55 protein-coding genes (1 of these 55 only partly in view) are annotated in these 55272 nt (G+C 61.8%); 32 read left to right on the plus strand and 23 right to left on the minus strand.

What is annotated here, in order from left to right:
* Positions 1 to 123: 123 nt before the first annotated feature.
* A complete protein-coding gene (locus CI807_RS21040; protein ID WP_068933497.1) occupies positions 124 to 975 on the minus strand; it encodes a LysR substrate-binding domain-containing protein in 852 nt (283 codons plus the stop codon).
* A gap of 244 nt (positions 976 to 1219) precedes the next feature.
* Between CI807_RS21040 and CI807_RS21045 the strand changes: the two genes are divergently transcribed.
* The 10 genes from CI807_RS21045 to metC are packed head-to-tail and all read left to right on the plus strand — an operon-like array spanning position 1220 to position 11652.
* Positions 1220 to 2041: a transporter substrate-binding domain-containing protein gene (locus tag CI807_RS21045; protein ID WP_016977964.1), complete on the plus strand. Its 822-nt coding sequence runs from the start codon at positions 1220 to 1222 to the stop codon at positions 2039 to 2041.
* 1 nt (position 2042) lies between these two features.
* Positions 2043 to 2849: a transporter substrate-binding domain-containing protein gene (locus tag CI807_RS21050; protein WP_095016048.1), complete on the plus strand. Its 807-nt coding sequence runs from the start codon at positions 2043 to 2045 to the stop codon at positions 2847 to 2849.
* Positions 2842 to 4263, plus strand: a complete 1422-nt coding sequence (locus CI807_RS21055; RefSeq protein WP_095016049.1) for an FAD-binding oxidoreductase — start codon at positions 2842 to 2844, stop codon at positions 4261 to 4263. Before CI807_RS21050 ends, CI807_RS21055 begins: the two co-directional genes overlap by 8 nt.
* Positions 4260 to 5462, plus strand: a complete 1203-nt coding sequence (locus tag CI807_RS21060) for an aminotransferase class I/II-fold pyridoxal phosphate-dependent enzyme (protein ID WP_095016050.1) — start codon at positions 4260 to 4262, stop codon at positions 5460 to 5462. The genes CI807_RS21055 and CI807_RS21060 overlap by 4 nt, the downstream gene beginning before the upstream one ends.
* Complete coding sequence (locus CI807_RS21065) at positions 5459 to 6184, plus strand: amino acid ABC transporter permease (RefSeq protein ID WP_068933488.1); 726 nt, start codon at positions 5459 to 5461, stop codon at positions 6182 to 6184. Before CI807_RS21060 ends, CI807_RS21065 begins: the two co-directional genes overlap by 4 nt.
* Positions 6174 to 6857, plus strand: a complete 684-nt coding sequence (locus CI807_RS21070) for an amino acid ABC transporter permease (RefSeq protein ID WP_038851189.1) — start codon at positions 6174 to 6176, stop codon at positions 6855 to 6857. The genes CI807_RS21065 and CI807_RS21070 overlap by 11 nt, the downstream gene beginning before the upstream one ends.
* A complete protein-coding gene (locus CI807_RS21075; protein ID WP_095016051.1) occupies positions 6844 to 7668 on the plus strand; it encodes an amino acid ABC transporter ATP-binding protein in 825 nt (274 codons plus the stop codon). The genes CI807_RS21070 and CI807_RS21075 overlap by 14 nt, the downstream gene beginning before the upstream one ends.
* Positions 7669 to 7684: 16 nt before the next feature.
* Positions 7685 to 8281 (plus strand): cysteine dioxygenase, encoded by a 597-nt coding sequence (locus CI807_RS21080; protein ID WP_095016052.1) that lies wholly within the window; start codon positions 7685 to 7687, stop codon positions 8279 to 8281.
* Positions 8278 to 8925 carry a glutathione S-transferase family protein gene (locus CI807_RS21085; protein ID WP_095016053.1) on the plus strand — a complete coding sequence of 216 codons (648 nt, stop codon included), beginning with the start codon at positions 8278 to 8280 and terminating at the stop codon, positions 8923 to 8925. The genes CI807_RS21080 and CI807_RS21085 overlap by 4 nt, the downstream gene beginning before the upstream one ends.
* A 27-nt stretch (positions 8926 to 8952) precedes the next feature.
* Positions 8953 to 11652 (plus strand): cystathionine beta-lyase, encoded by a 2700-nt coding sequence (metC, locus tag CI807_RS21090; protein WP_095016054.1) that lies wholly within the window; start codon positions 8953 to 8955, stop codon positions 11650 to 11652.
* A 42-nt stretch (positions 11653 to 11694) separates the two neighbouring features.
* Here the strand turns inward: metC and CI807_RS21095 are convergent, their stop codons facing one another.
* From CI807_RS21095 to CI807_RS21120, 6 genes are all read right to left on the minus strand, one after another.
* Complete coding sequence (locus tag CI807_RS21095) at positions 11695 to 12771, minus strand: nucleoside hydrolase (RefSeq protein WP_095016055.1); 1077 nt, start codon at positions 12769 to 12771, stop codon at positions 11695 to 11697.
* Between the two features lie 27 nt (positions 12772 to 12798).
* Complete coding sequence (locus CI807_RS21100; protein WP_038851196.1) at positions 12799 to 14109, minus strand: MFS transporter; 1311 nt, start codon at positions 14107 to 14109, stop codon at positions 12799 to 12801.
* Between the two features lie 289 nt (positions 14110 to 14398).
* Entirely contained in the window at positions 14399 to 15031 is a 633-nt protein-coding gene (locus CI807_RS21105; RefSeq protein WP_028616027.1) for an N-carbamoylsarcosine amidohydrolase, read from the minus strand.
* Between the two features lie 3 nt (positions 15032 to 15034).
* A complete protein-coding gene (locus tag CI807_RS21110) occupies positions 15035 to 15796 on the minus strand; it encodes an Asp/Glu racemase (RefSeq protein WP_095016056.1) in 762 nt (253 codons plus the stop codon).
* Positions 15797 to 15810: 14 nt separating this feature from the next.
* Positions 15811 to 16608, minus strand: coding sequence for an alpha/beta fold hydrolase (locus CI807_RS21115; protein ID WP_095016057.1), 798 nt, complete (start codon positions 16606 to 16608; stop codon positions 15811 to 15813).
* Complete coding sequence (locus tag CI807_RS21120) at positions 16605 to 17738, minus strand: FAD-dependent monooxygenase (protein WP_095016058.1); 1134 nt, start codon at positions 17736 to 17738, stop codon at positions 16605 to 16607. The genes CI807_RS21115 and CI807_RS21120 overlap by 4 nt, the downstream gene beginning before the upstream one ends.
* Positions 17739 to 18046: 308 nt before the next feature.
* Here CI807_RS21120 and CI807_RS21125 point away from each other — a divergent pair, with 308 nt between their 5' ends.
* The 4 genes from CI807_RS21125 (at position 18047) to CI807_RS21140 (ending at position 23849) form a co-directional block, all read left to right on the plus strand.
* Positions 18047 to 19099 carry a 2,5-dihydroxypyridine 5,6-dioxygenase gene (locus CI807_RS21125; RefSeq protein ID WP_095016059.1) on the plus strand — a complete coding sequence of 351 codons (1053 nt, stop codon included), beginning with the start codon at positions 18047 to 18049 and terminating at the stop codon, positions 19097 to 19099.
* A 157-nt stretch (positions 19100 to 19256) separates the two neighbouring features.
* Complete coding sequence (locus CI807_RS21130; RefSeq protein ID WP_016977981.1) at positions 19257 to 19691, plus strand: MarR family winged helix-turn-helix transcriptional regulator; 435 nt, start codon at positions 19257 to 19259, stop codon at positions 19689 to 19691.
* Between the two features lie 142 nt (positions 19692 to 19833).
* Positions 19834 to 20316, plus strand: coding sequence for a (2Fe-2S)-binding protein (locus CI807_RS21135; protein WP_095016060.1), 483 nt, complete (start codon positions 19834 to 19836; stop codon positions 20314 to 20316).
* 5 nt (positions 20317 to 20321) lie between these two features.
* Entirely contained in the window at positions 20322 to 23849 is a 3528-nt protein-coding gene (locus tag CI807_RS21140; protein WP_095017591.1) for a molybdopterin cofactor-binding domain-containing protein, read from the plus strand.
* On the opposite strand, the gene CI807_RS21145 is transcribed toward CI807_RS21140, so the two are convergent.
* Positions 23846 to 24484: a TetR/AcrR family transcriptional regulator gene (locus CI807_RS21145; protein WP_095016061.1), complete on the minus strand. Its 639-nt coding sequence runs from the start codon at positions 24482 to 24484 to the stop codon at positions 23846 to 23848. The genes CI807_RS21140 and CI807_RS21145 overlap by 4 nt on opposite strands.
* Before the next feature lie 160 nt (positions 24485 to 24644).
* On the opposite strand from CI807_RS21145, the gene ggt reads away from it, so the two are divergent.
* Complete coding sequence (ggt, locus tag CI807_RS21150; protein WP_095016062.1) at positions 24645 to 26369, plus strand: gamma-glutamyltransferase; 1725 nt, start codon at positions 24645 to 24647, stop codon at positions 26367 to 26369.
* Here ggt and CI807_RS21155 read toward each other — a convergent pair.
* Positions 26363 to 27484 (minus strand): NAD(P)/FAD-dependent oxidoreductase, encoded by a 1122-nt coding sequence (locus tag CI807_RS21155; protein WP_095016063.1) that lies wholly within the window; start codon positions 27482 to 27484, stop codon positions 26363 to 26365. The genes ggt and CI807_RS21155 overlap by 7 nt on opposite strands.
* 87 nt (positions 27485 to 27571) lie before the next feature.
* Between CI807_RS21155 and CI807_RS21160 the strand changes: the two genes are divergently transcribed.
* Positions 27572 to 28000 (plus strand): MarR family winged helix-turn-helix transcriptional regulator, encoded by a 429-nt coding sequence (locus CI807_RS21160; protein WP_256348914.1) that lies wholly within the window; start codon positions 27572 to 27574, stop codon positions 27998 to 28000.
* On the opposite strand, the gene CI807_RS21165 is transcribed toward CI807_RS21160, so the two are convergent.
* The 3 genes from CI807_RS21165 to CI807_RS21175 all read right to left on the minus strand — a co-directional run bounded on the left by CI807_RS21165 (position 27962) and on the right by CI807_RS21175 (position 30929).
* Positions 27962 to 28510, minus strand: coding sequence for an AAA family ATPase (locus CI807_RS21165; RefSeq protein WP_095016065.1), 549 nt, complete (start codon positions 28508 to 28510; stop codon positions 27962 to 27964). The genes CI807_RS21160 and CI807_RS21165 overlap by 39 nt on opposite strands.
* Positions 28507 to 29070 carry a nicotinamide riboside transporter PnuC gene (pnuC, locus tag CI807_RS21170; protein ID WP_016977988.1) on the minus strand — a complete coding sequence of 188 codons (564 nt, stop codon included), beginning with the start codon at positions 29068 to 29070 and terminating at the stop codon, positions 28507 to 28509. The genes CI807_RS21165 and pnuC overlap by 4 nt, the downstream gene beginning before the upstream one ends.
* 224 nt (positions 29071 to 29294) lie before the next feature.
* On the minus strand, positions 29295 to 30929 hold the full coding sequence (locus tag CI807_RS21175) for a methyl-accepting chemotaxis protein (protein WP_095016066.1): 1635 nt from the start codon (positions 30927 to 30929) through the stop codon (positions 29295 to 29297).
* Between the two features lie 219 nt (positions 30930 to 31148).
* Here CI807_RS21175 and CI807_RS21180 point away from each other — a divergent pair, with 219 nt between their 5' ends.
* From CI807_RS21180 to CI807_RS21190, 3 genes are all read left to right on the plus strand, one after another.
* On the plus strand, positions 31149 to 31979 hold the full coding sequence (locus CI807_RS21180; RefSeq protein ID WP_095016067.1) for an undecaprenyl-diphosphate phosphatase: 831 nt from the start codon (positions 31149 to 31151) through the stop codon (positions 31977 to 31979).
* Positions 31976 to 32359 (plus strand): DUF1294 domain-containing protein, encoded by a 384-nt coding sequence (locus CI807_RS21185; RefSeq protein WP_095016068.1) that lies wholly within the window; start codon positions 31976 to 31978, stop codon positions 32357 to 32359. Before CI807_RS21180 ends, CI807_RS21185 begins: the two co-directional genes overlap by 4 nt.
* A gap of 875 nt (positions 32360 to 33234) precedes the next feature.
* The gene (locus tag CI807_RS21190) at positions 33235 to 34446 is read left to right on the plus strand and encodes a YeeE/YedE family protein (protein WP_095016069.1); all 1212 of its coding nucleotides are present in this window, start codon (positions 33235 to 33237) and stop codon (positions 34444 to 34446) included.
* A 1-nt stretch (position 34447) separates the two neighbouring features.
* Here the strand turns inward: CI807_RS21190 and CI807_RS21195 are convergent, their stop codons facing one another.
* Complete coding sequence (locus tag CI807_RS21195; RefSeq protein WP_095016070.1) at positions 34448 to 34609, minus strand: DUF2986 domain-containing protein; 162 nt, start codon at positions 34607 to 34609, stop codon at positions 34448 to 34450.
* Between the two features lie 139 nt (positions 34610 to 34748).
* Between CI807_RS21195 and panB the strand changes: the two genes are divergently transcribed.
* Positions 34749 to 35564 carry a 3-methyl-2-oxobutanoate hydroxymethyltransferase gene (gene panB / locus CI807_RS21200; RefSeq protein WP_095016071.1) on the plus strand — a complete coding sequence of 272 codons (816 nt, stop codon included), beginning with the start codon at positions 34749 to 34751 and terminating at the stop codon, positions 35562 to 35564.
* Here panB and CI807_RS21205 read toward each other — a convergent pair.
* The 3 genes from CI807_RS21205 to CI807_RS21215 are packed head-to-tail and all read right to left on the minus strand — an operon-like array spanning position 35552 to position 38542.
* Complete coding sequence (locus CI807_RS21205; protein WP_095016072.1) at positions 35552 to 36946, minus strand: PLP-dependent aminotransferase family protein; 1395 nt, start codon at positions 36944 to 36946, stop codon at positions 35552 to 35554. The two genes, panB and CI807_RS21205, sit on opposite strands and share 13 nt — an antisense overlap.
* A 6-nt stretch (positions 36947 to 36952) precedes the next feature.
* On the minus strand, positions 36953 to 37471 hold the full coding sequence (locus CI807_RS21210) for a DUF2569 domain-containing protein (RefSeq protein ID WP_095016073.1): 519 nt from the start codon (positions 37469 to 37471) through the stop codon (positions 36953 to 36955).
* 27 nt (positions 37472 to 37498) lie between these two features.
* Positions 37499 to 38542, minus strand: a complete 1044-nt coding sequence (locus CI807_RS21215; RefSeq protein WP_095016074.1) for an alpha/beta fold hydrolase — start codon at positions 38540 to 38542, stop codon at positions 37499 to 37501.
* A gap of 132 nt (positions 38543 to 38674) precedes the next feature.
* Between CI807_RS21215 and msrA the strand changes: the two genes are divergently transcribed.
* Positions 38675 to 39181 carry a peptide-methionine (S)-S-oxide reductase MsrA gene (gene msrA / locus CI807_RS21220; RefSeq protein ID WP_095016075.1) on the plus strand — a complete coding sequence of 169 codons (507 nt, stop codon included), beginning with the start codon at positions 38675 to 38677 and terminating at the stop codon, positions 39179 to 39181.
* A 54-nt stretch (positions 39182 to 39235) separates the two neighbouring features.
* On the opposite strand, the gene CI807_RS21225 is transcribed toward msrA, so the two are convergent.
* The 5 genes from CI807_RS21225 to CI807_RS21245 all read right to left on the minus strand — a co-directional run bounded on the left by CI807_RS21225 (position 39236) and on the right by CI807_RS21245 (position 42525).
* Positions 39236 to 39682 carry a hypothetical protein gene (locus CI807_RS21225; RefSeq protein ID WP_095016076.1) on the minus strand — a complete coding sequence of 149 codons (447 nt, stop codon included), beginning with the start codon at positions 39680 to 39682 and terminating at the stop codon, positions 39236 to 39238.
* Between the two features lie 24 nt (positions 39683 to 39706).
* Positions 39707 to 40222: a hypothetical protein gene (locus tag CI807_RS21230; RefSeq protein WP_157742055.1), complete on the minus strand. Its 516-nt coding sequence runs from the start codon at positions 40220 to 40222 to the stop codon at positions 39707 to 39709.
* 145 nt (positions 40223 to 40367) lie between these two features.
* Complete coding sequence (locus CI807_RS21235; protein WP_095016077.1) at positions 40368 to 41618, minus strand: NAD(P)/FAD-dependent oxidoreductase; 1251 nt, start codon at positions 41616 to 41618, stop codon at positions 40368 to 40370.
* A gap of 20 nt (positions 41619 to 41638) precedes the next feature.
* Positions 41639 to 42085: a type II 3-dehydroquinate dehydratase gene (locus CI807_RS21240; RefSeq protein WP_095016078.1), complete on the minus strand. Its 447-nt coding sequence runs from the start codon at positions 42083 to 42085 to the stop codon at positions 41639 to 41641.
* 17 nt (positions 42086 to 42102) lie between these two features.
* Positions 42103 to 42525, minus strand: coding sequence for a RidA family protein (locus tag CI807_RS21245; protein WP_095016079.1), 423 nt, complete (start codon positions 42523 to 42525; stop codon positions 42103 to 42105).
* Positions 42526 to 42707: 182 nt separating this feature from the next.
* Between CI807_RS21245 and CI807_RS21250 the strand changes: the two genes are divergently transcribed.
* The 8 genes from CI807_RS21250 to CI807_RS21290 all read left to right on the plus strand — a co-directional run bounded on the left by CI807_RS21250 (position 42708) and on the right by CI807_RS21290 (position 50852).
* Positions 42708 to 43697 carry a LysR family transcriptional regulator gene (locus tag CI807_RS21250; protein ID WP_095016080.1) on the plus strand — a complete coding sequence of 330 codons (990 nt, stop codon included), beginning with the start codon at positions 42708 to 42710 and terminating at the stop codon, positions 43695 to 43697.
* A gap of 254 nt (positions 43698 to 43951) precedes the next feature.
* Positions 43952 to 45469 carry an amino acid ABC transporter permease/ATP-binding protein gene (locus tag CI807_RS21260; protein WP_095016082.1) on the plus strand — a complete coding sequence of 506 codons (1518 nt, stop codon included), beginning with the start codon at positions 43952 to 43954 and terminating at the stop codon, positions 45467 to 45469.
* 26 nt (positions 45470 to 45495) lie between these two features.
* Positions 45496 to 46368, plus strand: coding sequence for a phytanoyl-CoA dioxygenase family protein (locus CI807_RS21265; protein WP_095016083.1), 873 nt, complete (start codon positions 45496 to 45498; stop codon positions 46366 to 46368).
* Positions 46369 to 46395: 27 nt separating this feature from the next.
* A complete protein-coding gene (locus tag CI807_RS21270; RefSeq protein ID WP_095016084.1) occupies positions 46396 to 47226 on the plus strand; it encodes an ABC transporter substrate-binding protein in 831 nt (276 codons plus the stop codon).
* A gap of 54 nt (positions 47227 to 47280) precedes the next feature.
* A complete protein-coding gene (locus CI807_RS21275; protein WP_095016085.1) occupies positions 47281 to 48012 on the plus strand; it encodes a class II aldolase and adducin N-terminal domain-containing protein in 732 nt (243 codons plus the stop codon).
* Positions 48013 to 48021: 9 nt separating this feature from the next.
* Complete coding sequence (locus CI807_RS21280; protein WP_095016086.1) at positions 48022 to 48696, plus strand: DUF1028 domain-containing protein; 675 nt, start codon at positions 48022 to 48024, stop codon at positions 48694 to 48696.
* Positions 48693 to 49850 carry an acetylornithine deacetylase gene (gene argE / locus CI807_RS21285; protein WP_095016087.1) on the plus strand — a complete coding sequence of 386 codons (1158 nt, stop codon included), beginning with the start codon at positions 48693 to 48695 and terminating at the stop codon, positions 49848 to 49850. Before CI807_RS21280 ends, argE begins: the two co-directional genes overlap by 4 nt.
* 102 nt (positions 49851 to 49952) lie before the next feature.
* Complete coding sequence (locus CI807_RS21290; RefSeq protein ID WP_095016088.1) at positions 49953 to 50852, plus strand: MBL fold metallo-hydrolase; 900 nt, start codon at positions 49953 to 49955, stop codon at positions 50850 to 50852.
* On the opposite strand, the gene CI807_RS21295 is transcribed toward CI807_RS21290, so the two are convergent.
* Entirely contained in the window at positions 50846 to 52090 is a 1245-nt protein-coding gene (locus tag CI807_RS21295) for an acyl-CoA dehydrogenase family protein (protein ID WP_095016089.1), read from the minus strand. The genes CI807_RS21290 and CI807_RS21295 overlap by 7 nt on opposite strands.
* Positions 52091 to 52331: 241 nt before the next feature.
* On the opposite strand from CI807_RS21295, the gene CI807_RS21300 reads away from it, so the two are divergent.
* From CI807_RS21300 to CI807_RS21310, 3 genes are all read left to right on the plus strand, one after another.
* Positions 52332 to 53255 carry an ABC transporter substrate-binding protein gene (locus CI807_RS21300; protein ID WP_095016090.1) on the plus strand — a complete coding sequence of 308 codons (924 nt, stop codon included), beginning with the start codon at positions 52332 to 52334 and terminating at the stop codon, positions 53253 to 53255.
* Positions 53256 to 53394: 139 nt separating this feature from the next.
* Positions 53395 to 53697: a type II toxin-antitoxin system RelE/ParE family toxin gene (locus CI807_RS21305; RefSeq protein ID WP_033901037.1), complete on the plus strand. Its 303-nt coding sequence runs from the start codon at positions 53395 to 53397 to the stop codon at positions 53695 to 53697.
* A gap of 1 nt (position 53698) precedes the next feature.
* Positions 53699 to 54064, plus strand: a complete 366-nt coding sequence (locus tag CI807_RS21310; protein ID WP_095016091.1) for an addiction module antidote protein — start codon at positions 53699 to 53701, stop codon at positions 54062 to 54064.
* Position 54065: 1 nt separating this feature from the next.
* On the opposite strand, the gene gudD is transcribed toward CI807_RS21310, so the two are convergent.
* Positions 54066 to 55272, minus strand: the 3' portion of a protein-coding gene (gudD, locus tag CI807_RS21315; protein WP_095016092.1) for a glucarate dehydratase. 119 nt of this gene lie beyond the right edge of the window; only the last 1207 of its 1326 coding nucleotides appear in the window; its start codon lies beyond the right edge, outside the window; the stop codon is at positions 54066 to 54068.

The following is a 55272-nucleotide window of genomic DNA, read 5'->3' on the forward strand; positions in this document are numbered from 1 at the left end:
CCGAGTGTTGGGGCAAGAGCCCTTTTGGTTACTTTTGGGGCTCTTTTCCAAAAGTGACCCGCCGTAAGGGCGGAACCCATATCAGCCATCATCCAAATAACGGATATGTACTCAAAACTAGCCTCACAACCCCTGACTCCCCCGAATCAAATCATAAGCCTTCCTGGCAATCGGATTCGCCGTATTCGGCCGAATCCAAAGGTAATACGTCACCTCCGGCAAGCGCGGCAACCCATCCGTCTCCCCCAACACCCGCATATCCGGCCCCAGCATCTCCATACTCCTCGGCGTCACCCCCAACCCCGCCCGAGTCGCCGCCTTGATCCCGATCAAATTCGAAGCCAGATACGCCTGGCGCCAAGGAATATTCGCCCGCTCCAACGCCTCCAACGCATAACGCCGATAAATGCTCGGCTCATCCACCAGAATCAGCGGCAACGGCTCACTCGGCTGGTGAATGTACTGGGCCGAACAAATCCACCACACCGGCGACGTGCGCAACGCAAACCCCTCCAGGTTTGGATCAGACCGCGTAGAAATCACCATATCCACCTTGCCCCGATGCAAGTCATCCATCAAAAACGGACTGCGCCCCACATCAATCTCCAACCGCAAACGCGGCGCCGAGCGGGCGATGTGACTGAGGATCGGCGGCAATATCGTGTCAGCAATATCGTGCGGTGAGCCAATGCGCAACACACCACTCAAGCTGCTCTCACGCAGCGAATTCAACGCATCGTCATTCAGTGACAGCATCTGCCGCGCATGGCGCAGCAACTGCAAGCCCGGCTCGGTCAGTTGCTTTTGCCGGCCACGCTTCTCGAACAGACTGACCCCCACTTGCTGCTCCAGGCGTTGCATGTGCTGGGTCACGGACGATTGGGTGCGCGCCAGGTGCATGCCGGCGCCGGCGAAGCTGTGGTGGTCGACCACGGCAATAAAGGTACGCAGCAGTTCAAGATCAAGGGTCGACATGGCCGGCTCCAGAGGCGGTTTTTATATCAAGGGTGTGAAGCTAAACATTACAGATATTTATGTATGGGTGAAGCGTATTTTTAGAGGGCCCAGTAAATCATGGCTTATGTCGTAATCGGAGGTCGTTCAGATACGGCAAGTTATAACGATATGAGATATTTGCATTTCCGTTGCCCCCACACTCTCCCTAGCATGCCCCTCCATCAGGTCGGGGTACGCCGATCACTTGCCAGGGGGAAGTCCAATGAAGTTGAACAAATGGTTGCCGGTGGCCCTCGGGTCGATCATCGCGTTGGGCAGCAGTGTGGCGGCGCAGGCCGATGCGACCCTGGACAAGATCGAGCAGCGTCATGTGCTGGTGGTCGGCGTGCTGCTGTCTGGCGGGCCGTTCGGCAGCATTGACCCGACCACGCAAAAGCCCAAGGGCTTGAACGTCGACCTGGCCAACGAACTGGGGCGTCAACTCAAGGCTGAGGTGCAATTGGTGCCGGTGCTGCCGGCCAACCGTGTGCAGTTCCTGCAACAGGGCAAGGTCGACTTGCTGATCGCCAATATGGAATGGACCGCCGAGCGCGGTGAGATCCTCGGTTTTGTGCCGACCCCGTTCTACCGTATTGGCGGCGCGGCGGCGGTGCTCAAGGACAGCAAGATTGCCCGCTGGGAAGACCTCAAGGATCAGCCCGTGTGCACTTCGCAGGGCAGCAGCTACGTGAAGCCGCTGACTGAGTTCGGCGCGCAGCTCAAGGCATTCAAGAGCTCTTCCGAATCCTTGTTGGCCCTGCGTGGCAACAACTGCGTGGCGGCGGTGCATGACTCGACGCTGATCAATCCGTTGATCAATGACAGCCCCGAGTGGAAGGACTACCGCGTCATCACCCCGGAACTCAACCCGGCGCCTTCGGTGATCTGGACCCGTCGCGGCGAAAGCGATACCCAAGCCAAGCTCGATCCGATCGTCAAGGAGCTGCACCGCAGCGGCTGGCTGATCGACGCCCAGACCCGCAACCGCATCAGCCCGGCTTCGCCGGCGTTGGTGGAATTGCAGCAACAGTTCAAGGGCGCCTGATATGCACTTCAAGACCTTCACCGCACTCGGCCTGGCCCTGTGCGCCGGCTTCGCCCAGGCCGATGCCACCCTCGACAAGATCCAGCAACGCCACGCCATCAGCGTCGGGGTGATTCTCAGCGGGCCGCCGTTCGGCACCCTGGACCCCAAGACCGGTGAGCACCTGGGCTACAACGTCGAACTGGCCAAGGGCATCGGCGAGGCGCTGGGCGTCGAGACCAAGACCGTGTCGGTACTGGCGCCCAACCGCGTTCAGTTCCTGCAGCAGGGCAAGGTCGACATCCTGATCGCCAATATGCAGTTCACCGAAGAGCGTGCCGAGATCCTCGATTATGTGCCCACGCCGTATGAGGAAGTGGGCGGCGCGGCGTTGATACGCAAGGGCGCCGGCATCAAGCAGTGGGCCGACCTCAAGGACAAGCCGGTGTGCGTGTCCCAGGGCAGCAACTTCATCAAACCGCTGCAAGAGAACTACGGCGCGCAGATCAAGGCGTTCCGCAGCCAGTCCGAGTCGCTGTTGTCACTGCGCGGCAATGGGTGTGTGGCGGCGGTGCACGTCAGCCCGACCATGCATGCCTTGCTCAGTGATGCCGAATGGGAGGGCTATGAAATCCCATTGCCGGGCGATTTGATTCCGTCCAACTCGGTGATCTGGATCCGCAAGGGCGAACACGACACCCAGGCCAAGCTCGATGCCATCGTGAAGGGCTGGCATAAAAGTGGTTTCCTGATCGCCCTCGGCGAGCGTACCGGCATGGCGCCGTCCCAGGCTCTGCGTGATTTGCATGAGCAATACAGCCATGAGTGATGCGTTGTTCGCCACCTTGCAACAGTTGCTCGGCGCGGCCCATGTGCAAACCAGCGAGCAAGCGGCGCACTATCTCACTGACAAACAGGGCCGCTACACGGGCCATGTGATCGCGGCGGTGCATCCGGCCAACACCGAGGAAGTCGCGGCGGTGGTGCGAGCCTGCGTGGCGCTGAAGGCACCGATCGTGGTGCAGGGCGGCAACACGGGCCTGATGGCCGGCGCAACCCCGGATGCCAGCGGACGTTCGGTGCTGCTGTTGCTGGATCGCATGAACCGCGTGCGCTCGGTCGACACCGACAACGACACCCTGACCGTCGAAGCCGGCTGCATCCTGCAAAATGTCCAGGACGCGGCCCGCGCAGCCGATCGCCTGTTCCCCTTGAGCCTCGGCGCCGAGGGCAGTTGCACCCTTGGCGGCAACCTCGGCACCAATGCCGGCGGCACTGGCGTGCTGCGTTATGGCAATGCCCGCGAGCTGACCCTGGGCCTGGAAGTGGTGACCGCCGAAGGCGAGATCTGGCATGGCCTGCGCGGGTTGCGCAAGGACAACACCGGCTATGACCTGCGCGACCTGTATATCGGCAGCGAAGGCACCCTCGGCATCATCACTGCCGCCACCTTAAAGCTGTTCCCGCTGCCCAAGGCCCAGGCGACGGCGTTGTTGGCGTTTGATGAGCTGGCGCAAGCCGTCGCTTTTCTGTCCCATGCCCGTGCGGGTTTTGGTGCGAACCTGACGGCGTTCGAATTACTCACTGCTGATTGCCTGGCGCTGTTGCGCGATCAGTTCCCGGAGGGCCCGCAACCGTTCAAGACCGCGAGCCAACCCTGGTTCGCCCTGATCGAACTCTCCGACAATCACGGCGAAAGCCATGCGCGCGAAGCCTTCGAAGCGGTGCTTGGCGGGGCCTTCGACCAGCAGTTGATCAGCGACGCCCTGATCGCCGAAAGCCTGGCGCAAAGCGAAGCCCTGTGGTTGCTTCGCGAAAACATGAGCGAGGCGCAGAAGCGTGCCGGGCGCAACATGAAGCACGATATCTCGGTGCCGATTTCCCAGGTGGTGGCCTTCGTGGCCCACACCGATGCGTTGTTGCAGCAGCATTTTCCCGGCGTGCGCAACTTCACTTTCGGCCACCTCGGTGACGGCAACCTGCATTACAACGTCGCCCACCCGCTGGATTCGACGGTGGACGCGCACATGGCGCACTACGCCGAACTCAGCGCCCTGGTGCACGACAGTGCCCACGCCCACGGCGGTTCGATCAGTGCCGAGCACGGCATCGGCCAACGCAAGGTCGGCCTGCTCAGCCGCTATAAAAGCCCGGTGGAGCTGGACCTGATGCGCCGTATCAAGCTGGCGCTGGATCCGCACAATCTGCTCAACCCCGGCAAAGTCCTTGAGGTACAGCCATGACCCTACGCCTGTCCCAACGCGTGCAGCGGGTGTCGCTATCTGCCAACGCCGCCGCCAAATCCCGCGCCACTGAGTTGCGCGAGGCGGGGCGCGATATCCTCGATCTCACCACCGGCGAGCCGGATTTCGATACCCCCGAACACATCAAGCAGGCGGCCTATGCCGCGATCGCGGGCGGTGCCACCAAATACACGCCGACGCCTGGGGTAAAAGCCCTGCGCTTGGCCGTGCAACGCAAGCTGGCGAATGAAAACCGCCTGGACTATCCGCTGTCATCCATCGTAATCGCCAACGGCGCCAAGCAGATCATCTTCAACGCATTTGCCGCCACCTTGGATGACGGTGATGAAGTGCTGGTGCCGACGCCCTACTGGCCGTCGTTCCCCGACAGCGTGCGCTTCAATGGCGGCGAGCCGGTGTTCATCGAATGTGGGCTGGAGCAGGGCTGCAAACTGCTGCCGGCTCAGCTGGAACAGCACCTCACCGAGCGTACGCGCTGGCTGATCCTTAATGGCCCTGGCAACCCGAGCGGCGCGGTGTACAGCGAAACCGAACTGCGCGAGTTGGCCGAAGTGCTGCGTCGTCATCCCCAGGTGCTGGTCCTGCTGGATGAACTCTATGAACACATCCGCTTCGACGGTCGCCCGGCGCAGAGTCTGCTGAACGTTGCTCCGGATTTGCTCGACCGTTGCCTGCTGGTAGGCGGCGTGTCCAAGACTTACGCGATGACTGGCTGGCGCATCGGCTTTGGTGCCGGGCCGAAAATCCTGACTGACGCCATCGCGGTGGTGCAATCCCAATCCACCTCTGGCGCGTCCTCTGTGGGCCAGGCCGCCGCGTTGGCGGCTTACAATGGCGGGCTGGATTTTCTTGCGGAGCACGTCGCGGCTTATCAATTGCGCCGTGACATCCTGGTGGAAACGCTTAAAACCGTAAATGGTCTTGAAGTCCTCGAACCCCAGGGCGGTTTCTTCGTCTTCGTGCGTTGCGCCGGGCTGCTGGGCCGCGCTCGCCCGGACGGCCAGCGCATCAACAACGACGATGACCTGGTGGCCTGGCTATTGGAAGAGGGCGTAGCCGGTGTGGCCGGCAGTGCCTATGGCCTGTCGCCGTGGTTCCGCCTGTCCATCGCCACCGCGACCGACAGTGTTGCCGAGGCTGGGCGGCGCATCGCAAGCGCCTGCGGAAAGTTGCAATGATGGAGCTTTTTGTCCATTGGGCTGCGGGTATTGGCCTCAACTACAACTTCCTGTTGGATGCCTACCAGCGCGGTACGTTGGTCCAGGGCGCGCTGACCACCGGCCTGCTGTGCCTGTTCACCATCATCGGCAGCCTGTTGGCGGGTATCACGCTTGCGGCGATGTTGACCTCGGGCAACCCATGGCTGGCCAAACCAGCGCGGGTATTTGTCGAAGTCACCCGCAACACGCCGACCCTGGTACAGCTGTATTGCGCATTCCTGGTGCTGAACATGCTGCTGACCCAGGCGGTCGGCGCGGCCAACCCGCTGACGCCGTTTGCCTGGGTGGTGATCGTGATCTCCCTGCACAAAGGTGCGTTTCATGCCGAGGCCTTGCGCGCCGGTATCGAAGCAGTGCCGGCGGTGACCCTGGAAGCTGCCAGTTCCCTGGCTTTCAGCAGCCGCCAGTTGCTGTGGAATGTGCAGTTGCCCCTGGCGCTACGTTTTGCCTTGCCGTCGCTGATCAACAACCTGATCGACCTGGTGAAGATGACCGCCGTGGCCTCCGCGATTGCGGTGGGAGACATCACCTACGCGGCCATCATGATCTGGACCCAGAGCGATAACGTGTTGGAACTGATGATCCTGATCCTGAGCTTTTTCGGCCTGCTGAGTTTTATCGTCAATTGTGTGGGGCGCTGGCTGGAAGCGCGCCTGAGGATGCCCGGCTATGGCCATTGATTCATTCCCGGTGCTGTCGGCGTTGCTGCAATGGTCGCCGGCACTGGTGGCCGGTTTCGGCCAGAACATTCTGATCAGCGTGGTGGCGATTGCCCTGGGCTCGGTGCTGGGCTTATTGATCGGTGCGTTGGCCTTGTCGCCTCTGGGCTTTGTCGCGCGGCTGTGGGTGCAGGTGTTTCGCAATGCGCCGTGGCTGGTGTTGATCTATTTCACCACCTATGTGTTCCCGTTTGAGATCCACATCGGCAGCAGCTACGTGTCGTTTCCCGATTGGGTCAAGGTCACCATCGGCCTGGCGTTGCCGGCCAGCGCCAACGTGGCGGAGATCTTCCGTGGCGCCATCGGTTCGATCCCCAGCACCCAATGGGAAGCCGCGCGTTCCCTGGCGTTTACCCGTGGCCAGTTGTTCCGTTCGATCATCCTGCCGCAGTGCTTCAAGCGCATGTTGCCGCCGTGGATGAACCTGTACGCGGTGGTCACCATGGGCACCGCGCTGGCCTCGCTGGTGGGCGTGCACGACGTGATCGACACCGCGCAGATCGCCAGCAACACCGTGAACATGACTGGCTTTACCGTGCTGATCTACTTGAGCCTGCTGGTGCTGTTCTTTGCCTATTGCTACCCGATTTCCCGTCTCACCCAACACCTGGAGCGCCGTTATGCCTTCTACTGAACCCTTGGTGAGCCTGCGGGATGTGCACCTGTCGTTCGGCGCCAACCCGGTGCTCAAGGGCATCGACCTGGACGTGTTGCGCGGCCAGGCGGTGTCGATCATCGGCCCGTCGGGTTCGGGCAAGTCGACGATCCTGCGCTGCATCACCGGTTTACTGCAGCCCCAGCGCGGCAGCATCCGCGTGGGCCAGACCCAGGTCGATAGCCTGGCCCAGGAAGCCCAGCGCATCGAGTTGCGCAAACGCGTCGGGTTTGTGTTCCAGCAGTACAACCTGTTCCCGCACTTGTCGGTGCTGGAAAACCTGGTAATCGCCCCGCGCAAGGTGCTCGGCCGCAACCGTGCCGACGCCGAGAAAGACGCTCGCGCCTTGCTGGCCAAGGTGCGCATGGAGCACAAGGCCGATGCCTATCCCGGCCAACTGTCCGGTGGCCAGCAGCAACGCGTGGCGATTGCTCGCGCGTTGGCGATGCGTCCGGAGCTGATCCTGTTTGACGAAGTGACGTCGGCACTGGACCCGGAGACCGTCGGCGAAGTGCTGACGGTGATTCGCGAACTCACCGAGGAGGGCATGACCTGCGTGCTGGTCACCCACGAAATGCGCTTCGCCGAAGAGATCAGCGACGTGGTGTATTTCACCGAAAACGGCGTGATTGTCGAGCATGGCAGCGCGCAGCAGATCTTCCAGAAACCGGCCAGCGAACGCACCCAGACGTTCCTGCGCCATGCCTTGGGCGACACGGGGCGCCGTGGCCCCATCGCCCACGACCCGTACCTGTTGACCAATTTGAGCCGTTACAGCCTGTCTGTCTGATAAGAGGAAATTCGTGATGAGTATCGAAAACCGTGCCGACGTGATCGAAGCGTTTTTGCAGCAGATCCGCGTCATCAATCAGCGTGGCGTCGACCGCGCGGCCTTGGATGAAATCGTTGGGCTGCTGGAAAACCTCGCCCAGCGCCGCGACCTGTTCAACTTTGATGAATTCCCCGCGCCCGTGCCGGGGCAGGGCAGCACGGCGTTCCGCTATCGCCTGAATGACGACGGTGATACGCCGACGCTCTACCTGAATTCGCTGTTGCCGGGCAAAAGCACGATCCCGCATAACCACGAGACCTGGGCGATCATCAGTGCCATCGAAGGCCAGGAGATCAACTACGTCTACGCGCGCAGCGATGAAGGTCGCGAGCCGGGGTTCACCACCCTGACGCTGGAGAAAGAAGTGATCGTGCAGCCGGGCACCTCGATTTCGTTCCTGGGTGAAGACCTGCATGGCATCAAGGTCGAGGGCGCGCAGGCGACGTTGCATTTCCACCTGTATGGCTTGCCGCTGGAATCCCTCAACGGCCGGTATGGCGTGGAAGCGGACGGTCGCATCCTCAACTACAACGCCTCGCAGATGGCGCCGTCGATCAAGGCCTACGCATGATCGACCTTTATTACTGGCCCACGGGCAATGGCTTGAAGGTCGGCATCTTGCTGGAAGAGCTTGGGCTGGATTACCGCCTGGTGCCAGTGAACATCCGCGAAGGCCAGCAGAAACAGGCGGACTTCCAGCGCATCAGTGCCAACGGGCGCATCCCGGCGATTGTCGACTATCGCCCGGAGGTGCCGATGAGCCTGTTCGAATCCGGCGCAATACTCAATTACCTGGCCGACAACGCCGGTCGGTTCTTGCCACCCGCGGGCACTGCCGAGCGGCAAAAGGTCCAGGAATGGTTGTTCTGGCAGGTGGGGCATATCACCCCGTATCTGAGCCAGTTGCAGCTGTTCAAGGAGAAGGCTCCGGAGCCGATTGCGTTTGCCCTTGACCTGCTCAACGCCGAAGCCACGCGCTTGTATCGGGTGCTGGAACAACGCCTGGCCGAGGTGCCCTATGTGGCGGGCGAATACTCGGTGGCGGACATGGCGATCTTCCCGTGGATTCAACCGCAACGGCAGGGCCAGGACTTGGCGGACTACCCGAATATCCAGGCCTGGCGCGAGCGCATCAAGGCGCGCCCAGCGGTGCAGCGTGCCTATGCCAAGGGGCGCGAAGTGGCTGCGGGCGAACGTTCGTTGGCGTTGCAGTAACTCTTTTCTTCAATTGTTGGGACTTCCATGAGCCAGACCATCACCCCCAGTCAACTGCAGCAATGGCTGTTCGACGGGCAGGAAATCTCCCTGTTCGACGTGCGCGAACACGGCCAATACGGTGAAGCCCACCTGTTTCACGGGGTGAACCTGCCCTATAGCCGCCTGGAGCTGGAAGTACGCCGCCTGGCGCCCAATCCGCAGGTGCGCCTGGTGATTTACGATCAGGCCGGCGGTGACGTTGCAGCGCGCACCGCAGCGCGTTTGGAGGGGCTGGGTTATGGCCGTGTGCATGTCTTGGAAGGGGGCGCCGAGGGTTGGCAGGCCGCCGGCTTGCAGCTGTTTGCCGGGGTGCACGTGCCATCCAAGGCGTTTGGCGAGTTGGTCGAAGAGGCCAGCCACATCCCGCATGTGACTGCTCGGCAATTGGCGGACTGGCAAGCGCGCGGCGAGCCGTTGGTGGTGCTGGACGGGCGGCCGTTCGATGAGTACCGCAAGATGACCATTCCCGGTTCCATCTGCTGCCCCAACGGTGAACTGGGCTACCGCGTGCATGACCTGGTGCCGGATGACAGTACGCCCATCGTGGTCAACTGCGCCGGGCGCACCCGCAGCATCATCGGCGCACAGACCTTGATCAACCTGGGCCTGAAGAACCCGATCTATGCCTTGGAAAACGGCACCCAGGGCTGGTACCTGGAAGATTTCCAACTGGAACACGGCAGCACCCGGCGTTATGCGGATGAGGTCAGTAGCGACCTTGCCCAGCAGCGCCAGGCCGCGCAGCGACTGGCCGAACGGGCAGGGGTGGTGACGGTGTCGGCGGATCAGGTGCGCCAGTGGGTCGATGACGCCCAGCGCAGTCTGTTTCTGTGCGACGTGCGCACGGCTGAAGAGTTCGCCCTCGGTACATTGCCGGGTGCGCAGCATACGCCGGGTGGGCAGTTGATCCAGTCCACCGACCTGTATATCGGCGTGCGCCAGGCGCGCATTGTGCTGGTTGACAGCGATGGCGTGCGTGCACCGATTGTTGCCAGTTGGCTGCGCCAGTTGGGGCATGAGGCGTATGTATTGAACGGTGGGGTCGACAGCGGCCTGGTGTTGCCGGTGTTGCAACCGGTGGCCTATGAGCCGCTGTCGTTGATCAATGCCCAGGCGCTAGCCCTTGAATTGAACGATGTGAACCTGATCGACTTGCGCCCGAGCATGGCGTTTCGCAAAGGTCATATTGCAGGTTCGCGCTGGTCGATTCGCCCGCTGCTCAAAACCGACCATCGCCCGTTGGTGCTGGTAGCAGATGATCCTGCGTTGGCGGCCTTTGCTGCCGAAGGCCTGTCGGCACAATTGCTTGACGGCGGTTTTACCGCCTGGGCCGCCGCTGGCCTGCCGGTGACTGAAGACGCGCAAAACCCGCCCGACGCGCAGTGCATCGATTTCCTGTTCTTCACCCACGACCGTCACAGCGGCAACAAGGATGCCGCGCGCCAGTACCTGGCCTGGGAAATCGGGCTGCTGGCGCAGATGAGCGCGGCGGAAATTGCCAGTCTCAAGCCGCTGGCCCCGCCGTCGCGCGTGCGCACTCGGCTGATCCATGCGGCCCGCACCGAAAAAGGCCATGGCGGCCGTGCAGTCAACGTGCCGATTACGCGCATCAGCACCGTGCTGTTCGACAACCTGGCGCAGATGCGTGACGCCCGCGCCCGCCGTGACAGCGAGCGGGTGCTGACCTACGGCGCACGCGGCAACCCGACTTCCCACGCCCTGGAAGACCTGGTCACCGAGCTGGAGGGAGGTTATCGCACGCGCCTCTACGGCACCGGCCTTGCCGCAGCGGCCCAGGTGTTCCTGGCCTACCTGCGGCCTGGCGATCACGTGCTGATCACTGACGCGGTGTATTCGCCGGTACGCAAATTAGCCCGTGAATTCCTGCAAGCGTTTGGTGTTGAGGTCAGCTATTTCTCGCCGGATGGTCAGGGCCTGGAAGCCCAGTTGCAAGCCAATACCAAACTGGTCTATGCCGAACTCCCGGGTTCGTTGCTCTACGAACTGTGCGACCTGCCCGCGATTGCCGCGTTGTGCAAACCGCGCAATATCCTGCTGGCCGTGGACAACACCTGGGGCTCGGGCTACCTGTATCGCCCGCTGGCGTTGGGCGCGGATATTTCCATCATGGCCCTTACCAAATACCTCGGCGGCCATAGCGACGTGATGATGGGCAGTGTGTGCACCACCCAGGCCGCGTGGCCGGCGCTGGGCCGGATGAGCGATACCTTCGGCAATGCCGTGAGTGCCGACGATGCCTACCTGATCCTGCGCGGTGCACGCACCCTGGCCTCGCGCCTGGATGTGCATGAGCGACAGGCATTGGACATCGCCCTGTGGTTGCAGGCCCAGCCCCAGGTCAAGCGCGTGTTCCATCCGGCGTTGCCCGAACATCCGGGGCATGCGCTGTGGCGTCGGGACTTCACCGGCAGCAATGGCTTGCTCTCATTTGAATTGAACAGCACTGACCCGGCCTACCTCGAACGCTTTATCGACGGCCTGCAACTGTTCGGATTGGGCGCTTCATGGGGCGGCTATGAAAGCCTGGTCACCGTGGCCGATACCCAGGACCGCGACAGCGCGGCGGACCGAGGGCTGAACCCGGTGGTGCGCCTGCATATCGGACTGGAAGATGTGGCGGCGCTGATCGAGGACCTGCAGCGCGGGTTCGCGCTGGCAGGTTGAGGCAGAAAAGCGCTCCCACCTTGCGTGGGAGCGCTTGGCCGGTCAGTGCTTGACCGGCGTTGGCAAGGTCACCAGGTTGACGTAGCCATCCCAGAATTTCTTCTGGTTCACGCCGAACACCACCTTGGCTTTCTGCGTGCCCACAGGGGCGCCTTTCTGGTAGCCGAGCGCACGGCCGTAGTCGGCGCCAAAGGTGGCATCCACATCCACCCACAGATCCCGGGACTCGGTGACGATGTCCGGGTTGACCAGGTACAGCGCCGGCAAGCTGTCCCAGGTAAAGCTGTGGTAGCTCGGGTCCTTGTCGAACAACGGACCGAACTCGTGCTTGTACAGGTCGGCAATCGCGCCTTTCTGGGCAATCACGCGCTGGTACACCGATTTGTCGAAGGTGACTTTCTCGCACACATCGTTCGGGAAAATCACGTGTTCGATCGGCGAGCGCAACACGATCTTCGCGGCCTCCGGGTCAAACCACCAGTTGAATTCCGCCGCCGGCGTGGTGTTGCCCGGAATCTCCAGGGCACCGCCCATGTACACGATGCGCTTGATCAGCGGCACGATATCCGGCGCCGAACGAATCGCCAGGGCGAGGTTGGTCAGCGGCCCGACCGCCAGAATCGTTACCTGATGCGGGTTGGCGCGCACGCTGTCGACGATGAATTGCGCGGCGGTTTCCTTGCGCAATTGGGTGTGTGTCGCCAGGCCATCGGGTGGCGCGATCAACTGCGTGGGCGAAGTCGGGCGGGGGTTCTTGAATGCCCCCGGCCAGCCAGAGCCGAACAGCGCCTTTTCCGCCTCATAGGTCGCGTAGTCATGCAGCAACGGGTAGGCGGCGCCGGAGTAGACGCCGACCTCTTTCTCCACGCCCATGCGTTCCACGGCCTTGAGCGCATCGACCTGCTCCTGGTCGACCCAAGCGTTGCCGCTGACCAGGGTCATGCCCAGCAGTTCGATGCGTTTTTGCGCATGGAGCTGGGCGAGCATGATGAAGGCCTGGCCGTCATCGTTGAGCACGTTGAAATCGGTGTCGAAAATGACTTTCTCCGCTGCCTGGGCGGTGCCGGCACACAGGCCGACGGCGACCAGCAGCGCGCAGCTTTTCAGGAAACCTTGCATGGTGATTCATCCGAAAAATTGTTGTTGTTAACGGTTCACCAGTTTCGCCGGCAAGGCGATGACCAGGAAGCTGCTGAGGATCAGGCAGCCGGCGAAAAACCACAAGGCACCCGCGCTGCTGCCTGTGACGTCGATCGCAACGCCCATCAGTGAGTTGCTCACCAGACCTGCGATATTCGCCACCGAACAGGCCAGGGCAAAACCGGTGGCCGCCGCAGTGCCTTTGAGAAAGGTCGCCGGCAGGCTGAAGAACACCGGCACCGCGCCGATGATCGCCGCCGAGGCAATCGCGAACAGCGCCACGGTGGCCGCCACGTTATGGGTAAAGAAGGTGCTGGTGGCCATGGCCGCTGCGCCGATGAAAAACGGCACGATGATGTGCCAGCGGCGTTCGCGGTGTTTGTCGGAGCTGGCGCCAATCAGCAGCATGCCGAGCAGGGCGGCCACGCTCGGTAGTGCAGTGAGCACGCCGATATGGAAGGTGTCGGTGACCCCGGCGTTGCGGATGAACGTCGGCATCCAGAAGCCCATGGCGTAGGCGCTGAGCAGGATCGAGAAGTCGATACCGCCAAGCATCCACACTTTGAGGTTGAAGAAGCCGTCACGGAAACTGTGCTTGCTGGCGGAGCCGTCGGCGTCGTCCTTGCGCAACTCGGTTTCCAGCAGGGCCTTTTCCTCGTCCGACAGCCATTTGGCTTGCTGATAGGTATTGGGCAGGGCCCAGAAGGTCAGCACGCCCAGCAACACGCTGGGCACCGCTTCGATCAGGAACAGCCACTGCCAGCCACGCAGGCCACCCATATGATCGAAGTGGCCCATGATCCAGCCGGACAGTGGGCCGCCGATCACGCTGGAGAGCGGCAGGCCGATCATGAACAGCGCGATGATGCGCCCGCGTCGGTGGGTGGGAAACCAGGTGGTCAGGTAGTACAGCACACCCGGCAGAAAGCCCGCCTCGGCGGCGCCGAGCAGGAAACGCAGGATGTAGAACTGGGTCGTGGAGGTGACCAGCATGGTGCAGGCCGAGAGCAGGCCCCAAGTGATCATGATGCGCGCGATCCAGATCTTCGCGCCGACCCGCTCCAGCACCAGGTTGCTGGGGACCTCAAAGATGATATAGCCGACAAAGAACAGCCCGGCGCCGAGGCCGAACGCGGTTTCGCTGAACTGCAACTGGTCGAGCATCTGCAACTTGGCGAAGCCGATGTTGATGCGGTCCAGGTAGGCGGCCAGGTAGCAGAAGCACAGGAAGGGGATCAGCTTCCAGGTGATCTTGTGGTAGAGCGTGTTGACGGGGTCTGCGACCGAGGTCGCGGGCGCTGCATTCGCAATGGGCATTGGGTGTCTCCTGGCGGTGACTTATGGTTTTTATACAGCCGCTTTTGTTCCAGCACTTCGGAGTGCTGTAGAAGCGACTTCCAAAGGCAGTGTCAGAAGACTGAGTCGGTCCTGCTGGAGGTGATCAAGTGTGGGAGCGGGCTTGCTCGCGAATGCGGTGTGTCAGTCAACATATCTGTCACTGATACACCGCATTCGCGAGCAAGCCCGCTCCCACATTGGATTGCATTCCAAAGTGGACGCTCAGTTTTTTCAAGACCGTGCTCTTTGGCACGGTTCTCATGAATCCTTATTGCTCCCTGAACTTGCGCATTGCCTCCTGCTTGCTCACCACGTCGCCATACTTGCTGTCGATATCGAACAGGTTGGCCTCATGGGGCGCCGGGTGCCGATCGCCGACGCATTCGCGCACGACGATGGTGCGAAACCCGTGTTGTACCGCATCCACCGCCGTGGCACGGATGCAGCCGCTGGTGGAACAGCCGGCCAGCACGACGGTGTCGATGCCCTGGGCATGCAGCATTGGCGCCAGGCTGCTGCCGAAAAACGCACTGGCGTACTGTTTGGTAATGACGACTTCCTCGGCCAGTGGCAGCACTTCGGCGCAGAACGCCGCGAGTGGGTTGCCTTCGACCATGTCTTTCATCACCGGGGCTTTTTTCACCCAGATCCCACCATCGACGAAATGGCCGGGATGGTAGCGGATATTGGTGTGCACCACCGCAATCCCGTGTTGGCGTGCGGTGGCGAGCAGCTCGACGCTTTGCGCCACGGCCGTGACCACGCCGGGCGCGAACAGCGGCGCGCCTTCGGTGGTGTAGCCCTGCATGAAGTCGATCATCAGCAGCGCGGCCTTTTTGCCAAAGCCGATGCGGTTGCCCCATACGCCCTGGTAGTTGGCGTCGGCGGATTGTTCACTCATCTTTCAACCCCCTGAGTAAGCGCCAGAGAGCAGGGCACCGGCACCCGGCACGATGGGCTCCAAATCCAATGCCTTAAGCATCGCGTAGGTGGTGGCAATGGCGGCGGTCAGCACCGGTTTGCCGGTTTGTGCCTCGACCTTGGCCACCACCGGCAGCGACTGCATCTGCACGCAGGCCGACAGCACGATCACGTCGACGCCTTCCAGGTTCATGCCGGCGACGATGGCCGGCAGGTTGGCCGGATCGTGGCGGGCTACTTCAAGGTTGTCGGGGATCTCCAGGGCGCGCCAGTCCACCACTTCAAAGCCTTCTTCACGGATGTAGTTCACCACCAGCTCAGTCAGCGGTTTCATGTAGGGCGCGACGATGGCGATGCGCTTGGCGCCCATTATTTTCAGGCCTTCGATCAAGGCGCCGGCGCTGGTGATCACGGGCGCGTTGGCGTCGTTGTCAGCGGTGGCTTTGCGCAGGCGCTGTTCGGAGTTGCGGTGATAACCCAAGCCCATGGCCATGATTGCCACCAGGCAGGCGTAGCCCAGCACATCGACCTTGGCGTCGGACAACTCGACAGCGCAACGGTCGGATTCGCCGTCCATGGCCGCCAGTTCTTCCTTGCGCACTTGCTTCATGCGCATGCGGCTGGAGTGAAAGGTGAAGCGCTCGGGGCGGATCGCCTGGCGCGCGGTGAGCATCGCCGGGATCTCGGTTTCCATGGTGGTGTTGGAGCTCGGCACGATCTGGCCGATGCGGTAAGGCTTCTGCATGGTGGTCTCCGTTCTTATTGTGTGAGGAAGTCGCCGAGGGCGATGAAGAAGCCGTCGAGGTCATCCCACGGGATCATGTGGCCGGCGTTCGGCACGCGGGCGACTTGGATGCTCGGTGCCAGGTTCTGAATCTCGGCAATGTCTTCGTCGAGGATCACGCCGCCACGTCCGGCCACCATCAACAGGGCGGGGGCCTTGAGCTGGGGCAGGTCCTGATGGAAATCCACTTCGTGGAAGTCATTGAAGGCACGCACGATGGCGGGCTCGTAGCAGGTGTGCAGCCATTCGGCGCGCAGTTGCAGTTGTTCCTGGGTCCAGGTGGCGCAGAAGGCGCGCATCGCCTCCGCGTCCATGCCGACCAGGGACTGGCGGATGGAGTCGACGTACCACGGCAGCTTGCTCGGGTATTCGCGTCGGCCCGGGCCGGAGACCGGTGGGTCGATCAGCACCACGCGCTTCACGCCTTGAGGTTGTTTGACGGCACTGCGCACGGCAAAGCGTGCACCCATGGAATGACCCATCAGGTGGTAGCTGTCCAGGTTCAATGCGTCGGCAAAGGCACCGATGTCCTCGGCGCAAGTGTCCGCGCTGTAATCCAGCTCGGGGCCGGTCGAAGACAGGCCGCGACCACGCACATCCAGCACATAGGTGTCGAACTGCGCGCCGAGGCGCTCGGCAACAAAGCCCCAGGTAATCGCCGGGCTGGTGATGCCGGGGATCAGGATCAGCGCCGGGCCCTTGCCGCCGTAGCGCAGGTAGTGCTGGCGAATGCCATTGGCCTGCACGTTGCCGCCGTAGAGAAAAGTGCTCACGCGGCCACCCCCGATTTCAGTTCCTGGGCGTACAGGTCATAGCCGTAGACCCAGGCCGGATCTTCCTGGGTGCGCAGCCAGGTGTTGGCGTTGGACACGGCCTGCACGCGGGATGCGCGTTCCTTGCGGTTGGCTTCGTAGAGCTGGAAGGCGGTGCGGTAGTCGCTGATGCCGGTTTCCTGCAGGCAGCGGGTGAGCATCGCGGCGTCTTCGATGGCCATGCCAGCGCCCTGGGCCATGTGCGGTTTCATCGGGTGGCAGGCATCGCCGAGCAGCACCAGGCGCCCACGGCTCCACAACGGCAGCGGGTTGCGGTTGCGCAGCGGCCATTTGGTCACGCTTTCAGTGGATTCGATCAGGGCCTGGACGGTGGGGTGGTAGCCCTTGAAGGCGTCGAACAGCTCTTCGCGGCTGCTGTCGACGAACGCACCCTGAAAGTCCCATTCGGCATGGGGCACGCCGGTCACGTAGTAGTACTCGTCGCGCTTGCCGGTGGTGTAGTAGACCATCATGTGACGGTCTTCGGTCCACCACTTGATGCAGTCTTCGAACTTCAGGTCGTACTTGGCGAGCTGGTCACCCCGGATCAGCGCACGGTGCGCGACCCAGCCGCTGTACAGCGGTTTTTCCACACCGAGCAGTTCTTCGCGGATCTTGGAGTTGATGCCGTCGGCGCCGATCACGATGTCGGCGTAGGTCACCTGGCCGTCGGCGAAGGTCAGGCGCACCTGGGTGTCGGTTTCTTCAAGGGTTTCCAGGCGCTTGTTGAAGTGCAGGGTGCCGGGCTTGAGGGTGGACATTTGCAGGGCGTGCAGGTCGCCACGGTGCACGGTGATGTAGGACGCGCCGTAGCCGGTGAGCGGGATGCGTGACAGGTAGTCGCCGCTTTCGCCGCAACGGCTGAACCAGTGCTCGGGGTGCGAGCCCATCAGGTCCAGCTGTTTTTCGATGCCCATGCGGCGGAAGATTTTCATGATGTTGGGGCCCATGTGGATCCCCGCACCCAATCGGGAAAACTCCGGCGCCTGCTCGTAGACATCCACGTCGAAGCCGGCTTGCTGCAACAGGGTGGCCGCGGCGGCACCGCCCAGGCCTGCGCCGACGATGGCGATTTTCTGAGTGCTTCCCATGGGGCGTGTTCCTCTCTCTTTTTGATTTTTGGCGGCGTCTGTCCGCAAGGTTTTTAAAGTGTATACGCTCATTTTTTGAAATGGGAAGCCTGTGTTTGAAAATTTATTTTTTGGCCGTAGTTATCCTGTGTAACGCGTTGTGATTAATAAATACTGGGCTTGTTTCGATAGGTAACGTTTTTGTGCGCCGCTTGCAGTCTGCCGCCAATTCGGTTCTTATTGTTATTAAATGGCGTATACGCTATAAAAAACGCACTAGAGTGAAGCGCAGTGCCTGAACTTGGTGCAGGCCCACAGGAGACAGGAAAATGCCGGTAAGCGATTGCGAACTGACCCAGATGTTTGAACACGTGTTGACGCTGTCCAAGGTCGACTCGACCCAGAGCGTTGCCGTGCTCAAGAGCCATTACTCCGACCCGCGCACCGTGCGTGCCGCGATGGACGCTGCGCAGCGCCTGGGGGCCAAGGTGTATGCGGTGGAGTTACCGTCGTTCAACCATCCCAGGGCGATGGGCAACGACATGACCGCCTACTGCGGCGACACCGCGCTTACCGGCAATATCGCCGCCCAGCGTGCCCTGGAGGCCGCCGACCTGATCGTCGACACCATGATGCTGCTGCACTCGCCGGAGCAGGAGCAGATCCTCAAGACCGGCACGCGCATCCTGCTGGCGGTGGAGCCGCCGGAAGTGCTGGCGCGCATGTTGCCGACCGAAGAAGACAAAGTGCGCGTGCTGGCGGCCGAGCAGTTGCTGAAAAAGGCACGCTCAATCCACGTGAAATCCCGTGCCGGCAGTGACTTCCGCGCGGCCCTGGGGCAGTACCCGTCGGTCACCGAATACGGTTTTGCCGATGAGCCGGGGCGCTGGGATCATTGGCCGAGTGGTTTCCTGTTCTCCTGGCCCAACGAAGAAACCGCCGAAGGCGTGCTGGTGCTGGACATCGGCGACATCCTGCTGCCATTCAAGACCTATACCCGCGAGAAGATTACCCTGGAGATCGAGAAGGGCTTCATCACCAAGATCCACGGGGGATTCGAGGCCGAGTACCTGCGTGACTACATGAAGTACTTCAACGACCCTGAGGTGTACGGCATCTCCCACATCGGCTGGGGCCTGCAGCCACGGGCACAGTGGACGGCCATGGGCTTGCACGACAAGAACGACGGAATGTGCATGGACGCGCGGGCGTTCTATGGCAATTTCCTGTTCTCCACCGGGCCGAATACCGAAGTGGGCGGGACACGCAAGACGCCATGCCATATGGATATTCCGCTGCGCAATTGCGATGTGTACCTGGATGATGAAGCAGTGGTCATCGCCGGTGACGTCGTCGCCCCGCCAGCCTCCCTGGCCCGTTGACCATCCCACCCCTGTAGGAGCGAGCTTGCTCGCGAAAAACGCAATCACAACGCGGGGAGCCAGGTTCCCCGCGTTATCGTTGACCACCTTCGCGAGCAAGCTCGCTCCTACAGGGTTAATATGCATCCCCATCGTTAGCCACCCACCGAGCCCCGCCGTGCCAGATTCCTACGTCTTTTCTGAACAAGTCGGCCACCTGTTGCGCAAGGCCTACCAGCGCCACTTGGCGATCTTTCAGCAGAATGTCGGCGACTCCCAGCTCACCGCCGTGCAGTTCGTCACCCTGTGTGCCCTGCGCGATCACGGTGCAAGCTCCCTGACCGAACTGGTCAAGGCCACGGCCGTGGACCAGGCGACCATTCGCGGCATCGTCGAGCGGCTCAAGGCCAAGGAGCTGATCAGCCTGGAACCGGACCCGCAGGACAAGCGCAAAGTGGTGGTCGACCTGTCTCCGGCAGGCGCCGAACTGGTCGCCCAGACCGCGCCGCGCGCCGCGCAGATCAGCGAGTTGACCCTGAGCAATCTCAACCCGGCCGAACGGGTTGCGGTGCTGTTCCTGTTGCGCAAGATGATCGACGACCCGCAGGAATAATCCCTGCTGGCATTGATCTTGCTCTGAGTTCATGTAGTAGGCACTTCATCCGTCAAGTGTGTCGTGAGACCCCAGGTCCACGACGCTTTTTTTTGACTGTTTGATGTAGTGCCTACTTCACCAACTGTTACGGGCGAAGCGAATGATCAGCCAGCACATCACGGTAACGCTTGAGGTCAATGGGCAAAAAAGCGACGTCAGCGCCATGGCGGACACGCCGCTGTTGCTGGTGCTGCGCAATGACCTAGAACTCAATGGCCCCAAATACGGCTGCGGCCTGGGGGAGTGCGGTGCGTGCACCGTGATCATCGATGGGGTGGCGGCCCGTTCCTGTGTGTTTCCGTTGTCGGGTGCCGCAGGCCGCGAGATTGTCACCCTGGAAGGCCTGGGCTCACGCCAGGATCCGCACCCGGTGCAACAAGCCTTTATCGACGAGCAGGCCGCGCAATGTGGCTACTGCCTCAACGGCATGATCATGACCACCAAGGCCTTGCTCGACCGTAACCCCAACCCCAGCGAAGCCGAGGTGCGCAACGAGCTGTCGGGCAACCTCTGCCGTTGCGGCACCCATATCGAAATCCTGCGCGCCGTGCTGCGTGCGGCCCGCCTGATGACCGTGGATTGATGACCATGACCGACACCCCCCTTTCCCGTGACCAGTGGCTGGCCAAGGCCGGCGTTTTGTTGATCGTCGATGACGTGCTGCCGCCTTCGGGGCCGGTGGCAAAGGGTGGCACGCCCACCGTGAAACCCAAGGAACTGGGGCTGTTTATTGCGGTAAACGATGACGGCCTGGTGTACGCGTTCAATGGCCATGTGGACCTGGGCACCGGCATTCGCACATCGTTGGCGCAGATCGTCGCCGAAGAGCTCGACCTGACGATGGAGCAGGTGAAGATGGTGCTCGGCGACACCGAGCGTGTGCCCAACCAGGGTGCAACCATCGCCAGTGCAACCTTGCAGATATCCGCGGTGCCCCTGCGCAATGCTGCAGCCGAAGCGCGGCGTTTCCTGTTGGCGCGGGCGGCGGGGCGCCTGGGTGTGAGCACGGCCAGCCTCAAGGTCGATGCTGGCGTCATTCACGCGGCAGATGGGCGCTCCACAACATATGCCGAACTGGTCAGCGGCCAGCATGACCAGCTGCGCATCAGCGGTGATGCACCTCTGAAGGCCATCGAGGACTATCGCCTGGTGGGCAAGGGCGCCGCTCGGGTGGACATCCCCGGCAAAGCCACGGGCGAGCTGACCTACGTACATGACATGCGCGTGCCGGGCATGCTGCATGGCCGGGTGATTCGCCCGCCGTATGCAGGGCTTGATTGCGGCGACTTTGTCGGCAACAGCCTGTTGAGTGTGGATGAAGCGTCCATCGCGCATATCCCTGGCATCGTCGCGGTGGTGGTGATCCGCGACTTTGTCGGCGTGGTGGCGCTGCGTGAAGAGCAGGCCGTCAAGGCTGCCAGCGAGTTGCAGGTGCACTGGAAACCCTGGCGCCACGCGTTACCGGACATGAGCGATGTCGAACAGGCGATCCGCGACAATCCCCGCGTACGCCGCACCGTGCTTGACCAGGGCAATGTCGACGAGGCCCTGGCAGGCGCCAGCCAACGCATGCCGCGCAGTTATCTCTGGCCGTACCAGATGCACGGTTCGATCGGCCCCTCCTGCGGCGTGGCGGATTATTCGCCGGCCGGCAGCCGGGTGTGGTCAGGCAGCCAGAACCCGCACCTGCTGAGGGCCGACCTGGCATGGCTGCTGGAGTGCGATGAAGCGCTGATCGATGTGATACGCATGGAGGCTGCCGGCTGCTACGGGCGCAATTGTGCGGATGACGTGTGCGCCGATGCCTTGCTGTTGTCCCGTGCGGTGGGCAAGCCGGTGCGCGTGCAATTGACCCGTGAGCAGGAACACCTGTGGGAGCCCAAGGGCACCGCGCAACTGATGGATGTCGATGGCGGCCTCAATGCCGATGGCAGCATCGCCGCCTACGACTTTGAAACTAGCTACCCCTCCAATGGCGCGCCGACCCTGGCGCTGTTGCTGACCGGCCGTGTCGAGCCGGTGGCGGCGATGTTCGAAATGGGCGACCGCACCTCGATCCCGCCCTATGACATCGACAACCTGCGCGTGACCATCAACGACATGGCGCCCATCGTGCGCGCCTCGTGGATGCGCGGTGTGTCAGCCTTGCCCAACACCTTTGCCCACGAATCCTATATCGACGAACTGGCGTTCGCCGCCGGCGTCGACCCGGTGGAATACCGCCTGCGTTACCTCAAGGACGAGCGCGCCATCGACCTGGTGAAATCCACCGCCGAACGCGCCAACTGGGTGCCGCGCACGACGCCGATGCAAACCGCGAACGAGGATCACCTGTTGCGTGGCCGTGGCTTCGCCTATGCGCGCTATATCCACAGCAAATTCCCTGGTTTCGGTGCGGCCTGGGCGGCGTGGGTGGCGGATGTGGCCATCGACAAACAAACCGGCGATGTGTCGGTGACCCGCGTGGTGATCGGGCATGACTCGGGGATGATGATCAACCCGGCCGGCGTGCAACATCAGATCCACGGCAACGTGATCCAGTCCACCAGCCGTGTGTTGAAGGAGCGGGTGACCTTTGAAGAGTCGACGGTGGCGAGCAAGGAGTGGGGCGGTTATCCGATCCTGACCTTCCCCGAAGTGCCAAAGATTGACGTGATGATGATGCCGCGCCAGGACCAGCCGCCGATGGGCGCCGGCGAGTCGGCCTCGGTGCCCAGTGCCGCAGCAATCGCCAATGCGATCTATGACGCCACCGGCATCCGTTTTCGCGAACTGCCGATCACCCCGGAGCGGGTGCTGGCGGCATTGAACGCGGGCAGCTTGGGTGAGCCGGCCAAGTCGCCGGAGAAACGCCGCAAGTGGTGGTTTGGTGCACTGTTCGCCACGTTGGGTGCGGTGCTCGCGACGGCCTGGCCGTTCCACAGTGAAATCGCGCCGATTGCCCCCCCCAGCGCCGGCACTTGGTCCAAGGCCACCCTGGAGCGCGGGCGCTTGCTGGCGGCGGTCGGCGATTGCGCGGTGTGCCATACGGCGCCCGGTGGCGCGACCAATGCCGGCGGACTGGCCATGGAAACACCGTTTGGCACGCTGTACAGCAGTAATATCACGCCGGATGTTAAGACGGGCATCGGCGCCTGGTCCTACCCGGCGTTCGAGCGGGCGATGCGCGACGGCATTGGTCGTGACGGGCGCAATTTATATCCGGCGTTTCCCTATACGGCGTTTCGCAATATCAACGACGCGGACATGCAGGCGCTGTATGCCTATTTGATGTCCCAGGCCCCGGTGAGCCAGGCGCCGACGCCGAATGCGATGAGCTTTCCGTTCAATCTGCGGCCGTTGATGGCGGGTTGGAATGCGCTGAATCTGCGGCGTGGTGAAATCACGCCGCAGCCCGAGCGCAGTGAACAATGGAATCGCGGCAATTATCTGGTCAATGGCCTGGGCCACTGCGCCGCCTGTCATTCCCCGCGCAACCTGATGGGGGCGGAGAAGGGCGGTAAGTCCTTCCTCGCCGGTGGCAGGGTCGATGGTTGGGAGGCGCCGGCCCTCAATGGTTTGTCCAAGGCCCCGACACCGTGGACCGAAGACCAATTGTTTACCTACCTGAGCACCGGCTATTCCGACGCCCACGGCGTGGCGGCAGGCCCGATGGGGCCGGTGGTCAGTGAATTGTCGAAACTGCCCAAGGCGGATATCCGCGCGATGGCCGTGTACCTGGTCTCGCTCAACGGTGGTGCGGCTGCCGAGGCCCAGGTGGTTGCGGCGGCCAGTGTGCCGAATCCCAATGGCCGACGGGTGTTCGAGGGATCATGCAAGGCCTGCCATGCGGATGGCCTGGGGCCGAAACTGTTTGGGGTGAGCCCGTCGTTGGCGACCAATACCAATGTACACAGCGATCAGCCGGATAATTTGATCAAGGTGATTTTGCAAGGCATCAGCAACCCGGCGACCAAGGATTTGGGGTATATGCCGGGGTTCAAGGACAGTTTGTCGAATAGCCAGGTGGCGGATTTGGTGGCCTACCTTCGCGGGAAGTTCGCGCCGAATGCGCCACAGTGGAAGGGCCTGGAACAGAAGGTGGCGCATTTGCGCGCCAATCCAGGCACCCATTAAGGTGTCACGCCGCGCACCACCAAGTCACTGATAAACCCCAGCCAATCCTGTTGCTGGCCTTTGTTTGCCAGGTCTTCACCGAGGAACGAGCTGAGGGTGTGGCGGTTGGAGTTATAGAAGTAGCACAGCGAGGCGATCATCAAGTACACGTGCTTGATGTCCACGTCCCGGCGAAACACGCCTTGGGCCTGGCCCGCCTCGATGATCGGGCGCAGCACGCCGACCGCTTCTCCTGACAGCCTGCGCATCTCGCCGGACTGTTGCGCGTGCTTGCCCTGGTGCAGGTTTTCGATGCTCAGGATTGCCACGAATTCCGGGTGCTTGATGTAGTAATGCCAGATAAACGCCACCAGGTCGCGCAGCGCCTGCTCCGGTGCGTCCAGGTTCAGCTTGAGCTTGCTTTCTGCTTTGTTGAATTGCTCGTAGGTGTGTTCCAGCACGCAAACGAACAGGTGTTCCTTGCTGCCGAAATAGTAATAGAGCATGCGGTCGTTGGAATCCGCTGCCTTGGAGATGGTGTCGACGCGCCCGCCGGAATAACCGTCGCGGGTGAACACCTTGACCGCCGCCTGCAGGATGCGCGCGCGGGTCTGGTCGGCCTGCTGGGCGCGGATGCCGGTCTTCTTGATCGCCATGTGAAAGTGCCTGGTCAGACAGTCTGGGCGCGAAATATAGCATGGGGTTTTTCGCGTCCGTTCTGTGACCGACAAGTTCTGTAACAAAAGCGTCATTGCGCTGGGGATTGGATCCAGGAGGAGCTATTTTGGTGCGTCTCAATAACTAGAGTAGCCATGGATGAAATACCAACCCTTCAGCCGTACCCTGATCGCCACAGCCCTGGTGTTGACAGTCAGTGGTGTGCACGCCGCGTCCCAGGCCCCGGTGGCCGGTGAAAATGGCATGGTGGTGACGGCCCAGCATTTGGCAACTCATGTCGGCGTGGATGTGCTCAAGGCCGGCGGCAACGCGGTCGATGCGGCCGTGGCCGTTGGCTACGCACTGGCGGTGGTGTACCCGGCGGCGGGCAACCTGGGCGGCGGCGGTTTCATGACCGTGCAACTGGCGGACGGGCGCAAGACCTTCCTCGACTTCCGCGAGAAAGCCCCGCTGGCGGCCACCGCCAACATGTACCTGGACAAAGACGGCAATGTCATTGAGGGCCTCAGCGCCAAGGGCCACCTGGCCGTAGGCGTGCCCGGCACCGTCTCGGGCATGGAACTGGCCCTGAGCAAATACGGCACCCTCAAGCGCGCCCAAGTCATCGCCCCGGCGATCAAGCTGGCGGAAAACGGCTTCGAGCTGGAGCAGGGCGATATCGACCTGTTGCACACCGCCACCGGCGAGTTCGAAAAAGACAAGGACATGCGCGGGATCTTCCTGCACAACGGCCAGCCGATGCAGGTCGGCCAGAAGCTGGTGCAGAAAGACCTGGCCAAGACCCTCAAGGAAATCTCGGCCAAGGGCAGCGACGGTTTCTATAAAGGCTGGGTGGCCAAGGCCCTGGTCGATTCCAGTCAGGCCGGCAAGGGCATCATCACCCAGGCTGACCTCGATAAGTACAAGACCCGCGAACTGGCGCCCATCGAGTGCGACTACCGTGGCTACCACGTGGTCTCGGCACCGCCTCCAAGCTCGGGCGGTGTGGTGATCTGCCAGATCATGAACATCCTCGAGGGTTACCCGATGGCCGACCTCGGCTATCACTCGGCCCAGGGCCTGCACTATCAGATCGAAGCCATGCGCCACGCCTACGTGGACCGCAACAGCTACCTCGGCGACCCGGACTTCGTGAAGAACCCGATCGAGCACCTGCTGGACAAAAACTACGCGGCGAAACTGCGCGACGCCATCGAGCCGCAAAAAGCCGGTGACTCCCAGGCGATCAAGCCAGGCGTGTCGCCCCATGAAGGCAACAACACCACCCACTATTCCATCGTCGACAAGTGGGGCAATGCGGTCTCGGTCACCTACACCCTCAACGACTGGTTCGGTGCGGGCGTGATGGCGAGCAAGACCGGGGTGATCCTCAACGATGAAATGGACGACTTCACGGTCAAGGTCGGCGTGCCGAACATGTACGGCCTGGTCCAGGGTGAAGCCAACGCCATCGCGCCGGGCAAGGCGCCGCTGTCGTCGATGAGCCCGACCATCGTGACCAAGGATGGCAAGGCCGTGATGGTGGTGGGTACGCCGGGTGGCAGCCGCATCATTACCGCAACTCTGCTGACGATCCTGAATGTCATCGACTACAAGATGAATATCCAGGAAGCCGTGGACGCGCCGCGTTTCCACCAGCAATGGATGCCGGAAACCACCAACCTTGAAACCTTCGCGGTGAGCCCGGACACCCAGAAGATCCTTGAGAGCTGGGGCCACAAGTTTGCCGGGCCGCAGGATGCCAACCACTTGGCGGCGATCCTGGTCGGCGCGCCGTCCCTGGGTGGTAAGCCGGTGGGTAACAACCGCTTCTATGGCGCGAATGACCCGCGGCGCAATACGGGCCTGTCCTTGGGTTACTGAGGCGTGAGGTGGTGATGCAGGTGGGCCAGGGACAGCGCCAGGCTGTCATGGGATAACTGGATGGCGGCGCCCTCGGCGCTGCCCTGGGCTGCCGGTATCACCCGTTCGAACAGGTGGTTTTCATAGGCCTGCACGGCGGATGAGCGGTCGGGTGTCTCCAGCAGGTGCTGCGCCAACTCGGCCGCATCCAGCATCGCCGCATTTACCCCTTCGCCGCCAAACGGCGACATCAGGTGGGCTGCATCACCGATCAACGTCAACCCCTGGCGATGGGACCAGCGATGGCCCACGGGCAGGGCGTAGATAGGCCTCGCCAGTACCGTCTCGTTTGCCGCATCAAACAGCGCCAGCACCTGCGGATGCCAGCCTTTGAATTGGACTTTTAGCGCGTGCAGGCTGAGATGATCGGCTGCCCAGTCGGACGGTACGCGAAAGATTGCATAGCCACGCAAATGCGCATTCGCGTTGCGTTGCACCATGATCGATTTGGCTTCTCCGGCGACTTCCAGCTTGCCTCGGCCAACCAGCTTGGCCAGGTGCGGGTGCTGGCGGTCGACATCGTCGATGCCGAACTCAATGAAGGTCAACCCGCTGTATTGCGGCTGATAGGTCGACAGCAGCGGGCGTACTTTCGACCAGGCCCCGTCGGCACCGACCACCAGATCGAAGGGGCCGTAGGTGGCAGGGCCTTGATGCAACGTCCAGCGCCCATCACCGACCGGCCGGACTTCGTGGATGCCTGCGCCCCAGCTCACACAGCCAAGCGGCAGCGAATCCAACAGCGCCTGGCGCAGGGCGGTGCGGTCGACTTCGGGGCGATCGCCCGCGTCCGGGTTTGGGTCTTCAAACAGCAAATCACCATGATGATCCATCAGGCGTGAGCCCTGGTCTTCGTAGCGGGCGATGCGTTTGAACGCGTCTTCCAGGCCGGCACGCTGCAGGGCGAGCTGGCCAGATTCGACATGCAGATCCAGCGTGCCACCTTGCGGGCGTTCGAGCGGGTTGCGTTCGCGCTCAAACACGCTGGCGACGATGCCATGGCGATAAAGGATTCGCGCCAAAGTCAATCCGCCGGGGCCGGCGCCGATAATGGCGATGCGTAATGAGGGCGTCATGGAGATTGTCCTTGGCGATGTTTATAGGATCCTATACATTCTGTTCATAGGATCCTATGGAAAGTCAACGCCCTCATGAAGATTCAAATGCCTGCTCCCAACCCCATGCAACAGATCGGCCTGGCCGGCCGGGGTTTCGTCCGTCTCTACGAAGGTCGTCTAAAAGAACTCGGCTTCGCTGTCGCGCAGATTCCGGTACTGGTGGCGCTCAAGCACAGCGAAGGCTTGCCCCAGGCCGAGCTGGTGCGCATCGTCCGTGTCGAGCAGTCGAGCATGGCGCAGTTGCTGGGACGCATGGAGCGCGACGGCATGATCGAACGGGTGGCCGACCCGGCGGATAGACGCAGCCGCCTCATTACCCTGACCGACGCGGCGCGCAAACGCATGCCCGCCGCCCGCGCGGTCATGCAGCAGGGGACGGCGCAGGCGCTGGAAGGGTTCAGTGAAGAGGAGGAAGCGACCTTGCTGGCGTTGCTGCTAAGGGTGAACGCCAACCTGGAGCGTGCCGGCGAGTAGCTGTTCGACCGCCGCAAATGCGGTGGCGCGGCGCTGTACCCAGTCGCCACGAATCACCAGGGCGGGCTGCTGATGGTGCTCGATCCACTCCAGGCTGCCCTGGAAAAACGCCCGGCGATCCGCCAGTTGCGGCTGGCAGCGTTGGCCGTCGGCGGTCCATTCCACATCCTCCGGCGACAACAACAGGTGCAGGTCGTAATGGCGCGCCAGCAATTCGCTGTCGAGCCAGGCCGGGAAGTCACCGAACAGGGTCTGGCTCCAGAGCTTGTTGGTGAGCAGGTGCGTATCGAGGATCAGCAGTTCCGGCTGCTGGGCGCGGGCGGCGTCTTCCCAGGCCAGTTGGCCACGGGCGATGGCCGGGATGTCGGCCAGGGTGGTGTCCCGTTGATGGTGATCGATGAAATAACGCACGTATTCGCCCACCATCAACCCGCCGAAATGCGCTTGCAGTTCCGCCGCCAGCCAGCTTTTACCGCTGGATTCCGGGCCGGCCAGTACCACCACCTTCATGCGTGCAACGCCGGGTCGGCGCGCCATTCACGCCAGCCTTGCACGGCAATCACGGTGAACAGCGCGTAGAGCGCGGCGGTGAGGTAGAGGCCTTTGTAGAGGAACAGCCCGACGAAAATCACATCCACGGCGATCCACAGTGGCCAGCACTGCACGCGTTTCTGCGCCATCCACATCTGCGCCACCAGGCTGAAGCCGGTGAGGGCGGCGTCGAGCCAAGGCTGGGCGGCATCCGTCCAGTGGGCCATGGCGGCGCCGAGCAATAGGCTGCCGACGGCGCCCACCGCGAGGCTGGCCATGATTGCCGGCACGCCGAGGCTGCTGACCTGACGCCCTTGCTTGACCTCGCCGGCGCGGGTCCACTGCCACCAACCGTAGACTTGCAGTGCGGCGTAGACCACCTGCAGCAGCATGTCGGAATAGAGTTTCACGTCGAAAAACACCCAGGTGTAGAGCAACACCATCACCAGGCCGATGGGCCAGCACCAGGGGTTTTGCTTGACGGTCAGCCACACGGCAATCACCCCGAGGGCGGCGGCGAACAGTTCAAGCCCGGACATGGTGGTTCCTTGGGAGAGTGGAAGAGGGCGGTGATTGTAACCAAAGAAGATTGGCGTAGGAATTAACTGCTGTGGCGAGCGGGCTCGCCCCGCGTTGGGCTGCGAAGCAGCCCCAATAGAGACGCCGCATTTTGCCTGACAGACTGCGGCGCCTGGTTTTAGGGCTGCTTCGCAGCCCAGCGCGGGGCAAGCCCGCTCACCACAGAAGCCCGCTCGCCACAGGCTCAGACCTTGAATTGGCGCAGCAGGCCGTCGAGCTGTTCGCTCAGGCCACGCAAATGTGCACTCGCCACACTCGACTGTTCTGCCGCCAGTGCGGTGCTGTGGGACAAGCCGGCGGCCTGGGTGACGTTCTGGTTGATGTCTTCCACGACATGGGCCTGTTGCAGGGTGGCGCTGGCAATCGAGGCGTTGAGGCCGTTGAGGTTGCGCAGCGCCTGGCCGATCGCGGTCAGGCTGGCACCGGCCTGGCCGGCCTGCTCGATGGTCAGTTGCGAGGCGCTGTGGCTGTCACTGATCACCTTGACCGCCGCTTCCGAGTGGCCTTGCAGGCGTTCGATCATGCCCTGGATCTCGGCGGTGGATTTTTGCGTGCGCTGGGCCAGCAACCGCACTTCATCGGCCACCACGGCAAAACCACGCCCTTGTTCGCCCGCACGGGCCGCCTCAATCGCCGCATTAAGCGCCAACAGGTTGGTCTGGTCGGCAATCGAGCGGATCACTTCAAGCACGCTGCCGATCTGGGTACTTTCCGCCGACAGGGTGCGAATGACTTCCACCGCCTGGCTGATGGTGCCGGAGAGCTGGTCGATCTGCTGCAGGCTGCCGTCGATATTCACCTGGCCTTGCTGCGCCTGGGCCTGGGCGTCGCGCATTTCGCTGGCGGCGTGTTCGGCATTCTTGGCCACGTCCTGTACGCCGTAGGTGACTTCGTTGATGGCGGTGGCCACCAGTTCCATCTGCTGGGATTGTTGCTGGCTGCGGTCATGGGCCTGGGTCGCGTTGCTGCCCAGTTCTTGGGAAGACTGGCCCAGTGCATTGGCGCATACCTGCAACTGGCCCACCACCTGTCGCAGCTTGGCGGTGAAGCTGTTGAAATGCCGGGACAGTTGAGTCACTTCGTCCTGGCCGTGGGTGTCGAGGCTGCGGGTCAGGTCGCTTTCGCCGCTGGCAATGTTGCCCATGGCGTTCACTGCGTCCTGCAACGGTCGCACAATACTGCGGGCGATCAGTGAGACCAGCAGCGCCATCACCAGTGCGATCCCCAGGCCGATGAACGAGGCTTTCCAGACCTGGCCGCTGAACTCAGCCTGCACATCGTCCACGTACACGCCGGAACCGATGATCCAGCCCCAGGGTTGGAACAGTTGGATATACGAGGTCTTGGCCACCGGCGCTTCGGCGCCCGGTTTTGGCCAGCGATAGTTGACGATGCCGGCGCCCTTGGCCTTGGCCAGGATCACGAATTCGTTGAACACGGCAAAACCGTCTGGGTCACGGATGGCCGAAAGGTTCTGGCCGTCGAGCTTGGGGTTGGCCGGGTGCATGATCATCACGGGCGTGAGGTCATTGATCCAGAAGTAGTCGTCATGGTCGTAGCGCAAGCCACGCACCGCGCTCAAGGCTTGCTTCTGGGCGGCTTCGCGGGTCATCACGCCCGTGGTTTCGAGGCCGTGATAAAACGTCAGGATCCCGCTGGCGGTCTGGACCACGTGTTGGGTTTGCTGGCGCTTGGCCTGGTACAGGTCGTCGTGGATTTGCTTGAGCATCAGCAAACCCAGGGCCAGCAGCATCAGCACGGCGACTATCAGGATCAGCCACAGGCGCCGGCTGATCGACATATTGCGCAAACTGTTCATCGTCCTGTCACTCCGTGCTTTTTATAATTGTGGGTGCCGCATCGACTTTTCCGCCTTGTCTGATAGGCTTTCGGCCTGTATTCGGAAAACCTGAGTACTGTCTGATTTTTCACAAGATTTTTGCAGGTCGGGGTTGAAACTCAACACCGCGTCTTGTCGTCAGTGAACCATTAAGAAGATCAACAAGGCTTGCCATAGAGCAAGACCTTTGGGGGAAGCATGGATTTTTGGACTGCCATACAGGCATTGATTCTTGGCGTTGTGGAGGGGCTGACCGAGTTCCTGCCGATTTCCAGCACCGGCCACCAGATCATCGTCGCCGACTTGCTCGACTTTACCGGCGATCGCTTCAATGCGTTCAACATCATTATCCAGCTGGGCGCGATCCTGGCGGTGGTGTGGGAGTTTCGCGGCAAGATTTTCGAAGTGGTCAGCGGCCTGCCGACCCAGCGCAAGGCCCAGCGGTTTACCGTCAACCTGCTGATCGCCTTCCTGCCGGCGGTGGTGCTGGGGGTGATTTTCGCCGACCTGATTCACCACTACCTGTTCAACCCGATCACCGTGGCCACGGCGCTGGTGGTGGGTGGCGTGATCATGTTGTGGGCCGAGCGTCGTGAGCATGAAGTGCATGCCGAAACCGTCGATGACATCACCTGGAAAGATGCGCTCAAGGTCGGCCTGGCCCAGTGCCTGGCGATGATCCCAGGGACGTCGCGTTCCGGCTCGACCATCATTGGTGGCTTGCTATTTGGGCTGTCGCGCAAGACCGCCACCGAGTTCTCGTTTTTCCTGGCGATGCCGACCATGGTCGGTGCGGCGGTGTATTCGGGCTACAAGTACCGTGACTTGTTCCAGCCAGCGGACTTGCCGGTGTTCGCCATCGGCTTTGTGACCTCGTTCATCTTCGCGATGATCGCAGTGAAGGGCTTGCTCAAGTTCATCGCCAGCCACAGCTATGCGGTGTTTGCCTGGTACCGCATTGCGTTCGGTTTGCTGATCCTGGCGACCTGGCAGTTCGGCTGGATCGACTGGGCGGCGGCCAAGGCATGATGATCCAGCAGCCGCGCTTGAAGGCGGCGATCTTTGTACTGCTGTGTGCGGCGCCGTTGCTGGGCTCGGTGCTGGTGTGGCAGCGCGGCGAGACGGTGATTCCGCTGGCTGCCTATGGCCTGGTCAGCGTGATCGCGTTTTTCCTCTACTGGAGCGACAAACGCAAGGCGCGTACCGACAGTTGGCGCACTCCGGAAAATATCCTGCACGCTGTGGAACTGGCGGGCGGCTGGCCGGGGGCGTTGATTGCTCAGCAGGTGTTCCGGCACAAGACGCGCAAGGTGTCTTACCAGGTGTTGTTTTGGGTGATTGTGTTGTTGCATGAGGTGTTCTGGTTGGATCAGCTGTTCCTGGGGGGCACCTTGCTTTCCGTGCTCTAGGCTTGCGCCAGGCCTGTTGCTAGGGAGCTTGCGCTGATGGTCGACCGAGCTGTATCAGGTGTAAACAGATCAAAATGTGGGAGCGGGCTTGCCCGCGAAGGCTATGTGTCAGGCGCTCGAGTTTTCTGGTCGGGGTACATATCCATTTCTTTGATAACGGCCACTTAAGGTTCCGCCCTTACGGCGGCTCACTTTTGGAAAGGCCCAAAAGTAAGCAAAAGGCCTTCGCCCCACCACTCGGCACCTCGCTTAGGCTCGGTGTGCCCGAACGCAGGCTTGAATCCGTGGGCCGCCGCGATGGGCCATCCTTGGCCCAGCGCGGCTAACCCGGCGTCCTGCCGGGTTACCCACGCTCCAAAGCCTGCGTTCGGCCAGCGTGTTTGACGGGGCGCCCAAAATCAAAAGCGCGGCGGCCTGGTAGCCGACCGGTGTTGTATGGGGTGTGCTCGGATCAAAATGTGGGAGCGGGCTTGCCCGCGAAGGCTATGTGTCAGGCGCTCGAGTTTTCTGGTCGGGGTACATATCCATTTCTTTGATAACGGCCACTTAAGGTTCCGCCCTTACGGCGGCTCACTTTTGGAAAGACCCAAAAGTAAGCAAAAGGCCTTCGCCCCACCACTCGGCACCTCGCTTAGGCTCGGTGTGCCCGAACGCAGGCTTGAATCCGTGGGCCGCCGCGATGGGCCATCCTTGGCCCAGCGCGGCTAACCCGGCGTCCTGCCGGGTTACCCACGCTCCAAAGCCTGCGTTCGGCCAGCGTGGTTGACGGGGCGCCTGAGATCAAAAGCAAGATCAAGATCAAGAGCGGCTCGCTTCGCATCGTGGTTAGCGCTTGGGTTTATACTCGCGCCCATTCAACTCTACCGAGATACCCCATGAGCACCTCTGTTCCTCTCGCTCCCGCGCGCAAGCCTATTGCGCCGTTGGTGGCCTTTATCATCCTGGTGCTGGGCGCCTTGTTCCTGCAAAACAGCGTCGGCTCGCACCAGGTGCTGTTGCTGGTGGTCGGCGCGGCACTGGGCTTGACCCTCTACCACGCGGCCTTCGGGTTTACCTCGGCCTGGCGCGTGTTCATCAATGATCGGCGTGGCGCTGGCTTGCGCGCGCAGATGGTAATGCTGGCGATCGCGGTGCTGCTGTTCTTCCCGGCATTGGGGGCGGGTAGTTTGTTCGGGCAGCCGGTGGTCGGGCTGGTGGCGCCGGCCGGGGTGTCGGTGGTGTTTGGGGCGTTCATCTTTGGCATCGGCATGCAATTGGGCGGCGGGTGTGCGTCGGGCACGCTGTTCACCGTGGGCGGCGGCAATGCGCGCATGCTGGTGACGTTGTTCTTCTTTATCTGTGGCTCGCTGATCGCCACGCACCACGTGGACTGGTGGTTTGCGCTGCCGGCCTTCCCGGCGGTGTCCATCGTCAAGAGCTTCGGCGTGGTGCCGGCGATGGGCCTGAGCCTGGCGGTGTTTGCGATCATTGCAGTGGTGACCGTGCGGCTGGAGAAGGCTCGTCATGGTCAATTGGAAGAGGGTGTGAAAAGCGAGCATCAAGGCCTGCGCCGCTTCTTGCGCGGCCCGTGGCCATTGGTGTGGGGCGCCATCGGCCTGGCCTTGCTCAACTACGCCACCCTGGCACTGGCGGGTCGGCCTTGGGGCATTACCTCGGCGTTTGCGTTGTGGGGCGCCAAAGTTGCCAGCGGCCTGGGTGTGGACGTGGCCAGTTGGGCGTTCTGGCAGATGCCGGGCAACGCCAAGGCGCTGGCTGCGCCGGTGTGGGAAGACATCACCAGCGTGATGGACATCGGCATCGTGCTCGGCGCGCTGTTGGCCGCTGGCCTGGCCGGGCGTTTCGCCCCCAGCCTGAAGATTCCGGCGCGTTCGCTGGTGGCAGCGGTGATCGGCGGCCTGCTGCTCGGCTACGGTTCGCGCCTGGCGTACGGCTGCAACATCGGCGCGTACTTCAGCGGTATCGCCTCGGGCAGCCTGCATGGCTGGGTATGGCTGGTGGCGGCGTTCATTGGCAACAGCGTGGGTGTGCGTCTGAGACCGTTTTTCTTTGCGGGTGAGCGGCCGCAGGTGGCATTGAGCGGTTGCTGAATCAGCTTTCCGGGGAACTGTCTGGCGCCTGAGCCGCTTCAGCCGCCAGCTTTTCGCGGTCCGCTTTGCTGATGTACTTGTCCTTTTTCTTCGGCGCCAATTTGGCGTTGGCCTTCCTGGCTTTTTCCTTGAAGAGCTGCTGGAGTTTTTTCTGGCGGTTCATGTCGTTCTACCCGGGTTGTTCAGGCCTGGGATGATACCAGCTTCGCCTACTGGGTCGCTTTTTAGCGCTGATCTGTGCATTGAATCGCCTGTCCTTTCGCCAATAATCGGGTGCTCCACCGCACAACGGAAGACACTCGATGAGCCTCCACACCCGCACCAAACGCCTGACCGTCCCGCAATTGGTTGCCATGAAAGGGCAGCAGAAAATCGTCTCTCTGACGGCTTACTCCAGTGCCATCGCCAAGCTGATCGACCCCTTGGTCGATTTCATCCTGATCGGCGATTCCACGGCCATGGTCGGTTATGGCCGGCCTTCGACCTTGAGCATGCAGCTTGAAGAAATCATCGGCCACACCCGCGCCGTGGTCGACAGCACGCGCCTGGCGTGTGTGATTGCCGACATGCCGTTTGGCAGTTATCAGGAATCCAACGAGCAAGCCTTTCGCAATTGCGCCCAGGTGCTGGCGCGCACCGGCTGCGATGCGGTGAAGCTGGAGGCCAACCAGGCCTTGGCCGGCACTGTCGAATTCCTGGTGGCGCGGGGTATTCCGGTCATGGCGCATGTGGGGCTGATGCCGCAGTTCGTCAATGTGATGGGCGGCTTCAAGGCCCAGGGCCTCACCGCCGAAACCGGCGCGCGGATTGCCGAGGACGCGCGGGCCAATCTGCAGGCGGGGGCGTTCAGCCTGGTGCTCGAAGGCGTGGCTGAAGGCGTGGCCCGTCAGATCACCCTCGACTCGAAAATGCCCACCATCGGCATCGGCGCATCACCGGCCTGCGACGGTCAAGTGCTGGTCACTGAAGATGTACTGGGCCTGGGCGGTGAACACCTGCCGCGTTTCGTCAAACAGTACGCGGATGTGGGGGCAGTGATCCGCGACGCCTGCGAGCGGTTTGCCGAAGACGTGCGCCACGGCCGCTTCCCAGAGGCGCGGCACTGCTACGGGCTCTGACGAACCGCGTGCGACAACTGTTCCACGGCCTGGGCAATATCCTTGCTCCAATCGAGGGTGAAGCTCAGGCGCAGGTGCTGTTTCCAGCTGCCTTGCTGGCTGAACAGTTCACCGGGGGCGATGACGATGCGCTCGGCCAGCAAGCGTTCGAGCACCTGGCGCATGTCGACCGGGTGCGTCGCCGCAAGCCAGAAGCACGCGCCGCCTTGCGGCGTCATCACCTCAAAGGCACCCTGCGCGTATTCGTCCAGCAGGTTTTTCATGCGGGTCATGCAGTCGTGCAACAAGGCCCGCAGCTTGTGCAGGTGCGCATCGATGCGTTTGGACGTGAACAGCTTGGCGATCGCTTTCTGACGGATCGGTGAGAGGCGAAACGCCCGTTCCAGGAGCAAACGCTGCAACTGCGGCCCACATCCACGGCACAGCACATAACCATAGGGGGCTTCCGAGCCGATCACCTTGTCGAAGGTCGAGAAAACCAGCAGCTTCTGTGGGTCGGCAAAGTCGCGATAGCGCGCTGGTTGGGGCGCGAAATACAAGTCGCCGTACGTGTCGTTTTCGAACAACCAGATAGCCCGCTCTGCCAGCCACCGGCAGACCTGCTGCTTATCCTCGGCGGGCATGCGGCTGCCGTGGGGAATGTTCACGGTGGATGACAGCACTGCCAGGCGGACGGGCGTATGTTCGAGCAGTTCATTCAGGGCCAGCAGGTCGAATCGACCGTTGTGGTCCAGGTGCAGTTCGATCACACGGATGTTCGCCGCCTGCAACTGGCGCAGGATCGCCCACGAACACGGCGACTCTACGAGCGCCACGCTGCCCGCCAGGTCCAGGGCGTTGAGCGCCAGCTCCAGCACACTGTGCAGGTCCGCACCGATGTACACCTGATCGGCCTGCCAGTAGTTGCCCGTGGAACAGGTGTAGCGTTCAGCCAATGCCGCGCGCAACTCGGGCTCGCCGAAGGGCAGGTACTGCGGTGTCAGGGCGCGCGGGTAGTGGCGGGCCAGTTCGCGCTCGATCATCAGCAGCGGGTTTTCCAGCGACAGCAGGATGGCCGGGACGTCGGCGCTCAAGGCCAGCATGCCCGGTTGGCGGGAGTTGGCGAAGACCTGGTCGAGCAGGTTGGATGAGCGTTGAGTCGATAAAGGCGCGGGTATCAACCGCGTGAAATAACCGAGCTTGGGCCGTGCGTAGATCCGTCCCTCATCCTCCAGCAACGAATAGGCGTATTTGGTGGTCGACACCGACACGCCTAGGCGCTGCGCCAACTGGCGCAGGGAGGGCAATTTTTGCTCGCCCTGCGCAGAGCCAGCCTCGATCAGCTCGACGAGGTAGCGATACACCGCTTGATAGGCGAAGGCGGTGTCCTTGGGGTTAGCCATGCGTACTCAAGAGCCGACGGCCGTGTGCGCGTCAGGGCTCTGCGGCTTATGCATGACAAACGTTGCCTTTACCCGTCTGGAGACCAGCATGTAAGGCACCCATATGAACAAGGCAATCAATGTCCGTGCCAGCTCTTTTGTCGTGTTGGCGTCGAAAATGGGTTCATCTACGAACACTAATGAGCACACCCAGGCATCGAGCGGAATGTACACCGCCGACGCAAGCACCGTCGCGATATAAACCTTGGGGAATAGATAGTGCTCGGTGATGAAGAGGTAAATGAGGTACGCATAGGTGGCGACAAACAACACATTAATCAGTGCTTCCGCCACCAGAATCGGCGCCCACAACGGGTTGTACAACTCCATCCCAGGCGTCGACAGCAGGGTAAAAGTACCATCCGCAAAAAGCGGGTAATGCACCGCAAGCAGGCTATAGGCCGTGCGGGAAATCGAGATGACCAGGCCTATTACAATGAGCACGAGCCAGCCTCGTAACCCTCTCAACGCTTCGCTTTCTTGCATGTTGCGCTCCATGGGTGACTCAGTTGATCAATGGCTGAACGATTGCTGCAAAAACGCAGTCATCAGTCCTACCACCTGTTGTTGGATCTCGGCCCTTGGCCGAGCGCCTTCTCCATCCCGGCAAATCATGCCATCGCCCGGCGAGCTTTCTTCAATCAGCTCCATGCCGCCCGGCTTGCAGATCGACATGAACGTGAAGTGCGTGGCATCGCCGATCTCCACGTACTGGGTCGAGGCTTTGGGCAGGCGCTTGACCAATGCGGCGGACTCCAGGTTAGGGTCCATATCTTCCGTGGGCACGCCACCCGCGATCACCAGCGCCGGTACGGGAAGTGTGGCCAGACTGGCGTCGGTGAAGCCGGGCGCGAGGCCCAGGTCCAGGGACACAATGGCGGTGACGCGTTTGTCGCTCAAGTCAGCGGCCAACTGGGCTTTGCCTTCGGGTGTGCCGGCGGGGTTCATCTCATGGTAGCCAATGCAGCCGCCGAGTTTCGGGTGTGCGTTGCAGGCTTGGGTGAACAAGTCGGGATCGAAGCGTGCGCCGGCAATCTCAAGCACGGTCCAGCCACCGAGGGAGTGGCCGACGGCGGCAATGCGATTTTTTGCCACCGCGCCAAATTGCTTCGGCTGGGCCAGGACCGCGTCAATGGCGCGACTCAGATCGGCCGGGCGCTTCCATAACTGAGCGGCGGCCTGCGGGCTACGGTCCTTGGTGGTGGTGCCGGGGTGATTGACCGCCGCCACGATGTACCCTTTGTGCGCCAATGCACTGGCCAGCCACACCTGTTTGCCCCAATTACCGCCGTAGCCGTGGGAGAGCACGACCAAAGGATGCTCACCGGCAGCCGGTGGTGCATCTGTCACCGCGAGGGCGCCGATGAACACCCCGTTGTCGGCGATCAACTGGGGTTTTGCGGTGGTTGCAGCAGCGGGATACCAGACCACCATTTCCAGCGGGCGGCTGGTCTGCGCGTCGGGCAAGGTGGTGGTCTTGAAGCCGACAGGGCTTTCGGCCGCGAGGGCGGGCGTGGTCAGGCAAAACACAAGCAGGGCGCGCAAGGCGGTTTTCATTGTTGTTATCTTCCTTGATTTTGGTCGCGCATCATCACCTGAAACCGATCGTCTGGGTACCCCTCTTTACCCTTGGTATTTGCCAACCCAACCCCATAACTTGCCTGTATCCATTGCGCGGAAGAACCGACCATGACCAACCCAACCGAAACCGCCATCCTCGCCGGCGGCTGCTTCTGGGGCATGCAAGACCTGTTGCGGCGTTACCCCGGCGTGCTGCACACCCGTGTCGGCTACACCGGTGGCGATGTGCCGAATGCCACTTACCGCAACCATGGCAACCATGCGGAGGCGATCGAGATCGTGTTTGACCCCGCGGTAATCAGTTATCGGCAGATTTTGGAGTTCTTCTTCCAGATCCATGACCCGAGCACAGCGAACCGACAGGGCAATGATCTTGGGCCGAGTTATCGCTCGGCGATCTATTACCTGAGTGAGCAGCAACGGGATGTAGCCGAGGACACGGCAGCGGATGTGGATGCTTCGAAATTATGGCCGGGCCGGGTGGTGACGGAGATTGAGCCGGCGGGGCCGTTTTGGGAGGCGGAGCCGGAGCACCAGGATTATCTGGAGCGAATTCCCAACGGGTATACCTGCCACTTTATCCGGCCGAACTGGAAGTTGCCGAAGCGCGGTTAAGGCAGCGCAACGGCATAACAATGAAGGGGACGAATCAATCCGTCCCCTTCACGGTCAGCCAGCACAGGTCTGCTTGTCGATTTCGAACCGCCCCACTTCTTTTTCGTTTTTACTGCCAAAAATGTAAATGAAGGTGCCGCCCAGTGTGAGGATCGACGAGTCTTTTGGCATCTGCGCGGCGCAAACTGCCTGGGTGATGTCTGAGAATGTCGCGTCCAGGTCAAAGCTATCAGGCTGGGTATCGTAATTGACCAACGTGTAATAGAACCTTATCGCGTGGCTGTTGGCCGCTTCCGCCCGGTCGAACCTTATGTCCTCGTTGACCATTCGATCACGCGGCGTCGTTCGCGCGGTCAGGATGATCAGGTCGCTGAGGTAGCTGGGTTTGCTGGGCTCGGGTGTCTCTTCGAAGGCCTGTTTTATCAGCACGCCGGCCAAACCCGCGAACAGCAATCCCCACGCGCAATACCAAAACACTTTCCGGGTTTTTTCTGTTGCCACGTTGTTGTCTCCTGGACCCGTCACTTATTTCCCTAAATCCCCAACGGCCAGGACCTGCGGTGCATATTGGAGGTACCACGCACGTTGACCGACAAGCAGGTCGCGGGCGAGTTCGAGCTCTCGCTCGGACATGGCGGCATAAACCCGCTCACTGCGGTCAACGTGTTGCACCTGGTTGTTGACCACTGTGTAGAGCGCCCAGCCTTTGCTTTCCATGCACAGGCGGCTGCCCTGATTGATGATTTGCGCTTCGGTGTAGCCCAGGGAGCGAAAGACCTGCACACCCTGGCCATTCTTTTGGTAAGTAGCGACCTGAAATTGAACACAGGTGTTCAGGCTTTCGCTGAACTGTGTAGCGGAAGACACGTTGTGAGGCACTTTGAAATAGACGTTGCCATCCTTGAAGTCCATATCCGCTCGATCAGAGACCACACTTTGCGCAGAACTCAAATAACGGGTCTGAGGCGTCGAGGTCGATGCACAGCCGTTGAGGAGGCTGCCGACCACGGCCAGCGTAAGCAGAGAAAGGGTGATTCGCATCGAGACGTCCTTGAGGTGTTTCCCAGGTAAATCCATTGGCCATTGAAGCCGGGCATAGCGCAGCTTTGGAAGGGCAGTGGCGCAGTGCGCAATGTTGACACAAACAGGGCGTTAACCGAAGAAACGGCTTCGTAGTTATGGGGGATCAGCGCTTTTCGTACGCCATGTACTCATTCTGCAACACGATATGGTCCGCCACGTACTTCGCATCGTGCCAAACCCCATAGATAAACGACGATGCGCGGTTCACCAAATTCGGCAGGCCCAGGAAGTAAATTCCGCTCTGCGCGGAGATCCCGCGCTTGTGGAACGGCTCGCCTTTCTCATCGAATGCATCGACCTTCAACCAACTGAAATCGAACGTAAAGCCAGTGGCCCAGAGAATCGTGGTCACGCCTGCTTCAGCCAGGTCCAGGCTCAACATCGGATTCACCAGGCACTCAGGGTCTGGCAACAACTCCCAGGCTTGCGGCTCCGGGGGAAACGGCAACCCGTTCGCCTCGATATAGGCATCTGCATCGCGCAGCACATCAAAGTAGGCGCGATCCCCTTCAGCCACGTTCTCGGCCAAGCCGGGTTGGAAGGTCATGACACCGTCTTTCCAATCCTCGGTGACGCCCACCAGATGAATCCCTTGGTGTGCCAGGCGGCGGAAGTCGACGGTCTTGCCGCCTTCGTAACCGCTGACCGCAAAGGCCACGTGTTTTTTCTTCGGCTGGATTTTGACTTCATCCCACAGGCCCAATGCACCCAGCCACCAGCAGTAGTCACGGCCGCGATAGGCGCGGGGAGGGCGGTAGTGTTCGCCCACCGAGAGGTACACGGTCTTGCCGGCCTTTTGCAGTTCTTCGGCGATTTGCGAGCCGGAGGCGCCAGCGCCGACGACCAGCACGGCGCCCTCGGGGAGTTGGCCAGGGTTCTTGTAGGTGCAAGAGTGCAGTTGATGCAGCGGCGCGGTGGTCGGGACGATGTTTGGGATGGAAGGGCGCTGGAACGGGCCGGTGGCGGCGACCACATTGGTGGCTTCGATCACGCCGTCCGATGTGGTCACCTTGAAGCCGGGTCGCCCCACATGACGCTCTACCTGTTGCACCTCGACGCCGGTGCGCACGGGGGCCTGCAACTTTTCCACGTAGGCTTCGAAGTAGTCGGCCATGCGTTCCTTGGGAGGAAAGGCTTCCGGCGAAATGCCTTCGAATGTGAGGCCGGGAAACCGGTCATGCCAGGCCGGGCCGTTGGCGACCAGGGAGTCCCAGCGCTCCGAACGCCAGCGTTCGGCGATGCGGTGGCGTTCCAGCACGATATGCGGCACGCCCATCAGCGACAGGTGTTCGCTCATGGCGACGCCGGCCTGGCCTGCGCCGACGACCAGGGTGTTGATTTTTTCGACGGACATAGGCGGTTCCTGCACAGTCATTAGGCGGTTTGGTCCAGCAATTCGGCCACGGCCGTGAGTGCCAGTTGGTAACCCAGCGCTCCCAGCCCGGCGATCACACCGGTGGCGGCCTTGGATACATAGGAGTGGTGCCGAAAGCTTTCGCGCTTCCAGATATTGCTCATGTGCGCTTCGATGATCGGGCCGTCGAAGGCCAGCAGCGCATCCAGGATCGGCACCGAGCTGTAGCTGAGCCCGGCGGCGTTGATCACGATGGCGTCGGCGTTCAAGCGTGCCTCTTGAATCCAGTCCACCAGCACGCCTTCATGGTTGCTCTGGCGAAAGTCCAGGGTCAGGCCCAGGGTCGCGGCGAGGTCTTGGCAACGGGCTTCGATGCTGGCAAAACTCTCGCTGCCATAGGTGCCGGCTTTGTCCAGGCCGTAGAGGTTGGCGTTGGGCCCGTTGAGGAAAAACACAGAGTGGGTCATGGCGTACTCCAGGTTGTTCAGGGCTGCCAGTCATCCGGCACAACCGCAATCACGTCGATTTCCATCAACCACTCCGGCTGCCCCAAGCCCGAGATCACCAGCCCGGTCGAGATCGGGAATACGCCTCTGAGCCACTTGCCGACTTCCTGGTACACCGGCTCGCGGTAGCGCGGGTCGATCAGGTAGGTGGTGGTCTTCACGATGTGCGACAGATCAGAACCCGCCTCTTCCAGCAGTTGCTTGACGTTTTTCATCGCCTGTTCGGCTTGCGCACGCGGGTCGCCGAGGCCAATGAGGTTGCCCTCAAAATCAGTGCCGATCTGGCCGCGCACATAAATGGTGTTGCCCGCGCGCACGGCCTGGCACAGGTCGTTGTCCAGCGCCTGGTTGGGGTAGGTCTGTTGGGTGTTGAACATGCGGATGCGAGTGTGGGTCGGCATAACGGCAACTCATGGGACACGGGATGCAGCCAGCTTCACATCGCCCCGGTTGCAACGAAACCAGCATTTGCGCGGGGTAGTGCTTAGGAAAAACCGAAGCCCGTGCAACTCATCGCCTGGCGCCTGACCCGGCACGAACCCTGCAACGCTCCCGGTACAGTCATTGTTGAGGGGCAGGCGTGATGCTCAGTCGTATTACTCAGCGTCAACTGGAGTATTTCGTTGCGTCGGGAGAGGCGGGCAGCATCAGTGCGGCCGCTGAACGCATCCACGTGTCGTCGCCTTCGATCTCGGCGGCGATCACCCATATGGAGGCCGAGCTGGGCATCCAACTGTTTATCCGCCACCACGCCCAGGGCATTTCCCTCACGGCGGTGGGGCGCCTGGTGATGCAGGAAGCCAAGCTGATCCTGGAACAGATGACCAACCTCTACACCATCGCCTCGGAGTCCTTGAACAGCGTGCGCGGGCCGCTGCGGGTCGGCTGCCTGGCGTCGCTGGCGCCGATGATCACGCCGGAATTGGTGTTTGGTTTCGGCCGCGCGTTTCCCGGCGTGCGGCTGACGCAAGCCGAAGGCAACCACGAAGAGTTGCTGGAAAAACTGCGCAGTGGCGAGCTGGATATCGCCCTGACCTACGACCTGGTGACCAGCCCGGACATCGACTTCCAGCCCCTGGCGCAGCTGCCGCCTTATGTCATGGTCGGCGAGTATCACCCGCTGGCGAACTCGCCGGCCGTCAGCATGCAAGACCTTGAGGCTTACCCGGTGGTGCTGCTCGACACACCGTGGAGCCGCGACTATTTCCTCAGCCTGTTTATCCAGGCCGGCACCACGCCGAACATCATCATGCGCTCCACCAACCTCGAAACGGTGCGTGCCATGGTGGGCAACGGCATCGGCTATTCCTTCGCGAATGCACGGCCCAAATCGAACCTGTCCCAGGACGGCAAGCGCGTGATCCGCCTGCGCCTGGCCGGCGCCCACCGCCCGATGCGCCTGGGCTACGCCACGGCCTGCAACACCCAGCCGTCGCGGGTGGTGTCGGCGTTTGCCGAGCGTTGCCGCATGTTTGTGTCCGACCAGTACATCCCCGGCATGGCGTCGCCGAGCTTTTTTGATCCGCATGCGGTGCGCGATTGTAGGAGCGAGCTTGCTCGCGAAGGTCGTTAACGATAACGCGGGAAACCTGAAACGACGCGGCGACGTTGGGTTTCTCGCGAGCAAGCTCGCTCCTACACACAAGCGGCAAGCCTGTTTTGCACTGAAATGTCGCGCGCAATGTGCCACCCATTCCGGCGTGCACCGTTTTGAGCTGCATAGGTTCTGCCTACCCAGTGCCCCGGCTTTTACGAATTGACCCTGACCACCTCCCCCCACGACTCTGAACCCATCGATGTAGATCAACTTCTCAGGGCACAGCGACGATGACATTCGACTGGAATTACATGTTTGGTTTGCTGGGCGATGCCGAGTTCTGGCGTGCGACGTGGACGGTGATCAAGCTCAGCACCCTGACCTGGGTCTTGAGCATCGGCCTGGGCTTTCTGCTGGCGCTGGCCAAGCAATCCAGGCACGGCCTGCTCAGCGTGCCGGCGCGCGGCTATATCTGGCTGTTCCGCAGCCTGCCGCTGCTGGTGCTGCTGATCTTTATCTACAACCTGCCGCAAGCGTTGCCCAGCACCTCGGCGATCCTGGCCGACCCGTTCTGGTCCGGCCTGCTGGCGCTGGTGATCTGCGAGACCGCCTACGTGGCCGAGATCCATCGCGGTGGCCTGCTGTCGATCCCCAAGGGCCAGGGTGAAGCGGCACGGGCACTGGGCCTGAAGTTCTTCGGCACCCAATGGCGCGTAGTGATTCCCCAGGCATTACGGGTGGCGTTGCCGTCGCTGGCCAACGAATACATCTCCATCGTCAAGCTCACCTCGTTGGTGTCGGTGATCTCGCTGACCGAGATCCTGATGGTCGGCCAGCGCCTGTATTCGCAGAACTTCCTGGTGATCGAGACCATGGCGGCGGTGGCGTTCTTCTACGTGTTTATCGTCACGGTGTTCGACTTCCTGCTCAAACGCCTGGAGCGCTTTCTCGACGTCAATCAGCGCAACGTGTCCCGTGTTCCCGATGCGGCGGTGCTGGCCCTGGCCACCCAACAGCGCACCGCCTTGGCGCGCCCGGCCACCAATGGCGAACCTGCGTTGCAGGCCGCGCGGCTGCACAAGGCCTACAACGATATCGAGGTGCTGGGCTCGGTCAACCTGCAGATCCAGCCCGGCGAAGTGGTGTCGGTGATCGGCCCTTCCGGCTCTGGCAAAACCACGCTGATCCGCCTGCTCAATGGCCTTGAGCAACTGGACAACGGCGAGATCAGGATCAACGGCCAGCCGTTCATTCACCTGAACAAAGTCGGTGCGCAGAAGCCCCAGTACATCGAGCACGCCGAGCATCGCCTGAACATCGGCATGGTGTTCCAGAGCTTCAACCTGTTCCCGCATTTGAGCGTGCTCGACAACCTGCTGATGGCGCCGAAATACCATCGGCTGGGCGCGACTTCCGAGCTCAAGCAACAGGCCTACGCACTGCTGCACAAGGTCGGCATGCTCGACCATGCCTGGAAATACCCGCACCAGCTGTCCGGCGGCCAACAACAACGCGTGGCCATCGCCCGCGCCTTGATGATGCGCCCGCAGATCATGCTGTTCGACGAGCCGACTTCGGCCCTCGACCCAGAGAAAGTCAACGAAGTGCTGCAAGTCATCGAAGCCCTGGCCGAGGAGGGCATCACCATGGTGATTGTCACCCACGAGATGAACTTCGCCTTCAAGGTGTCCGACCGCATCGTGTTCATGGAGAAGGGCCGCGTGGTCTGCGACGACACGCCGGGCGCCTTGCGCAGCGGCCACAACCCACGCGTGGAGGCGTTCCTCAAGGACGTCTCGCTGGCGTGACCCCCTCAACGTTCAGGAAAAACACAATGATTGAGCAAGCGCACATCGAACAATTCCAGCGTGACGGTTTTTTGGTGGTCGAAGGCGTGTTGTCGCCGGAAGAAGTGGCCGCGTTGCAGCACGATTTCGACCAGTGGGTCGAAGAAAGCCGCAGCCATGCGCAGGGTTGGGGCGCCACCGTCGATGGCCGCGAGCGGTTTGACCTGGAGGGCGATCACCGCGCCGATCACCCGTCGCTACGCCGGGTGAGTTCGCCCACCGAGATTTCAGCGGCCTATGAGCGCGTAGCGTTGCACTCACGCATGGCGGCGATTTCCGCGCAGTTGATCGGCGCCCACGGCGCGCGTTTTCACCACAGCAAGATCAACTCGAAACTGCCCCATACGGCGACCCAGGTGAAGTGGCACCAGGACTTCCTGTTCACGCCCCACAGCAACGACGACATCGTCACCGCCTTGCTGATGGTCAGCGAAGTGACCCCGGAAAACGGCCCGCTGAACGTGATCCCCGGCAGCCACAAAGGCCCGCTGTGGTCACACTGGCAACACCAGCGTTTTACCGGCTCGGTGGACGACGCTGTCGTCGAAGAGCACTGCCAGCAACCGGTGGCGTGCTACGGCCCCGCGGGCTCCGTGTGCTTCATGCACACCCGCCTTTTGCATGCTTCCAGCCCTAACGAGACCGAACTGCCGCGCACCCTTTTCATCAGCGTATATGCCGCTGAAGACGCGCTGCCATTCGGCGAAAACCCGCTGCCCAGCGCACATGCCGGCCTGCTGGTGGCCGGTGAAGAAAGTGGCTTGGTGCGTTCCACGAACAACCACATGCGCTGGCCGCAAAAGCCCCGTGGCGCTTCGTTCTTCGTGCAACAGGCCGGACAAGACTCAGCCACTGCCTAATCCCCTAAAACCTTGTAGGTAATCACCATGACAGCGTTTCGTAAAAGTGTTCGTCCCCTTGCCGTGTGCCTGCTGGGCGCAGCGGTTGCGATGACTTCGTTGGCGGCTTCGGCATTCCAGCAGGACGGCAAGATCATCGCCGGTTCCGACGTGACGTTCTTCCCCTATGAGTACATGGATAACAACAAACCCGCAGGCTTTGACATCGAGTTCATGGACGGCCTGGGCAAGGTCATGGGCCGCAAGGTCGAGACCCTCGACACGCGTTTCCCCAACCTGATCACCGGCTTGCAAGCCGGGCGTTTCGATGTGACCAATTCGTCGATGTACATCACGGCGGAGCGGGTCAAGGTCATCGACATGATCCCTTACCTCAAGAGCGGCGAGTCGATCCTCACCCTCAAGGACAGCAGCTTCCAGCCCAAGACCCCGGAAGAGTTCTGCGGCCACAAGATCGGCTCGATGGGCGCCACGTCGTGGCTGGCGCAAATGAACAAACTGTCCACCGAGTACTGCGTGGCCAAGGGCCTGAAGCCGATCCAGATCAGCGAATACAGCACCGACCCGCAAACCACCCAGGCCCTGCTGGCTCACGCGGTTGAAGCGCAGATCACCGACGCCGCCGTGGCCCGTGGCGTAATCGACAAACTCGGCAGCCGCGTGGTGATTTCCTCCGACACCCTGATCTACCCGGTGCTGAACGGCTTCGGCGTGAAGAAGGGCAATGACACGGTGAAGAAGGCCTTGCTTGAAGGCCTGGAAAAATACCGCGCCACGCCGGAATACGCCGCCTTGCTCAAGAAGTACAACTTCCAGGCACCCACCGATGCCGACATCGCGGCACTGATGCCGAAATAAACCTATCAGCGCGTGCCGCATTCGCGTGCGGCCGCGCCCTGCGGAGACCGATTCATGGCGTTATCCCACGAAGAACAGACGCGCATTGACCTGGCGGCGACCTTTCGCATCATCGCCCACCTGGGCATGCATGAGGCGGTGGCCAACCACTTCAGCGCTGCCGTGTCGGCCGATGGCAAACAGTTTTTGCTCAACCCGAAGTGGAAGCACTTCTCGCGCATTCGCGCCAGCGACCTGCTGCTGTTGAACGCGGATGATGCCTCCTGTGCCGATCACCCGAACGTGGACGCCACCGCCTGGTCGATCCACGGGCAAATTCATCGGCTGCTGCCGCAGACCCGTGCGGTGCTGCATTTGCACCCGGTCTACACCACCGCTGTGGCATGCCTGGCCAAGCCGCATATCCCGCCGATCGACCAAAACACCGCGCGCTATTTCAACCGCGTGGCGGTGGACGAACTCTACGGCGGCATGGCCGACACCGAGGCCGAAGGCGCGCGCCTGGCCGGGTTGCTGGATGGCAAAAGCCGGTTGCTGATGGGCAACCACGGCGTGATGGTCACGGCCGGTTCCATCGGTGAAGCGTTTGACGATATCTGGACCCTGGAGCGCGCCTGCCAGATCCTCGTCACCGCCTGGTCCACCGGGCAGCCGTTGCGGGTGTTGTCCGATGACGTGGCGGAAAAAACCGCGCGCGGCTGGGAAGGTATTGCCGATTTCTCGCGCCAGCACTTTGAAGAAATGAAGCAGTTGATGATCGACGCAGACCCTTCTGTGCTCGACTGAGGACTCCACATGACGTTTTCCGTTGTCGCCCGCTGCGCCGAGACAGGCCAGTTGGGCATCGCCATCAGCTCATCGAGCATTGCCGTGGGCGCGCGTTGCCCGTGGCTGCGGCCCGGCGTGGGGGCGGTGGCGTCGCAGAACATCACCTTGCCGAGCCTGGGGCCGCAGGTGCTGGACCTGTTGGAACAGGGGGTGGCGCCGAGTGAGGCGCTGGCCGCGTTGGCTGGGCAGGATCACAGTGAGTACCGCCAGGTCACGGTGATTGATAGCCAAGGCCGCACCGCGCATTTCAGTGGCGCGCAGACCCTGGGCATCCACCATGCGGTGAGTGGCGAGCAGTGTGTGGCGGCGGGGAATATGCTCGCCCAACCTGCTGTGATCGACGCCATGGTGGCGGCTTTCGAAAAGGCCTCCGGGCCTCTGGCCGACCGCCTGCTGGCAGCGATGCACGCCGGTGTGGCAGGCGGTGGTGAAGCGGGGCCGGTGCATTCGGCGGCGCTGGTGTTGGTGGATGACCTCTTGTGGCCCATCGTCAACCTGCGCGTGGACTGGGCGGATGAAGACCCCATCGGCGCCCTCGACCAGCTCTGGCAGGCTTATCGCGGGCAGTTGCAGGCCTATATCGATCGCGCCATCAACCCACAGGTCGCACCCGGCTACGCCGTGCCGGGAGACGACCGATGAACAGTCGCGACCTGCTGGCGCAACTGGTGCGTTTTGACACCACCAGCCGCGAATCCAACCTGGCCTTGATCGACTTTGTGCGCACGTATTTGCAGGACCACGGCGTGGCCTGCGAGCTGGTGTACAACGAACACAAGAGCAAGGCCAATCTGCTCGCGACCATCGGCCCGGCAGACGTGCCCGGCATTGTGTTGTCGGGGCATACCGACGTGGTGCCGGTGGATGGGCAGCGCTGGAGCGTGGCGCCGTTTGACCTTACCGAGCAAGACGGCAAGTTGTACGGCCGTGGCACAGCGGACATGAAGGGTTATATCGCCTGTGTGCTGGCGTGTGTGCCGGCCCTGGCGAAGGCTTCGCTGCACATGCCGGTGCACATTGCGCTGTCGTATGACGAAGAAGTCGGTTGCCTGGGTGTGCGTTCGCTGATCGAGCGATTCCATGATCAGCCGGTCAAGCCCTTGTTGTGCGTGATTGGCGAACCCACCGAACTCAAGCCGGTGCTCGGCCACAAGGGCAAGCTGGCGATGCGTTGCCATGTGCACGGCGCGGCGTGCCATTCGGCCTATGCGCCGGCGGGGGTGAATGCCATTGAATACGCCGCGCGCTTGGTCAGCGAACTGGTGCGGCTCGGCGAAGCGCTCAAGGCGCCGCAGCTTCTGGATCAGCGTTTCGATCCGGCATTTTCCACGGTGCAGACCGGCTTGATCAACGGCGGCAAGGCACTGAACATCGTCCCGCAGGACTGCAGTTTCGACTTCGAAGTGCGCTCCTTGCCGGCCCAGGATCCCTGGCAGGTTGCCCGGCAATTACAGGCATACGCCGAGCAAACCCTGCTGCCGGCGATGCGGGCGGTGAGTGGGCAATCGGCGATCAGTCTCAGCGAGTTGTCCAGCTATCCCGGTTTGGCCACGTCGCTGGAAAGTCAGGCCGCCGAGTGGGTGGCGCAGTTCTGCGGCTCAAGGGAATTCGGCACCGTGGCTTTTGGCACTGAAGGTGGGCTGTTCGACCAGGCCGGCATTCCCACGGTGGTGTGCGGGCCGGGCAGCATGGAACAGGGGCACAAGCCGGACGAGTTCATCAGCGTGGCGCAGTTGCAGGCCTGTGACCGGATGCTGGCGCGGGTGCTGGGGTTTGTGAGCCAGCCTGCAAACTAAGGTATACACGGCCCATACCCAGGTAGGATTCCGAGCGTTGTAGCCCCGTCGCACACTGTTTTGCAGGCGAGACATTCGCCTTCAAACAACAGGAGAGCGACCATGACAACCCTACTGAAAGCTCCGAGCGAAGAACTGGTGCCGTCGCGCTACGCAGTGCGCGTCGGTGAAATTGATGTGCTGGTGATCAGTGACGGCGTGCTGCCGCTGCCGACCCAGACTATGTCCACCAACGCCGACCCGACCGCCCGCGCGGCGTGGTTCAAGGAAATGTTCCTCGGCCCGGACGCGTTCGACTGGGCACTGAATGTGCTGGTGGTGCGCAGTGGCGAGCAGGTGATTCTGGTCGACGCCGGCCTGGGCGGGCAATTTCCCGGTTTCCCACGGGCCGGGCAGTTTCCCAAGCGCCTGGAAGCGGCCGGTATCCCGTTGTCCTCGGTGACCGATATCGTGATCACCCATATGCACATGGACCACATCGGCGGCCTGCTGGTGGACGAGGTGAGGCGCAAGCTGCGTGCAGACGTGCGCATCCATGTGGCGGCCATCGAGGTCGATTTCTGGACTTCGCCGGACTTCACCTACACCGACATGCCGGCGCCGGTGCCGGATGTACTCCGCGCCACGGCCCAGCAATTCATGGCGTTGTACAAGGACAATCTGCACACCTTCGACGATGAACAGGAAGTTGCGCCGGGTGTCGTCGCCAAGCTCACCGGCGGCCACACGCCGGGGCACAGCGTGGTGTACGTGAACTCTGGCGGCGAACGCCTGACCTTTGCCGGTGATGCGCTTTTTCCAGTCGCCTTCGAACACCCGGATTGGCATAACGGCTTTGAACACGACCCCGAAGAGTCGGTACGTGTTCGCGTGCGGTTGATGAACGAAGCGGCGGCGAGCGGTGAGTTGTTCGTGGCTACCCACCTGCCGTTTCCGTCCGTGGGGCGGGTGGTGGTGAAGGGGGATGTGTTTCGCTGGGTGGCTGCATTCTGGGATTACTGATCCTTCGCCACACCTACCCGCCACTGCGCAGGCGGCATTATCCCATTCACCAGGTAATTCCCCACAATCCGCGATTTGTACACGCGCGGGTTGTGGTTCGCCAGGGTTCGCGCGTTTCGCCACAGCCGGTCCAGCGCCTTGTTGCTGGCGGTGGCACTGGCGCCCAGTGCATCGAACAGCGCCGTGGTGGCCGCGAGTGTCGCATCCACCACCGGGTTCACTGCCAGGCACACTTCCAATTCAGCCAGCGCAACCTGCGGATTGTCATCGTGCAACGGCTGGTCATGGGCGATCACATAGCGCGCGGTGTGCTCCAGCCGTTGCGCCGCTTGCTGGGCGATGGCTTGCGCAGCGTAGGCCTGGCTGGCGACTTCACCGATCACTTGCAGCAGTTGCACGTCCTGGCCGGCAGTGTCGGCATTGCCGGTGGTGAAGGTACGCGCGCGCTGGCTGAGTTCCTCGGCACCACTGAGGGCGGCGCGGCGGGCGATGCCGGCGAGGGTGCTGAGGTGGTAGAGCTGGAAGAACGACTGGCCGTGGCCAAAGCGCTGTTGGGTGAGGCGTACCTCGTCGTCCACCACGGGCGCGTTGTCGAAGATGCAGGTGCCGCTGGCGGTGAGGCGTTGGCCGAAGCCGTTCCAGTCATCGACGATCTGCACGCCGGGCGCCTTGAGGTCGACGACTACGCTGTAGATCGTGCCGTCTTCGCCCGTCGCGATGGTGTTGATCAAGTCGCTGTAGAGCGCGCCGGTGGTGTAGAACTTTCTGCCGCTGATGCGCAAGGCGCCGGCTTCGTCACGGTGCAGGCGGGTTTCGAAATCGCCACGGGTCTGGTTGCCGACTTCGGTGCTGCCGGGGGAGAGCAGGGCGCCCTGGCCGAGCCGGTCCAGCCATTTGGCGCGCCAATCCAAGTCCTTGGCGCTGAGTACGTCCTCGCAGAAACCGAAGTGCCCGCGCAGGGCCTGGGTGATGTTGGAGTCGGCGGCGGACAGCTCTGTGAGCAGCGCCAGCAACTCGACCAACGTTGCATCCTGGCCGCCATAACTGGCCGGCAGGCGCCAGCGCGGCAGGCCCAAGGCGTTCAGTTGCTGGATCACGGTGGCGAGGCTGCCACGTGTCTGATCCGCCACCGCCGCCTGCGCGAGAATCTGCGCAAAGAGCGGGCGAAACGGTGCGGCCAGTTGTTCGTAACGGGCAGTGGGCGGTGCGCCCCAGATGTTCAAAGCGGGAATCGACATGCAATGGACCTTGCAGAAAATGGTTCAGGTGCTGGGGTCCAGTAGTCTGGTGAGCTCACCCTAACTCAGGCGCGGCGAAGTTTTTAATACGAAAAGCAGCTAGCGACCTGTACGACGGTTCTATCGATAGTGCCCAACAGTATTAAACCCCGCGCTTTTATTGCGTTAGCTTCTACGATAAACGACCAGACTGCACGCCCACAGATGGTTGAACCAACCCTCCAACCCTGTGGGATTTTCCATGATCAACCGTCGAACACTGCTGTCCTTGTTGGGCCTGGCCTCTCTTGCTCTATACGGCCCGTCGGCCAGCGCCGCCGAACCGCTGACCCTCACTGTGGGTGACCAGTTCTTCTCCAACCGTATCGTGCTGGAGCTGTCGGGCGAGCTGAAAGACCTGCCTTACAAAATCGACTTCAAACGCTTCAACACCGGTTCCCCGGTGGCCTCGGCCGTGGCCAGCGGTGCGCTGGATGTGGGCATCGTCGGCGATACCCCGGTGATCAGCCTGGCCGCCAATGGCGCGCCGGTCAAAGTGGTCGCCAGCACCCAGACCAGCCTCGACGGCGTGGGCATCGTGGCGCGCAAGGGCATTCAGTCGGTGGCCGACCTCAAGGGCAAGACCGTCGCCATCTGGAACGGCTCATGGAGCCAGCAGTTGGCGTACAAGGCGCTGGATGAAGCCGGAGTGCCGCGCAGCAGCGTTCACTTTAAATTCCTGCTGCCGGCCGAGGCCAGCCTGGCGCTGACCCAGGGCGACATCGACGCCTTCGGCACCTGGGAACCCTACGTGTCGCTGCAGGAAAAAGAAGGCAGCACCCTGATCCGCAACGCCAAGGGCCTGATGAGCGCACCGACGTACATCGTCGCCTACGAGCCGGCCCTGGCGCAGAAAAGCGCGATCATCAAGGACTTCATCGCCCGCCTGACCCGCGCCCGGGTGTGGAGCAACACCCACGTTGATGAATACGCCGAAGCCTGGTCCAAGGCCAACCAGTCGGCACCGGAAATCGCCAAGGTGTGGTTCAAGCGCGACGCGATCAAGGTGCTGCCGATTTCGCCGACGATCATCAGTGAGGCCCAGGCCACGGCGGATTTTTTGGTGGATGCACAGATGTTGAAACAGCGGTATGACGTGGCGCCGTTGTTTGATCGGGTGCTTTAAACGCGGGGGAAATAAGCGCTCACAGTATCCACGGGCTGTTTGTACAGGTGCTGAACTAGGATTTTTTACTCCGGCGCTCACCGGAAACAAAATTCCACTGGCATCGACAAGGAGTAGCCAGTAGGCTACAAGTGATACTGTGACTAATTCAATCGGCAGGACGCCGGAGTTTGATACATGGCTCGACGGTATGCGGGATATTTGGGGGAAAACGGCGATTCTTGCTCGCTTGGACCGGGCGGAGGAAAACAATTTTGGGGATTGTGAATCCGTAGGTGACGGCCTGAGTGAGATGCGTGTGTTTGTCGGGCCCGGCTACAGGATGTATTTCGTGCGTACGGGAGTCACTGCCTACCTGATGTTGTGGGGGAGCGATAAAACCGACCAGAAAAGAGGAATCAAGCGGGCTAAAGAGATTCTTGATGCCCTGAGAGGTAGATGAAATGAGCGAATCGAAATTCAAACCCGAGGACATGCCGATCCTCGATCTGGATACGTCCGGCACCCGCGTCTATGAAGCGTCGCGCTTCCTCGACAGCCCGGAAACCATCAGTGCGTATCTGGCGCAAAGCATGAAGTCTCAAGACCCGCAGGTACTGATGAAGGCGCTCGCCGAGGTTGCCAAGGCCCAAGGAGTGAACAAAGTGGCGGAAGCGGCTGGGGTGAATCGGGAGAGCCTTTACAAAACCCTGAAGGGTGGCTCGAAGACGCGCTATGAAACGATCCAGAAGCTGATGCTGGCGCTAGGGGTTGAGCTGACTGTGCGGCCGATTGCAGGAGCGAGCAAGCCCGCCCCTACAAAAATCTGAATCAGCGCACCAGGCACGGCTGCTTGTTGTTGAAGCGCCACCCCGGAATCAAAAACTGCATCGCCACGCTGTCATCCCGCGCGCCAAGCCCCATGCCTTTGTACACCTCATGGGCCTTGGCGACCGCGTCCATGTCGATCTCCACCCCCAGGCCAGGCTTGCTCGGCACTTTTACATAACCCCCTTCGATTTTCAGCGGCGCCTTGGTCAGGTGCTGGCCGTCCTGCCAGATCCAGTGGGTGTCGATGGCGGTGATGTCGCCCGGTGCTGCGGCGGCGACCTGGGTGAACATCGCCAGGGAAATGTCGAAGTGGTTGTTGGAGTGCGAGCCCCAGGTCAGACCCCATTCATGGCACATCTGCGCAACGCGTACCGAGCCCTGCATCGTCCAGAAGTGTGGGTCGGCGAGGGGGATGTCGACGGATTGCAGCTGGATCGCGTGGCCCATTTCGCGCCAGTCGGTGGCGATCATGTTGGTGGCGGTTTTCAGGCCGGTGGCACGGCGGAATTCAGCCATGACTTCGCGGCCCGAGTAGCCGTTTTCGGCACCGCAGGGGTCTTCGGCGTAGGCGAGCACGTGGTGCTGGTCGCGGCACAGGCGGATGGCTTCTTTCAATGACCAGGCGCCGTTCGGGTCGAGGGTGATGCGCGCATCCGGGAAGCGTTCGGCCAGGGCGGTGACGGCTTCGATTTCTTCGTCGCCGCTCAGTACGCCTCCCTTGAGCTTGAAGTCATTGAAACCGTACTTGGCTTTGGCGGCTTCGGCCAGGCGCACCACGGCGTCGGCCGTCAGGGCGGTTTCGTGGCGCAGGCGGAACCACTCATCGTTGCTGTCGGCTTCGTTGCGGTAGGCCAGGTCTGTGGCACTGCGGTCGCCGACATAAAACAGATAGCCGAGCATTTTTACCGCGTCGCGTTGCTGCCCTTCACCGAGCAAGGCGGCCACCGGGACTTCGAGGAATTGGCCCAGCAGGTCGAGCAGCGCCGCTTCCATGGCGGTGACGGCATGGATGGTGATGCGCAGGTCAAAGGTCTGCAAACCACGACCCGCCGCGTCGCGGGAGGCAAAAGTGCTGCGCATCTGGTTGAGGATGCGCTGGTACTGGCCGATGGGTTGGCCGATCACCAGGCTGCGGGCGTCTTCCAGGGTTTCGCGGATGCGTTCGCCACCGGGCACTTCACCCACGCCGGTGTTGCCGGAACTGTCC

This window comes from Pseudomonas sp. NS1(2017) (genome assembly GCF_002269425.1).
In the GTDB taxonomy this organism is placed as follows: domain Bacteria; phylum Pseudomonadota; class Gammaproteobacteria; order Pseudomonadales; family Pseudomonadaceae; genus Aquipseudomonas; species Aquipseudomonas reactans.

What these genes read in the sequence shown, in the direction of transcription:
- CI807_RS21155 (WP_095016063.1), bottom strand. Translation starts at nt 27,484, where the DNA reads ATGACGCCCTCATTACGCATCGCCATTATCGGCGCCGGCCCCGGCGGA.
- CI807_RS21240 (WP_095016078.1), bottom strand. Translation starts at nt 42,085, where the DNA reads ATGACCCACTCTGTGTTTTTCCTCAACGGGCCCAACGCCAACCTCTAC.
- CI807_RS21295 (WP_095016089.1), bottom strand. Translation starts at nt 52,090, where the DNA reads ATGTCGATTCCCGCTTTGAACATCTGGGGCGCACCGCCCACTGCCCGT.
- ggt (WP_095016062.1), top strand. Translation starts at nt 24,645, where the DNA reads ATGAAATACCAACCCTTCAGCCGTACCCTGATCGCCACAGCCCTGGTG.
- CI807_RS21105 (WP_028616027.1), bottom strand. Translation starts at nt 15,031, where the DNA reads ATGAGTGAACAATCCGCCGACGCCAACTACCAGGGCGTATGGGGCAAC.
- CI807_RS21060 (WP_095016050.1), top strand. Translation starts at nt 4,260, where the DNA reads ATGACCCTACGCCTGTCCCAACGCGTGCAGCGGGTGTCGCTATCTGCC.
- CI807_RS21190 (WP_095016069.1), top strand. Translation starts at nt 33,235, where the DNA reads ATGAGCACCTCTGTTCCTCTCGCTCCCGCGCGCAAGCCTATTGCGCCG.
- CI807_RS21040 (WP_068933497.1), bottom strand. Translation starts at nt 975, where the DNA reads ATGTCGACCCTTGATCTTGAACTGCTGCGTACCTTTATTGCCGTGGTC.
- CI807_RS21195 (WP_095016070.1), bottom strand. Translation starts at nt 34,609, where the DNA reads ATGAACCGCCAGAAAAAACTCCAGCAGCTCTTCAAGGAAAAAGCCAGG.
- CI807_RS21210 (WP_095016073.1), bottom strand. Translation starts at nt 37,471, where the DNA reads ATGCAAGAAAGCGAAGCGTTGAGAGGGTTACGAGGCTGGCTCGTGCTC.
- CI807_RS21145 (WP_095016061.1), bottom strand. Translation starts at nt 24,484, where the DNA reads ATGGCGATCAAGAAGACCGGCATCCGCGCCCAGCAGGCCGACCAGACC.
- CI807_RS21235 (WP_095016077.1), bottom strand. Translation starts at nt 41,618, where the DNA reads ATGTCCGTCGAAAAAATCAACACCCTGGTCGTCGGCGCAGGCCAGGCC.
- CI807_RS21250 (WP_095016080.1), top strand. Translation starts at nt 42,708, where the DNA reads ATGCTCAGTCGTATTACTCAGCGTCAACTGGAGTATTTCGTTGCGTCG.
- pnuC (WP_016977988.1), bottom strand. Translation starts at nt 29,070, where the DNA reads ATGTCCGGGCTTGAACTGTTCGCCGCCGCCCTCGGGGTGATTGCCGTG.
- CI807_RS21140 (WP_095017591.1), top strand. Translation starts at nt 20,322, where the DNA reads ATGACCGACACCCCCCTTTCCCGTGACCAGTGGCTGGCCAAGGCCGGC.
- CI807_RS21125 (WP_095016059.1), top strand. Translation starts at nt 18,047, where the DNA reads ATGCCGGTAAGCGATTGCGAACTGACCCAGATGTTTGAACACGTGTTG.
- CI807_RS21120 (WP_095016058.1), bottom strand. Translation starts at nt 17,738, where the DNA reads ATGGGAAGCACTCAGAAAATCGCCATCGTCGGCGCAGGCCTGGGCGGT.
- CI807_RS21175 (WP_095016066.1), bottom strand. Translation starts at nt 30,929, where the DNA reads ATGAACAGTTTGCGCAATATGTCGATCAGCCGGCGCCTGTGGCTGATC.
- CI807_RS21310 (WP_095016091.1), top strand. Translation starts at nt 53,699, where the DNA reads ATGAGCGAATCGAAATTCAAACCCGAGGACATGCCGATCCTCGATCTG.
- CI807_RS21075 (WP_095016051.1), top strand. Translation starts at nt 6,844, where the DNA reads ATGCCTTCTACTGAACCCTTGGTGAGCCTGCGGGATGTGCACCTGTCG.
- CI807_RS21160 (WP_256348914.1), top strand. Translation starts at nt 27,572, where the DNA reads ATGCCTGCTCCCAACCCCATGCAACAGATCGGCCTGGCCGGCCGGGGT.
- CI807_RS21070 (WP_038851189.1), top strand. Translation starts at nt 6,174, where the DNA reads ATGGCCATTGATTCATTCCCGGTGCTGTCGGCGTTGCTGCAATGGTCG.
- CI807_RS21085 (WP_095016053.1), top strand. Translation starts at nt 8,278, where the DNA reads ATGATCGACCTTTATTACTGGCCCACGGGCAATGGCTTGAAGGTCGGC.
- CI807_RS21065 (WP_068933488.1), top strand. Translation starts at nt 5,459, where the DNA reads ATGATGGAGCTTTTTGTCCATTGGGCTGCGGGTATTGGCCTCAACTAC.
- CI807_RS21275 (WP_095016085.1), top strand. Translation starts at nt 47,281, where the DNA reads ATGGCGTTATCCCACGAAGAACAGACGCGCATTGACCTGGCGGCGACC.
- CI807_RS21165 (WP_095016065.1), bottom strand. Translation starts at nt 28,510, where the DNA reads ATGAAGGTGGTGGTACTGGCCGGCCCGGAATCCAGCGGTAAAAGCTGG.
- CI807_RS21205 (WP_095016072.1), bottom strand. Translation starts at nt 36,946, where the DNA reads ATGGCTAACCCCAAGGACACCGCCTTCGCCTATCAAGCGGTGTATCGC.
- argE (WP_095016087.1), top strand. Translation starts at nt 48,693, where the DNA reads ATGAACAGTCGCGACCTGCTGGCGCAACTGGTGCGTTTTGACACCACC.
- CI807_RS21055 (WP_095016049.1), top strand. Translation starts at nt 2,842, where the DNA reads ATGAGTGATGCGTTGTTCGCCACCTTGCAACAGTTGCTCGGCGCGGCC.
- CI807_RS21260 (WP_095016082.1), top strand. Translation starts at nt 43,952, where the DNA reads ATGACATTCGACTGGAATTACATGTTTGGTTTGCTGGGCGATGCCGAG.
- CI807_RS21135 (WP_095016060.1), top strand. Translation starts at nt 19,834, where the DNA reads ATGATCAGCCAGCACATCACGGTAACGCTTGAGGTCAATGGGCAAAAA.
- CI807_RS21290 (WP_095016088.1), top strand. Translation starts at nt 49,953, where the DNA reads ATGACAACCCTACTGAAAGCTCCGAGCGAAGAACTGGTGCCGTCGCGC.
- CI807_RS21080 (WP_095016052.1), top strand. Translation starts at nt 7,685, where the DNA reads ATGAGTATCGAAAACCGTGCCGACGTGATCGAAGCGTTTTTGCAGCAG.
- CI807_RS21110 (WP_095016056.1), bottom strand. Translation starts at nt 15,796, where the DNA reads ATGCAGAAGCCTTACCGCATCGGCCAGATCGTGCCGAGCTCCAACACC.
- CI807_RS21280 (WP_095016086.1), top strand. Translation starts at nt 48,022, where the DNA reads ATGACGTTTTCCGTTGTCGCCCGCTGCGCCGAGACAGGCCAGTTGGGC.
- CI807_RS21050 (WP_095016048.1), top strand. Translation starts at nt 2,043, where the DNA reads ATGCACTTCAAGACCTTCACCGCACTCGGCCTGGCCCTGTGCGCCGGC.
- CI807_RS21270 (WP_095016084.1), top strand. Translation starts at nt 46,396, where the DNA reads ATGACAGCGTTTCGTAAAAGTGTTCGTCCCCTTGCCGTGTGCCTGCTG.
- CI807_RS21100 (WP_038851196.1), bottom strand. Translation starts at nt 14,109, where the DNA reads ATGCCCATTGCGAATGCAGCGCCCGCGACCTCGGTCGCAGACCCCGTC.
- msrA (WP_095016075.1), top strand. Translation starts at nt 38,675, where the DNA reads ATGACCAACCCAACCGAAACCGCCATCCTCGCCGGCGGCTGCTTCTGG.
- CI807_RS21215 (WP_095016074.1), bottom strand. Translation starts at nt 38,542, where the DNA reads ATGAAAACCGCCTTGCGCGCCCTGCTTGTGTTTTGCCTGACCACGCCC.
- CI807_RS21265 (WP_095016083.1), top strand. Translation starts at nt 45,496, where the DNA reads ATGATTGAGCAAGCGCACATCGAACAATTCCAGCGTGACGGTTTTTTG.
- panB (WP_095016071.1), top strand. Translation starts at nt 34,749, where the DNA reads ATGAGCCTCCACACCCGCACCAAACGCCTGACCGTCCCGCAATTGGTT.
- CI807_RS21230 (WP_157742055.1), bottom strand. Translation starts at nt 40,222, where the DNA reads ATGCGAATCACCCTTTCTCTGCTTACGCTGGCCGTGGTCGGCAGCCTC.
- CI807_RS21045 (WP_016977964.1), top strand. Translation starts at nt 1,220, where the DNA reads ATGAAGTTGAACAAATGGTTGCCGGTGGCCCTCGGGTCGATCATCGCG.
- CI807_RS21245 (WP_095016079.1), bottom strand. Translation starts at nt 42,525, where the DNA reads ATGCCGACCCACACTCGCATCCGCATGTTCAACACCCAACAGACCTAC.
- CI807_RS21300 (WP_095016090.1), top strand. Translation starts at nt 52,332, where the DNA reads ATGATCAACCGTCGAACACTGCTGTCCTTGTTGGGCCTGGCCTCTCTT.
- CI807_RS21180 (WP_095016067.1), top strand. Translation starts at nt 31,149, where the DNA reads ATGGATTTTTGGACTGCCATACAGGCATTGATTCTTGGCGTTGTGGAG.
- metC (WP_095016054.1), top strand. Translation starts at nt 8,953, where the DNA reads ATGAGCCAGACCATCACCCCCAGTCAACTGCAGCAATGGCTGTTCGAC.
- CI807_RS21185 (WP_095016068.1), top strand. Translation starts at nt 31,976, where the DNA reads ATGATGATCCAGCAGCCGCGCTTGAAGGCGGCGATCTTTGTACTGCTG.
- CI807_RS21095 (WP_095016055.1), bottom strand. Translation starts at nt 12,771, where the DNA reads ATGCAAGGTTTCCTGAAAAGCTGCGCGCTGCTGGTCGCCGTCGGCCTG.